Origin of the sequence: Blautia sp. DFI.9.10 (assembly GCF_024461705.1) — a bacterium.
In the GTDB taxonomy this organism is placed as follows: domain Bacteria; phylum Bacillota; class Clostridia; order Lachnospirales; family Lachnospiraceae; genus Blautia_A; species Blautia_A fusiformis.
Genome location: NZ_JANGAA010000006.1, coordinates 1 through 57,671 on the forward strand (window position 1 = coordinate 1; position 57,671 = coordinate 57,671).

The 57,671-nt window shown below is 45.5% G+C and carries 42 protein-coding genes and 1 tRNA gene (1 of these 43 running past the window's edge); 14 read left to right on the forward strand and 29 right to left on the reverse strand.

Translation table 11 applies throughout. The annotated features are described in order from the left end of the window. Nucleotides 1-141: 141 nt before the first annotated feature. Nucleotides 142-1,164 (reverse strand): ABC transporter substrate-binding protein, encoded by a 1,023-nt coding sequence (locus NE671_RS05230; RefSeq protein ID WP_021652568.1) that lies wholly within the window; start codon nucleotides 1,162-1,164, stop codon nucleotides 142-144. A gap of 268 nt (nucleotides 1,165-1,432) precedes the next feature. On the opposite strand from NE671_RS05230, the gene NE671_RS05235 reads away from it, so the two are divergent. The 7 genes from NE671_RS05235 to NE671_RS05265 all read left to right on the forward strand — a co-directional run bounded on the left by NE671_RS05235 (nucleotide 1,433) and on the right by NE671_RS05265 (nucleotide 8,043). Beyond that, a complete protein-coding gene (locus NE671_RS05235; protein WP_059086116.1) occupies nucleotides 1,433-2,470 on the forward strand; it encodes a helix-turn-helix domain-containing protein in 1,038 nt (345 codons plus the stop codon). 142 nt (nucleotides 2,471-2,612) lie between these two features. Then, nucleotides 2,613-2,768 carry a hypothetical protein gene (locus tag NE671_RS05240; RefSeq protein WP_021652569.1) on the forward strand — a complete coding sequence of 52 codons (156 nt, stop codon included), beginning with the start codon at nucleotides 2,613-2,615 and terminating at the stop codon, nucleotides 2,766-2,768. Nucleotides 2,769-3,217: 449 nt separating this feature from the next. After that, nucleotides 3,218-3,634, forward strand: a complete 417-nt coding sequence (locus tag NE671_RS05245; RefSeq protein ID WP_256163743.1) for a MerR family transcriptional regulator — start codon at nucleotides 3,218-3,220, stop codon at nucleotides 3,632-3,634. Beyond that, a complete protein-coding gene (locus NE671_RS05250) occupies nucleotides 3,597-4,760 on the forward strand; it encodes an RNA-guided endonuclease InsQ/TnpB family protein (protein ID WP_256163745.1) in 1,164 nt (387 codons plus the stop codon). The genes NE671_RS05245 and NE671_RS05250 overlap by 38 nt, the downstream gene beginning before the upstream one ends. A 177-nt stretch (nucleotides 4,761-4,937) precedes the next feature. Next, entirely contained in the window at nucleotides 4,938-6,146 is a 1,209-nt protein-coding gene (locus NE671_RS05255) for a MalY/PatB family protein (protein ID WP_059086118.1), read from the forward strand. 104 nt (nucleotides 6,147-6,250) lie between these two features. Next, nucleotides 6,251-7,609, forward strand: a complete 1,359-nt coding sequence (locus NE671_RS05260) for a M20 family metallopeptidase (protein ID WP_173740707.1) — start codon at nucleotides 6,251-6,253, stop codon at nucleotides 7,607-7,609. 20 nt (nucleotides 7,610-7,629) lie between these two features. Beyond that, on the forward strand, nucleotides 7,630-8,043 hold the full coding sequence (locus tag NE671_RS05265) for a C-GCAxxG-C-C family protein (protein WP_022426236.1): 414 nt from the start codon (nucleotides 7,630-7,632) through the stop codon (nucleotides 8,041-8,043). A gap of 256 nt (nucleotides 8,044-8,299) precedes the next feature. On the opposite strand, the gene NE671_RS05270 is transcribed toward NE671_RS05265, so the two are convergent. Beyond that, nucleotides 8,300-10,417 carry a glycoside hydrolase family 36 protein gene (locus NE671_RS05270; protein WP_173740708.1) on the reverse strand — a complete coding sequence of 706 codons (2,118 nt, stop codon included), beginning with the start codon at nucleotides 10,415-10,417 and terminating at the stop codon, nucleotides 8,300-8,302. A gap of 260 nt (nucleotides 10,418-10,677) precedes the next feature. Between NE671_RS05270 and NE671_RS05275 the strand changes: the two genes are divergently transcribed. Further along, nucleotides 10,678-11,625: an AraC family transcriptional regulator gene (locus tag NE671_RS05275; RefSeq protein WP_173740709.1), complete on the forward strand. Its 948-nt coding sequence runs from the start codon at nucleotides 10,678-10,680 to the stop codon at nucleotides 11,623-11,625. A gap of 180 nt (nucleotides 11,626-11,805) precedes the next feature. Here NE671_RS05275 and NE671_RS05280 read toward each other — a convergent pair whose 3' ends face one another. The 3 genes from NE671_RS05280 to NE671_RS05290 all read right to left on the reverse strand — a co-directional run bounded on the left by NE671_RS05280 (nucleotide 11,806) and on the right by NE671_RS05290 (nucleotide 14,955). Next, nucleotides 11,806-13,881: a heavy metal translocating P-type ATPase gene (locus tag NE671_RS05280; RefSeq protein WP_256163747.1), complete on the reverse strand. Its 2,076-nt coding sequence runs from the start codon at nucleotides 13,879-13,881 to the stop codon at nucleotides 11,806-11,808. Between the two features lie 14 nt (nucleotides 13,882-13,895). Continuing rightward, nucleotides 13,896-14,237 (reverse strand): DUF6110 family protein, encoded by a 342-nt coding sequence (locus NE671_RS05285; protein ID WP_161209320.1) that lies wholly within the window; start codon nucleotides 14,235-14,237, stop codon nucleotides 13,896-13,898. A gap of 259 nt (nucleotides 14,238-14,496) precedes the next feature. Further along, entirely contained in the window at nucleotides 14,497-14,955 is a 459-nt protein-coding gene (locus NE671_RS05290; RefSeq protein WP_243148620.1) for a transcriptional repressor, read from the reverse strand. Nucleotides 14,956-15,286: 331 nt separating this feature from the next. Between NE671_RS05290 and NE671_RS05295 the strand changes: the two genes are divergently transcribed. Beyond that, nucleotides 15,287-16,402 carry an ABC transporter ATP-binding protein gene (locus NE671_RS05295; RefSeq protein ID WP_015527387.1) on the forward strand — a complete coding sequence of 372 codons (1,116 nt, stop codon included), beginning with the start codon at nucleotides 15,287-15,289 and terminating at the stop codon, nucleotides 16,400-16,402. 104 nt (nucleotides 16,403-16,506) lie between these two features. Next, nucleotides 16,507-17,595 (forward strand): PucR family transcriptional regulator, encoded by a 1,089-nt coding sequence (locus NE671_RS05300; protein ID WP_021651931.1) that lies wholly within the window; start codon nucleotides 16,507-16,509, stop codon nucleotides 17,593-17,595. Between the two features lie 84 nt (nucleotides 17,596-17,679). Here NE671_RS05300 and NE671_RS05305 read toward each other — a convergent pair whose 3' ends face one another. The 3 genes from NE671_RS05305 to modA all read right to left on the reverse strand — a co-directional run bounded on the left by NE671_RS05305 (nucleotide 17,680) and on the right by modA (nucleotide 20,394). Continuing rightward, nucleotides 17,680-18,729: a sulfate/molybdate ABC transporter ATP-binding protein gene (locus tag NE671_RS05305; RefSeq protein WP_161209322.1), complete on the reverse strand. Its 1,050-nt coding sequence runs from the start codon at nucleotides 18,727-18,729 to the stop codon at nucleotides 17,680-17,682. Continuing rightward, nucleotides 18,729-19,424, reverse strand: a complete 696-nt coding sequence (gene modB, locus NE671_RS05310; RefSeq protein WP_118608664.1) for a molybdate ABC transporter permease subunit — start codon at nucleotides 19,422-19,424, stop codon at nucleotides 18,729-18,731. Before modB ends, NE671_RS05305 begins: the two co-directional genes overlap by 1 nt. Before the next feature lie 67 nt (nucleotides 19,425-19,491). Continuing rightward, on the reverse strand, nucleotides 19,492-20,394 hold the full coding sequence (modA, locus tag NE671_RS05315) for a molybdate ABC transporter substrate-binding protein (protein WP_161209324.1): 903 nt from the start codon (nucleotides 20,392-20,394) through the stop codon (nucleotides 19,492-19,494). Between the two features lie 307 nt (nucleotides 20,395-20,701). On the opposite strand from modA, the gene NE671_RS05320 reads away from it, so the two are divergent. After that, a complete protein-coding gene (locus tag NE671_RS05320; RefSeq protein ID WP_015527392.1) occupies nucleotides 20,702-20,914 on the forward strand; it encodes a TOBE domain-containing protein in 213 nt (70 codons plus the stop codon). After that, complete coding sequence (locus NE671_RS05325) at nucleotides 20,907-21,827, forward strand: substrate-binding domain-containing protein (protein WP_161209326.1); 921 nt, start codon at nucleotides 20,907-20,909, stop codon at nucleotides 21,825-21,827. The genes NE671_RS05320 and NE671_RS05325 overlap by 8 nt, the downstream gene beginning before the upstream one ends. A gap of 139 nt (nucleotides 21,828-21,966) precedes the next feature. On the opposite strand, the gene NE671_RS05330 is transcribed toward NE671_RS05325, so the two are convergent. The 9 genes from NE671_RS05330 to NE671_RS05370 form a co-directional block, all read right to left on the reverse strand. Continuing rightward, the gene (locus NE671_RS05330; protein WP_173740710.1) at nucleotides 21,967-23,289 is read right to left on the reverse strand and encodes a serine hydrolase; all 1,323 of its coding nucleotides are present in this window, start codon (nucleotides 23,287-23,289) and stop codon (nucleotides 21,967-21,969) included. Between the two features lie 304 nt (nucleotides 23,290-23,593). Further along, nucleotides 23,594-24,670, reverse strand: a complete 1,077-nt coding sequence (locus NE671_RS05335; protein ID WP_118752898.1) for an acyltransferase family protein — start codon at nucleotides 24,668-24,670, stop codon at nucleotides 23,594-23,596. A gap of 15 nt (nucleotides 24,671-24,685) precedes the next feature. After that, complete coding sequence (locus NE671_RS05340; protein ID WP_118752899.1) at nucleotides 24,686-27,454, reverse strand: CDP-glycerol glycerophosphotransferase family protein; 2,769 nt, start codon at nucleotides 27,452-27,454, stop codon at nucleotides 24,686-24,688. A gap of 23 nt (nucleotides 27,455-27,477) precedes the next feature. Then, a complete protein-coding gene (locus NE671_RS05345) occupies nucleotides 27,478-29,142 on the reverse strand; it encodes a CDP-glycerol glycerophosphotransferase family protein (protein WP_110102797.1) in 1,665 nt (554 codons plus the stop codon). Nucleotides 29,143-29,156: 14 nt separating this feature from the next. Then, nucleotides 29,157-30,353, reverse strand: a complete 1,197-nt coding sequence (locus NE671_RS05350; protein WP_129975611.1) for a CDP-glycerol glycerophosphotransferase family protein — start codon at nucleotides 30,351-30,353, stop codon at nucleotides 29,157-29,159. Between the two features lie 27 nt (nucleotides 30,354-30,380). Next, on the reverse strand, nucleotides 30,381-31,304 hold the full coding sequence (locus NE671_RS05355; RefSeq protein WP_129975613.1) for a hypothetical protein: 924 nt from the start codon (nucleotides 31,302-31,304) through the stop codon (nucleotides 30,381-30,383). A gap of 24 nt (nucleotides 31,305-31,328) precedes the next feature. Further along, nucleotides 31,329-32,231, reverse strand: coding sequence for an undecaprenyl-diphosphate phosphatase (locus NE671_RS05360; protein ID WP_015527398.1), 903 nt, complete (start codon nucleotides 32,229-32,231; stop codon nucleotides 31,329-31,331). Between the two features lie 130 nt (nucleotides 32,232-32,361). Further along, on the reverse strand, nucleotides 32,362-35,577 hold the full coding sequence (gene carB / locus NE671_RS05365) for a carbamoyl-phosphate synthase large subunit (protein ID WP_129975615.1): 3,216 nt from the start codon (nucleotides 35,575-35,577) through the stop codon (nucleotides 32,362-32,364). Continuing rightward, the gene (locus NE671_RS05370) at nucleotides 35,577-36,653 is read right to left on the reverse strand and encodes a carbamoyl phosphate synthase small subunit (RefSeq protein ID WP_015527400.1); all 1,077 of its coding nucleotides are present in this window, start codon (nucleotides 36,651-36,653) and stop codon (nucleotides 35,577-35,579) included. Before NE671_RS05370 ends, carB begins: the two co-directional genes overlap by 1 nt. 237 nt (nucleotides 36,654-36,890) lie before the next feature. On the opposite strand from NE671_RS05370, the gene NE671_RS05375 reads away from it, so the two are divergent. Continuing rightward, a tRNA-Leu gene (locus tag NE671_RS05375) sits at nucleotides 36,891-36,974 on the forward strand. Between the two features lie 67 nt (nucleotides 36,975-37,041). On the opposite strand, the gene NE671_RS05380 is transcribed toward NE671_RS05375, so the two are convergent. From NE671_RS05380 to NE671_RS05420, 9 genes are all read right to left on the reverse strand, one after another. Next, nucleotides 37,042-37,509 (reverse strand): signal peptidase II, encoded by a 468-nt coding sequence (locus NE671_RS05380; protein WP_129975617.1) that lies wholly within the window; start codon nucleotides 37,507-37,509, stop codon nucleotides 37,042-37,044. Nucleotides 37,510-37,590: 81 nt separating this feature from the next. After that, nucleotides 37,591-38,283: a zinc ribbon domain-containing protein gene (locus NE671_RS05385; RefSeq protein ID WP_173740711.1), complete on the reverse strand. Its 693-nt coding sequence runs from the start codon at nucleotides 38,281-38,283 to the stop codon at nucleotides 37,591-37,593. Nucleotides 38,284-38,323: 40 nt separating this feature from the next. Further along, the gene (gene clpX, locus NE671_RS05390) at nucleotides 38,324-39,709 is read right to left on the reverse strand and encodes an ATP-dependent Clp protease ATP-binding subunit ClpX (RefSeq protein WP_022426973.1); all 1,386 of its coding nucleotides are present in this window, start codon (nucleotides 39,707-39,709) and stop codon (nucleotides 38,324-38,326) included. Nucleotides 39,710-39,845: 136 nt separating this feature from the next. Continuing rightward, nucleotides 39,846-41,411, reverse strand: coding sequence for a S1C family serine protease (locus tag NE671_RS05395; RefSeq protein WP_173740712.1), 1,566 nt, complete (start codon nucleotides 41,409-41,411; stop codon nucleotides 39,846-39,848). Nucleotides 41,412-41,561: 150 nt separating this feature from the next. Further along, complete coding sequence (locus NE671_RS05400; RefSeq protein WP_256163751.1) at nucleotides 41,562-42,491, reverse strand: glycosyltransferase family 2 protein; 930 nt, start codon at nucleotides 42,489-42,491, stop codon at nucleotides 41,562-41,564. A gap of 71 nt (nucleotides 42,492-42,562) precedes the next feature. Then, the gene (locus NE671_RS05405) at nucleotides 42,563-43,915 is read right to left on the reverse strand and encodes an LCP family protein (protein WP_092072540.1); all 1,353 of its coding nucleotides are present in this window, start codon (nucleotides 43,913-43,915) and stop codon (nucleotides 42,563-42,565) included. Between the two features lie 18 nt (nucleotides 43,916-43,933). Continuing rightward, on the reverse strand, nucleotides 43,934-45,337 hold the full coding sequence (locus NE671_RS05410) for an undecaprenyl-phosphate glucose phosphotransferase (RefSeq protein WP_022426969.1): 1,404 nt from the start codon (nucleotides 45,335-45,337) through the stop codon (nucleotides 43,934-43,936). Nucleotides 45,338-45,445: 108 nt separating this feature from the next. Beyond that, a complete protein-coding gene (locus NE671_RS05415; protein ID WP_173740715.1) occupies nucleotides 45,446-46,402 on the reverse strand; it encodes a glycosyltransferase family 2 protein in 957 nt (318 codons plus the stop codon). Between the two features lie 4 nt (nucleotides 46,403-46,406). Next, nucleotides 46,407-48,266, reverse strand: coding sequence for a glycosyltransferase family 2 protein (locus NE671_RS05420; protein WP_021651910.1), 1,860 nt, complete (start codon nucleotides 48,264-48,266; stop codon nucleotides 46,407-46,409). Between the two features lie 181 nt (nucleotides 48,267-48,447). Between NE671_RS05420 and NE671_RS05425 the strand changes: the two genes are divergently transcribed. Continuing rightward, nucleotides 48,448-49,695 carry a D-alanyl-D-alanine carboxypeptidase family protein gene (locus NE671_RS05425; protein ID WP_173739809.1) on the forward strand — a complete coding sequence of 416 codons (1,248 nt, stop codon included), beginning with the start codon at nucleotides 48,448-48,450 and terminating at the stop codon, nucleotides 49,693-49,695. Nucleotides 49,696-49,803: 108 nt separating this feature from the next. On the opposite strand, the gene NE671_RS05430 is transcribed toward NE671_RS05425, so the two are convergent. The 3 genes in view from NE671_RS05430 to NE671_RS05440 are tightly spaced (at most 11 nt apart) and all read right to left on the reverse strand, a layout consistent with a single transcriptional unit that may run on beyond the window. Then, complete coding sequence (locus tag NE671_RS05430; protein ID WP_243874537.1) at nucleotides 49,804-51,243, reverse strand: ArnT family glycosyltransferase; 1,440 nt, start codon at nucleotides 51,241-51,243, stop codon at nucleotides 49,804-49,806. Nucleotides 51,244-51,254: 11 nt separating this feature from the next. Continuing rightward, nucleotides 51,255-53,702 carry a glycosyltransferase family 2 protein gene (locus tag NE671_RS05435; RefSeq protein WP_173733459.1) on the reverse strand — a complete coding sequence of 816 codons (2,448 nt, stop codon included), beginning with the start codon at nucleotides 53,700-53,702 and terminating at the stop codon, nucleotides 51,255-51,257. Next, a protein-coding gene (locus NE671_RS05440) for a glycosyltransferase (protein WP_256163755.1) crosses the window boundary here: on the reverse strand, nucleotides 53,678-57,671 show its 3' portion. Its footprint extends 1,646 nt past the window's final position; only the last 3,994 of its 5,640 coding nucleotides appear in the window; its start codon lies off the right edge, out of view; its stop codon occupies nucleotides 53,678-53,680. The genes NE671_RS05435 and NE671_RS05440 overlap by 25 nt, the downstream gene beginning before the upstream one ends.

A 57,671-nucleotide genomic window follows, 5' to 3' on the forward strand; every position in this document is an offset into this window, starting at 1 on the left:
ATTACTATTTTGTCCATCTTCAATTACTTGCATAAATTCGATGGACGCGTCTTATTCCCTCTTTATTACATACAAAAACCTGCGGTTTTTATAAAAGCCGCAGGTTTTTCCCATGTTTTTTTAAACTTTCTAAACTATTTTTTAATTTTCACATGCTTTCTGTGCATACTCTGTCTGCACCAGATTTTCATACGCTGTACGATCCGTCAGCTCACCTGCATCTTCCAGGATATCCTGCAGAAGCTCAAAGCTGTCTTTTTCAAAAATAAGATTTTCTTTCCAGGTATCCTGGTCATAATAACGTTTTACAATGGCAGTAATGGTTTCAAGATCTGTTTCTTTGAACTGCGGTGCGATCACTTCTGCGATTTCCTCCGGCGTATGACTCTGCACATAGTCCATTCCCTTCTGAAGTGCATCGGTAAATTTCTGGATGATCTCAGGATTTTCTTTCATGTAGCTTGCTTTTGCACTGTAGGATGTATATGGTACATAGCCGGATGCCTCTCCGAGAGATGCAACTACATAGCCCGCTCCTTCTTTTTCCAGAATGGTCGCAGATGGTTCGAATTCTACTGTATATGCCGCGGAATCATCACTGGTAAAAGCTGCTGCTGTGGAACCGAAATCAACGCTCTGGTCGATGGTCAGATCCTTTTGCGGATCAATGCCGTTTTTCTTCAGTATATATTCAAATACCATTTCCGGCATTCCGCCCTTACGACCGCCAAGAACCTTCTCTCCTTTTAGATCCTCCCATTTGAAATCAGGCATCTCTTCTCTTGCCACTAGAAAATTCCCCGCACGCTGGGTTAACTGTGCAAAATTTACGACAGGATCCGTGGCGCCCTCCTGATAAGCATAAACAGATGCCTCTGCGCCCATAAATCCAATATCTGCCTCACCGGAAATCACAGCAGTCATCGTTTTATCTGCTCCGAATCCCGTCACCAGCGTCAGATCCAGACCTTTCTCCGCAAAATATCCCTCCTCAATCGCCACATACTGCGGTGCGTAAAAGATTGAATGTGCGACTTCATTCAGTGTAACCTTTGTAAGCTTCTCTTCTGTGCTGTCTTTCTTCGCAGCAAATACTCCCATTGGCAGCGCCGTCACCGCCAGCACAACTGCTGCCGCCAGTGCAATCCATTTTTTATTTTTCATGCAGATACTCCTTTACAGACTTCTTCTGTTAGAGTATGCATAATTAATTAATTGGTGACCAGGGAAACATACAAAGTATCGTAAAACACAGTCTCCATGATTCCTTTTGTTAGGATATGCCCAAAAACCAACTGCTGATCACGATCAACTTTCCCATCAGTTAAAAAATATGAATTTTATTTAACAACAATTCAATTGTGTTCAATTTCCAATCCTGCTATGATTTAATCACAAAAGCTTTTGAAATTTCAATCAGGAGAGAATTAGGATGAATATTGGAAATGTGATAAAAAAATATAGAAAAGAGTCTGGTTTCACCCAGGAGGAAATGGCAAACCGCTTAGGAGTAACTACTCCAGCGGTGAATAAATGGGAGAACGGGAACTCCAATCCAGATATTGAACTGTTAGCACCAATTGCAAGACTGCTACATATTTCCCTTGATACCCTGTTGTCTTTTCATGAAAATCTGACAGACGTTGAAATTACAGAACTTATTCAGGAAATGGACAAAATGTTTTCAGCAGAAGGTTACGAAAAGACCTATCAATGGGCAGTAAATATCATAAAAGATTACCCTAACTGCAACATGCTTATCTGGCAGGTGGCGGTGATGCTTGACTCGCGAAGAATCATAGGTCAGTGTGAGCATCCCGATAAGTACGACGAACAGATTAATTCCTGGTACGAAATGGCACTAAATGACAAGGACGAAAAAATCCAGCACCATGCGGCAGATTCTCTGTTCGGATTCTACTTGCGAAAAGGGAATTATGAAATGGCAGAAAAATATCTGAACTATTTTTCCGACTATGATCCCATGAAAAAACTAAGACTTGGGCAATTATACATGGAACAGGAAAAAACAGAAGAAGCATATGAAAAACTGGAAAATATAATTCTTTCAGAGTATACTACTTTGAATCTTGCCTTTGGCATGATGATCACAAAAGCTCTTGACAATAAAGATCATAAATCCGCAAGATTCCTGGCCGAGAAAATGTATGCATTAGCAGGTATTTTTGAGATGGGAAAATACAATGAATGTGCAACCATGTTTAATGTTGTGGTGGCAGAACAAAATGTAGAAGATACTTTTAAGGTAATAAAACAACTGCTGGAGAATGTCGATACAATCTGTGATTTTCAGAAATCAAGATTATATAAACATATAAAATTCCAAGATGTAGAAAATCCATATGCTGAAGAAATGAAAAAAGAACTGATTGCAGGCTTCCAAAATGAAGAAGACTTTGCTTATATGAAAGGCTATAAACCCTGGAAAAAATTATTAGCAAAGTATTGATCCTGCTTATGTTTATTGCAAAATAAAAAACCTATTCATTCGCAATAGATCACATTTATAGATGAAAGAGATGCAGGCGTCGCGGCTCCTGCATCTCTTTTAACCCATAGGGTGCGTGATTGCAACGAAATTTACCACCTCAATGGATGATAAATTGCAATATATTTCAAAAATAAAAGAAGAACGTAATAAGGCACAGGACGAACTTGCTGAACTAAGGAAAATTCTTGAATTGCCAGATGATATTTCTTTGACAGAACACATTACAAAGATAAAAATAAATATTGACAAGGAGTAATTGAACCAGTATCATATAAGTACAAAGAAGTCTTTTTCCGGAGTGAGAAAGATATTATTACTTATTCAAAGGAAAGGGGCTCTGGACGAGTTCCTTTTTACATTTCATAAAATTTGATTTTATAACATATACTCTGAACACAAAGTAGCTCTGGATAGGATATTCGGAGTTGTAAAACGGCGGAAATATCATTGCTGGTATTTCCGCCACTTCTTTTATAGATTATTCGCACTATTCAATCCATCCACTCAATTACACAAAATCAAATCGTCTCATAATTTACATTAATATATGTACGCCACCCCCAAAATATGATAAGGTGAAGCAAATAGAATTTTTCAGGAGGTTATTAACAGTTAAATATAAATTATAAAATTATAAAATCATATAAGTACATGTTGAGTTTTATAAGATATTAGAGCAGAATATTATTGAAAGGAGTTGATGCTTTGAGTAAATATTATTCTATACATGAATTTTCAAAAATTATAGGCGTATCCGCCCAGACATTACGAAATTGGGATGCCAATGGAAAATTTCATCCGCATCATACTACAGTAAGCGGCTATAGATATTATTCTGACGAGCAACTCAACCAGGTAATAAATGTAAAGCTTAAAAATCGCATTACAATTGGATATTATCGCGTTTCCAGCCATAAACAGAAAGATGATCTGGAACGACAGATTGATAATACTGAAAAATCCGAACAGCAGGAACTTGTTGAAGATCTGGTTCAGATAATCACAGTATTCAGTTGCAAATTACAAGGAAAACGAGCGAATAAAGCTAAGAAACTTATCCGGGAATTGATACAGGAGAAAGTAGATGGTAAAAGCCATAAAAGTAATGTTAATACCAAATAATATACAGAAAACTAAGATGTTTCAGTACGCAGGTGCTTCAAGATTTGCTTATAACTGGGCTTTGGCAAGGGAAATAGAAAACTATGAAAAAGGCGGAAAATTCATTTCAGATGCAGAACTCAGAAAAGAATTTACAAAGCTTAGACATTCTGATGAATACGCATGGTTATTGAGTATTTCAAATAATGTAACCAAACAGGCGATCAAAGATGCCTGCACCGCTTATAAGAACTTTTTCAAAGGTTTGCAGAAATTCCCAAGATTCAAGCCAAAAAAGAGATCAATACCGAAGTTCTATCAGGATAATATTAAGATACAATTCAGCAATACTCATGTTAAGTTTGAAGGATTTTCTTCGAGCAGGAAAAGAAATAAACAAAAACTAAATTGGGTAAGACTTGCAGAGCATGGTCGTATTCCTACAGATGCTAAATATATGAATCCGCGAATATCCTTTGACGGATTGAACTGGTGGATCAGCGTATGTGTGGAATTTCCTGATTGCATAGAAAAACTTAATAATGATGGGATTGGTATAGATCTAGGAATCAAAGATCTGGCTATTTGCTCTGATGGAGCTAAGTATAAGAACATCAATAAAAGTCAGAAAGTAAAGAAACTAGAAAAACAGAAACGCAGATTACAGCGTAGTATCTCTCGCTCTTACGAGAAAAATAAGAAAGGAGAAAGTTACTGCAAAACAAATAATGTAATCAAAAAGGAAAAACTTTTATTAAAACGAAATCACAGATTAACAAATATCCGTAAGAACTATTTGAATCAGACTACATCTGAAATTGTAAGTCGAAAACCAAGATTTATTTGTATTGAAGATTTGAATGTTAGTGGAATGATGAAAAATAGACATTTATCAAAAGCAGTTCAGAATCAGGGGTTTTTTGAGTTTAGAAAGCAACTTGAACACAAGTGCAGCGATAAAGGGATCCAGCTTATTGTGGCTGATCGGTTTTATCCATCATCAAAGCTTTGCAGTTGCTGTGGAAACATTAAAAAAGACTTGAAATTATCTGACAGAATTTATAAATGTGATTGTGGAAATGTCATTGATAGAGATTTTCAGGCATCTATAAATCTCAAGGCTTATGGAGAAAGATTTGCAAGCTAACACTAAAACGTTAGTGCAAATATGTACGGGTACGTTAATCCGGAATTTACGCCTATGGAGAGTACAAGAACTTGTGAGTAGATAGATATTTATATCATCAAAAGCATACTCGTTGAAGTAGGAATGAAACATAGAAGTTTATAACTTTTTATAAGTTTTCAGTAACGGAGCATTCATATGAAATACGACTTCACTTCCATCATTGACCGGCATGGCAGAGATTCCATCGCAGTAGACGGCCTGAAGGGCGATGGTTTCTCTCCTGCCCCGCCGAAGGAGGGCTTCGATGCCATTCCGATGTGGGTAGCAGACATGAACTTTCCTACTGTACCTACCATACAGCAGGCGATCATCGAACGGGCCAGTCACCCGGCCTTCGGTTACTTCGAAGCCCCGCCGGAATATTATAAAGCCATCATCCGCTGGCAGGAAACACGCCACGGTGTCACCGGTCTGAAGCCCAGGCACATTGGCTACGAAAATGGCGTTCTGGGCGGAGTTATCAGTGCACTGAACTGCATCTGCTCCCGCGGTGATAACGTCCTGGTCCACAGCCCGACATACATAGGCTTCACCTCAAGCCTGAAAAACAACGGCTACGAGGCCGTACATTCTCCGCTGGTAAGGGATGAAAACGGCATATGGAGAATGGATTATGCAGACATGGAAAAACAACTTCGTGAAAAGAAGATCCACGCTGCCATTCTCTGCAATCCACACAATCCCTGCGGACGCGTGTGGGAACGCCGGGAGCTGGAAAAAGCCATGGAGCTGTACCGAAAATATGATGTCTATGTCATCTCAGACGAGATCTGGTCTGACCTCATCCTGAATGGCCATAAGCATATCCCCAGCCAGTCCGTCAGTGAAGATGCCCGCCAGCGTACAGCGGCCTTCTACGCTCCATCCAAAACCTTTAATCTGGCAGGACTTGTTGGCAGCTATCACATTGTATACAACAGCTGGTGGCGGGATCGTATTTTGAAGGAGTCCAGTCTGAGCCATTATAATATGATGAATGTTCTGTCCATGCACGCTCTGCTTGGCGCTTATCAGCCTGAAGGCTATGAATGGACCGATGAACTATGCGAAGTACTAAGCGGAAATGTAAGCTTTGCCTGTGATTACATTGACCGGCACTTTAAGGGTGTCAACGTTTCCAGACCGGAAGGCACCTACATGCTCTTTGCCGACTGCACCGACTGGTGTACTGCCCATGGCAAAACAATCGAAGATGTGGAAAAAGCCTGCTGGGATGTCGGCGTTGCCGTCCAGGACGGCAGGATGTTTTTCGGTCCCTGTCACCTGAGAATGAATCTGGCCTCACCCCGTTCCCGCATAGAAGAAGCCTTCCGCCGAATGGATCGGTACGTCTTCAACAGGTAAAAATCCACTCTGCCATTCATTACAATCTATGCTATAATAGAGCTCATAACATCAGCGTTCCATCCTGTCACTTTCCGGAACGCTGTAAACAGGAGGAAATCAATATGGATATTAAAGAGGAAATCCACGCATTATCAGAAGAAATGCTCACAAATCTTGGCAGACTGGTTGCCATTGACTCCCAGCTCGGTACCCCTTCCGAGGGAAAACCATTTGGTGAGGGTCCTGCAAAAGCCCTGGAAGAGGGACTGAAGATTGCCGAAGAACTTGGCTTTAAAACCGTAAACCTGGATAACTACTGCGGTTATGCCGAAATGGGTGAGGGCGATGAGATCGTCGGCATCGCCGGTCATCTGGATATCGTTCCTGTAGGCGGAGACTGGACCTACGATCCGTTCCGCCTTACCCGTGAAGACGATCATGTATACGGCCGCGGGACCACTGATGACAAAGGCCCTATCCTGGAAGCGCTCTATGCCATGAAGCTTCTCCGCGACCACGACGTGAAGCTGAACAAAAGAGTCCGCCTGATCATGGGCTGCAACGAGGAAACAGGTTCCAAATGTATGGATCACTACAATCAGGTAGCAGAAGAGCTTTCCTGCGGTTTCACACCGGATGCCAGCTTCCCGTGTATCCACGGTGAAAAAGGTCAGCTTGCCATGATCGCCTGCTCAAAAAACACCCGGATTATCTCCATGAACGGCGGTTTTGTATCCAATGCAATGTGTGACACCTGTACAACCATTGTTCCCGATGAGGACGGTCTGAAGGAAAAGCTGGAATCCGCACTTTCCCGGACGAAGCTCCAGGAATATAAGGTAACCGAAGAAAATGGCAGACTCACCATCTACGCCAAGGGTGTTCCGGCTCATGCCAGCACTCCTCATCTCGGTGTCAACGCTGCAGGAGTAACCTTTGAATGTCTGGCAAAAGCAGGCTTTGAAGATGACTTTGTGGAATTCTATAACTCCCATATCGGCACTGCATGTGACGGCTCCGGCATTGGTCTGAAATTTGCAGATGAATACGGCGATCTGACGTTATGCAACGGAATCGTAAAAACAGAAAACGGTGTCATTTCCTGTACCATCGATATCCGTGTTCCGGTAACTCTTAATGAGACCGATATCCGCAAAATGTGCCAGGACAGACTGGAAGATAAAAACGGTCGTATTGAGATCATAAAGGTTGTTGCTCCGTTATTCTTCCCAAGAGAATCTCCGCTGGTAAATGCTCTTTACAAAGCTTACACAGATGTGACCGGCGATACCGAACACAAACCAATGGTCATCGGAGGCGGCACTTACGCAAAATCCCTCAAAAACATCATAGCCTTCGGACCTGAAAAAGAGGGAATTGACTATCGCATCCACGGAGCCGATGAATTTATCCTGGTCTCCGGCATGGAAGAAGCGGTACTGATTTATATGGAAGCGATCAAAAATATGCTTGCGATCTGAAATCAGGAGAATAAGAAATCATGAGTACAAAAGCTGAACACGCTACAAAATTACACGAGAATGGCTGTAACTGTGCACAGGCAGTTGCCTGTTCTTTCTGCCAGGAATTTGGCATCGATGAAAACGAGATGTTCCGTATTGCCGAGGGCTTCGGCCTTGGAATGGGTGTTATGGAAATGTGCGGTGCTCTTTCCGGTATGGCTATGATCATCGGACTTTCCAACAGCCGCGGAAATACCGAAGAAGGTTCCGGCTCCAAAGGTGACACTTACAAAAAGCTCCGCACCTATATCCAGAAATTCAAAGAAAAAAACGGTTCCTGTATCTGCCGTGAATTAAAAGGCGTAGAGACAGGCAAAGTTCTCTGCAGCTGCCCGCAGTGTATCACAGATGCGGTTGCTCTTACAGAAGAATATCTTGCGGAAAACAGATAATCTCATAAAATAAAACAGCAGAATTGTATATTCCCTGTAATCCCGGGACATACAGCTCTGCTGTTTTCTGTTTCTATTCGCTTTTCACTGTCAGATCCTTCACCCATCTGTATTTCTTATAATTCAGGTACACAGCCGGGATCTTTACAACTTCATCCAGACTGATGAGCTTTCTGGTAAAAATGCCGGCGCTCTTTTATTTTCCATTTATTTTTGCCCACGCCTCTTCGTCAAACTTACGGTCTTTCACGCTTTTCTATTTCATCTCGATCTTAAACAATCTGGCCGCTTTTTCCTGTGGCATCTTCACTACAAGATTTCCATTTTCGATCTTATATCCGCACATCTCTTCCTTCGGATAGATCACGGATACTCTGCGGACCTGCTCTGCATTTTCCAGCGGGATCACAGCTTCTGTTGTTCTCGGTGTCCATACCGAAAGATAGGTATTCTTCTCTGCTTTCACTCCGTAAGCAAGAACTTCAGATTTCAGAGTTCCAAAACCAAGCGGGAAGAACGGCACGCCGTCACGGACTTCCTCACGGATCTCCTTATACAGGGAGATTCCCTCCTTCATACGGTTCATGGAATTTTCGCCCAGCTTCCATACCATACCGCTGATATATGGGCGGAGAAGCATACCATTTACTACATTGTAGATCACATGCTCTTCTTCATCCTCATACGGATATACCCACATACCACCCTGCTCCGGAGTTACCGCACTGGCTACATTGGCAGCGATATTGGCATTGTAGAGATAATCTGTCTGATCACTGGTAGACTGCAGGCTTAAGATCTTCAGCATACCATAATCCATACGCTGTCCGCCGGAACCGCAGTTCTCCACAACAAGCTCCGGATGATCCCGGAAGATTTCCTCATACCACTGGTGAAGACATTCATAATGCTCACGGATGGCATCTGCACAGCTGTCACTGTTCAGATCACTTCCATATCCCATGGTTACGTTATAGTCCACTTTAAAGTACTCTACACCGTAATCATTGATCAGCCTGTCTACTACATCACGGCAATATTTCCGTACCTCCGGATTGCGGAAATCCAGCATATAGCGTTTATTGTCAATGTGGCGTTTTCCATGACGGCAGACAAACCAGTCATCCGGAAGCTTGTTTGCCAGCTCGCAGGCAACTCCCATAACCTCGATTTCCAGCCAGAGTCCCATTTTCAGGCCTTTACTGTGTGCATGATCGCAGACTTCTTTCAGACCATTGGGGAATCTTCCGGATGCTTCTTTCCATTCTCCGACACGGTCCCACCAGAATCCATCGTCATACCAGCCTGCATCCAGGCAGTAATATTCGCATCCGAGCTCTGCTGCCTTGTCAATGATGGAAAGCTCCCGCTCCGTTGTAGGGTCTCCCATCAGGCAGTTCATGTAATCATTAAATACCACGTTCAGCTTCTCATCGTCCGTATTCGGTCTGCGTACTTTTCTCCGATATCTAGTCAGTGCCGCTGCTGCCGGATTCAAGCCACCTTTTACAACAGCTGCCCCTGCCGGAACGGTTGTAAAGCTTTCTCCCGGTTTCAGATTCTTATACCAGCCATGCTCCTGCTCTGTGGCGCCGCTTAAGGCAAGATACAGATTTCCGCCCTGTGCAGAGCCATATTCTGCCAGCCACTGTCCGGAGCTTTCAATCTGGAAAATATACGTCTCCCCTGTTTCTCTGTCCTCGGCAATTCCCATGGGAAGATACTCACAGGTAGACCAGGTGCCCTTTCCACTGTAACAATAACGGTTCAGGCCATATCCCTGATGATTGAAGCCATCTACGACCATTCCGTTTAAATTCAGCGTTTCTGCATCGTATTTCTGCCACTGTGCCTCACAGCACCAGCTGTTAAACGGCACATAGATATCTGTTTTTTTATAATAAGGCTTCTCGCCGCCTCTGGAAATTCCCTGATACATAAAAGAAGAAACATAGGTCAGCCCCTGCTCCTCGCTTCCCTCGTTGATGATCTCTGTCCAAGTCTGTACTGCCGGCACTCCATCAAACAGGCGCATATGATATACTGCCTTCAGCTTTTCCGGGGAAATCATTACGATCTCTAGCTCTTTTCCGCCGGCCTGTGCCTTCAGCTCATGGTTCTCATAAACAAAATCCACAGAGGACTGATTGATGTTGTTTTTGTAGGCATGCATGTTTAAGCTTCCTGTGCCGCTTCTGTGGATCTCAACAGCCGGATAACAGATATCATCCTTCGGCTCCATGACTGCTTTTTTTACTTCCTGTGAAGAAAAATCTGCCAGCTCTACCACGCCGTTTTCCCGGATACGAAACTGGATATCCAGGCCATTCTCATGTAATTCGATCATTTTCATGTTTTCATTTTTATAGCTCATAGAAAATACCCTCCGTTTTTCTGATTCTGATCACAGTATAATATCTGTTTTTTTATAAGGTGACAGGTATCATCCCCTGAATGTAAAAATGCAATATATTGTCGTATTTATTTTTGCGTGATATACTGTTTGCTGACAGTAAAGAGTACAGTCAGTCAGACATGTAGGGCGATTTAATCGAATATCTGCATCTGTCCGACTCGCAATTTACAGCTGAAATATTTACATTCCGCTTCGCAGCATACTCAGGAGGTTTTTTCATGCCAGATATTTTCCAGGACTCTTCCCGATATTTCCATATTTCTGCTTTTTATGCTCTCTCCCTGCCTTATTATCATATGGAGCATCACACACATTCCAGCTATGAGATCATGTATATCACCTCCGGTTCCTGCCGGGTTTTCTGCCTGGATGGCACACAGGACACGGAATTCCCACTGAAATCCGGGCAATTTATCTTTATCCGGCCGGATGTACCTCACAGGCTGGAGATTCCGGATGGTTTTCCCTGCTCGATCCTGAATCTGGAATTTTCCCTTACTCCCGAAAAAAGTCCGGTTGCTCTGGAGCTTCTCCTGAAAAAGGATCCCGGATTTTCCCAGTTCTGGAATTTTACGGAATCCTCCCAGGGCTTTTGCTCCGGCGCGGATTCCCGCAGCTTCGGATACAGCCTGAAGGATCTGCTCACCTTTTTACAACAAAATTCCGGTCAGATACAAAAGGAAGAATTTCTCTTCTTTCTTCTTTTCAGCCGCATGCTTACAGAGCTTGCATTCTGCGCCCGCTCCAGCCGGAACACCCAGGGAATCGTCTATCTGAAAAAAGCGCTCCGCTATATTGACAAGCATTATCTGGAAGACATTGATATTCCTGCCATCTCCGCATATGCAGGGATCAACAAATCCTACCTGCAGGCGCTCTTTACAGAAAAAAACGGCTGCACCATCAATACCTATATCAACCGCAAGCGTATGGAACAGGCCGCCTTTCTTCTGTGCAACAGTACTCTGCACATTACGGATATTGCCTTTTCTTCCGGATACAACAGCCGGCAGCATTTTGCACATACCTTCGAAAAATTTTATCATATGAGCCCCTCCAGGTACCGAAGCCTTCATACCCGGCCTCTCCGTTCGGATACCCAAAAGAAACGCTATCATATGACTGACGGACTGATGTTGGAAAGCGAACCCTTTCCTCAGGAATAAAACTTACTTCATACACCTACACCTTCAGGCTGATACCTGCGATCCACGTCTGAGCAGCCTAAAAAAACGGCCAGGTACGAAGCTCTTATCTCTTCGATAACCTGGCCGGCTTTTTATATTTATTGTCAAGCGGATATTCGCAATCCTACAGGGGACTTACTTGATTCGGTTAAAAATTTTCTATGGAAGCAGATTCTGCATACTCTTCAGGCTGATCGCCAGTGTGGAGGTATTATGCAGAAGTGCGGATGAAGTCGGCTGCAGGATACCTGCAACGCCACAGGCGATAAGACCTGCGTTAAAGGTAATAATAAAACGGTAATTGCGTCTGATACGCTTCATCAGTGCATTGCTGATCTCTTTCAGAACAACAAGCTCCTGAAGATCATCTGCACCTACAGTAATATCTGCGATCTCCCGGGCAATTTCAGCACCATCACTGATGGCGATACCGACATTGGCTGCGGAAAGTGCCGGAGAATCATTGATTCCGTCACCTACCATGATAACCTTTCTTCCGGCTGCCTTTTCTTTTTCGATGAAGTTGGCCTTATCCTCCGGAAGTACCTCGGAATAATATTCGTCCACTCCCACACGTCTGGCAATGGCTGCTGCTGTACGCTCACTGTCCCCTGTCATCATAACGATCTTGGAAATCCCTGCCCCACGCAGTGCTTCTACAGAAGCTTTCGCCTCCTCACGAAGAGGATCTTCAATACAGATCACGGCTGCAAGACGTCCGTCAATGGCAAGATACAGATGGGAATACTCTTCCGGAATATTGTCGAATTTCTCCTTGCCATCCTCCGGGATCAGACATTTCTCATCTTCAAATACAAAGTGATAGCTTCCGATCACGGCCTTATGGTCTTCGATCGTAGTGGAAATTCCATGCGCTACTACATATTCAACCTTTGAATGCATCTCCTCATGGGCCAGATGCTTCTTCCTGGCAGCACTGACAACAGCCTTGGCCATGGAGTGTGGGAAATGCTCTTCCATACATGCGGCGATACGCAGCATCTCCTCCGGATCATTGTTGTCAAAAGGAACCACATCCACAACGGTTGGCTTCGCCTTTGTCAGAGTTCCTGTCTTATCAAATACGATGGTATCTGCCTCAGCCATTGCTTCCAGATATTTACCGCCCTTAACTGTAGCCTTATGTGTACCGGCCTCACGGATCGCAGACAATACAGAGATCGGCATTGCAAGCTTAAGCGCGCAGGAGAAATCCACCATCAGAATCGCAAGGGCCTTGGTGGCATTTCTGGTGAGGAGATATGTAAGTGCTGTTCCTCCAAGAGTATAGGGAACCAGCTTATCTGCCAGATGCTCTGCCTTTCCCTCCAAAGAAGATTTCAGCTTCTCAGACTCCTCAATCATGGTAACGATCTTGTCATAGCGGCTGGAACCACCTACCGTCTTTACGCGGATGGTGATCTCACCTTCCTCCACAACAGTGCCTGCATAGGCAACGCTGCCCCCTTTCTTGCATACAGGTACAGACTCACCGGTAAGAGAAGCCTGGTTGACCATAGCCTCTCCATCTGTAACACTTCCGTCAAAAGGAATTACGGTACCCATACGTACAACAACCTCATCTCCCGGCTGGACCTCTCCGGACTCTACCAGGATCTCCTGATCCTCTCTCTTCAGCCATACCCTGCCAACATTCAGGGACATGGTTCTTGCAAGATCACCTACGGATTTCTTATGCGTCCACTCTTCCAGGATCTCTCCGATCCCAAGCAGGAACATGATGGAGCCTGCAGTACCAAAGTCCTGACGTAATACAGACACTCCAATTGCAGTGGCATCCAGGACCGGCACCTCGATCTTACGGTGAAGAAGTGTATCGATTCCCTTCCAGATATATTTCAGGGAAGTAGCTGTTGTATAAATGGCATTCAGCGGATATGGCAGAAAAAGCCTTCTTCCGTAATGGCAGATCACCCTGGAGATCAGCTTCTCCTGATATTCTGCATTCAGTGCTCTCCCTGAGCTCTGCAGCACCTGTGAAGGAACCTCTACATCCTGATAATGAAATTCGCTGATACCACGGATAACCGCAGCTCTGCTGCCCCGATAATTTACAACTGCGTCACAGGTTCTCTCGTATACCTTGGCAGAAACCACTCCATCAAGATTCTCGAGATAATACAACAGCGTATCTGCCTGCCCGTAGCTCATCCTCTTCTGAGCAAGATGGATACGAAGCCGGCCTCTTGTCTCATGTTTGATATAAAATTTCACGGAAAATCGCCTCTTTACTCAGCTGTCTCTTCTGCTGCTTCTTCTGTCTCTTCTGCTGTTTCTTTGAATGCATCCTCATCTGCAGTTTCCTCTGCTTCTTTCTCAACATCCTCTACAGCCTCTTCAGCTACTGCTCTTTCCTCATTGATCTCCTTAGCTTCAGCATAAATATCTTCAGCATTCTCCTGAAGATTCGTAGCTGTTTTCATGATGCAGTCCTTAGCTCTTAAAACGGCTGCTGTGCATCCTGTGTAAAGCTTCTTCGCATCCTTGCTTGTGAGGATCTTGATTCCTGCTGTACCGAAAAGAACGCCTGCTGCAAAAAGTCCTGATTTCTTGAATTTAAAGTCTACCATAATAATTTCCTCCTGATATATGATTTTTATTTTTTTCTGATTCCCGGTGAGGATTTTTCATGTCCGCCCCGATATTTTCATTATTATAAAATGTCTGTAAAAAAAAGTCCAGTGTTTTTTGTGCGAACTCAACACAATTCGTTAAATTTTCAGTTATTTTTGCCTAACAGTTAATTTTTACTAATAGTTTAATCTATCTAATTCTTAGTCTGTACAAACCTCTTCTTTCCTATTATATTGTGCCATAGCTTTTCCATACTCACCCAACCTCATGAATAGGCAGCAGCGCCAGGGTACGGATATTCTGTTCACTGATCTCCCCGCAGGCCCGAAGTCCTGCAAGGATCACTTCATTAAGCTTCTGTCCGGACAGATGGCATATCGTATCATCATCCAGTTCTACTGTGCAGGCGCCTTTTGTGCTGCATGCCACGCGATACATATTCTTTCGGCTGATAGCACCGATGGATTCCAGCGTATTGACCATACGGTATACTGTAGCTACACCGATCTTCGGATCCAGTGCGGAAGCCCTGTAATAGATTTCCTTACAACAGGAGCACTCTCCCTCCAGGATAATGTCCAGAAGAATCTTTCTCTGTCTGGTGATGCGGAGCCCCTTCTCCTTCAGTTTCTCTATAATAAGATCCCTCTGCATCTCTGTATGTCGGTAGCATCCTGTTTTTTTCTCTTCTGTTTCGGCTTCTGCAATATGCATTCTGATCCCTCCTTTATTGAGAAAACTTTTCTTTTATCTAATAAGTTAGTATACTCCAACTTAGGTTAGTTGTAAATAACTCGTTTGAACTTTTTTTACATATTGAGGATTCTGCCTGAATACCGTATAATGTTTCGTGAACCTGTACATAGGAAACCGTCGTTTTGACAAAATGACGAAAAATCCCCTTTCGTTTTTTCGTCAGAATGACAAGAAACTGCCGGAAACTTTGTAAGATTCAGCTCTAGCCCTTTTCTCTCATTTTCGATATACTGTTAACCAGCAAAGGAAATTACGTAAAACAATATATTAATTTTGGAGGGAAACAACAATGGCAAGTTTATCATTATCTCACATTAATAAAACTTATCCGAACGGCTTCCAGGCAGTTAAAGATTTCAACCTGGAGATCGAAGACAAAGAATTCATCATCTTCGTAGGACCATCCGGATGTGGAAAATCTACAACACTTCGTATGATCGCAGGTCTTGAGGAGATCAGCGGTGGTACACTTAAGATCGGTGACAAAGTCATGAACGATGTTGAGCCTAAGGACCGTGATATCGCAATGGTATTCCAGAACTACGCTCTGTATCCTCATATGACAGTTTATGATAACATGGCATTCGGACTTAAGCTTCGTAAAGTTCCGAAGGACCAGATTGACAAGGCTGTTCGTGAAGCAGCAAGAATCCTTGACCTTGACAAGCTTCTTGATCGTAAACCGAAGGCTCTTTCCGGTGGTCAGAGACAGCGAGTTGCTATGGGACGTGCTATCGTTCGTAATCCTAAGGTATTCCTTATGGATGAGCCTCTTTCCAACCTGGATGCTAAGCTTCGTGTACAGATGCGTATCGAGATCTCCAAGATCCATCAAAGACTTGGTGCTACCATCATCTATGTAACACATGACCAGACAGAGGCTATGACACTTGGTACCAGAATCGTTGTTATGAAAGACGGTGTTGTTCAGCAGGTTGATACACCACAGAACCTGTATCAGAAACCAGGCAACCTCTTCGTTGCAGGATTCATGGGATCTCCGCAGATGAACTTCCTTGATGCTGTTATCTCCGAAAAAGGCGGCAATGTAGTTGCTACGATCGGTGGTGAGCATGAGGTTATCGTTCCGGCAGCTAAGGCTAAAGTCCTGAAAGACAAAGGCTATGTTGGAAAGAAAGTTGTTCTTGGTATCCGTCCTGAGGATATTCATGATTCTCAGATGTTCCTTGAGACATCTCCAAGCAAACCAATGAACTCCGTAGTTAAAGTTTACGAGCTTCTTGGTGCTGAAGTATTCCTGTACTTCGATGTTGACGGAACTCAGGTTACAGCACGAGTTGATCCTCGTACAACAGCTAAGACCGGTGATCCGATCAGATTTGCATTCGATATGGAGAAAGCTCACTTCTTCGACAAAGAGACAGAGCTTACTATCACAAACTAATTCTCGTCGAATCATAAAAACAGAATGTAACCCCGGGGGATATGATTTCCCGGGGTTTCTTTTTATTTCACTAGTTTTATTTCACATCAGAAAGGACGCTTTTTATGAAAATACAGCAAACAATTCAAAAATGTCTGGATGACTGGAACCGGATCAGCGGTCTTGATTTCTGTATTCTGGATGAAAATGACCAGATATACATTTCCACAGGGGACCGCCGACTTCCTTCTTCTGAAAAGCTTGCTCAGTTTCGGGAGGATCCTGCCTTATGCATCTCCAACCGCAGCTGCAGTCTGTACAAGCTGAACAACATACCTCAGAGCAATATGCTTCTGATCGTATGGGGCTCCGGAGAGCAGGCTTCTACCATCGGAGAGCTTGCTGTCTGCCAGGTAGAAAGTCTCCTCACTGCCTATACGGAAAAAACAGACAAGAACTCCTTTATGCAGAATCTTCTCCTGGACCGTTATTCCCAGGTAGAAGCTTTTAACAAGGCTGCCCGTCTTCATATCACACCTTCTGCCCGCCGTGCGGTATTTCTTGTGGAAACCAAGCAGCACAAGGACGAAAATGCCCTGGCTACCATCCGCAACATCTTTTCTGCCCGCACACGGGATTTTATCACTGCACTGGATGATTCCGGCATCATCGTAGTACGTGAGCTTCAGAGCACCGAAAGCTACGAAGAACTGGAGGGTATCGCCTGCATGCTGGTGGATATGCTCAATACAGAAGCTATGACCTCTGCCTGGGTTTCCTACAGCAATGTTGCAGATGATATCATGGAGCTTTCCGATGCCTACAAGGAAGCCCGCACTGCCCTGGAGGTCGGCAAGATCTTTTATGCTGACAAAAATGTTTTCGGTTATAACCGTCTGGGCATTGGCCGTCTGATCTATCAGCTTCCCACTCAGGTCTGCAACATGTTCGTAGGCGAGATCTTCGGAGAAGAATCCCTGGAATCTATTGACGACGAAACCCTCAATATCATCCGGACCTTCTTTGAAAATAACCTGAACCTTTCTGAAACCTCCAGACAGCTCTATGTGCACCGGAATACTCTGGTGTACCGTTTTGAAAAGCTACAGAAGCGTTTTGGCCTGGATATCCGTACCTTTGAGGATGCACTGGCCTTCAAGCTTGCCATGATGGTGTCCGATTACATTACCTATTCCGGAAATCATGGAAAATAGATTCTGCTCGTAAAAATCCATCCAAAATGCAGGAACACAAAAAATCCCCGGAAACAGCAGATAATGTCTGTTTCTGGGGGTTCTTTATTTCAGCAGCATCAGATGCTCCGGTGGAAGATACAGATATTCCGGAAGATCTTTATCCGGATCCTCCGTAAAGCTGTTTTTGGGACGCATCCACCATAATCCGGTAGCATTCTCTTCCGCTTTGTTTCGGATCATATACTGATGTTCAAATGTAGTTTCTATGTATTGGTCTACCTGCACTGCCATACAGTTCTCACCCGGCTCTGATTCCGGGCGGATCCAGTGGCCGCGGATCCCTACATGGGTAATATCCATATCTACGTTTTCTTCGGTATGGAGCTTCATTTTCCAGTCCGCCGCATAGATTTCGTGAGGTCCCAGCCTCTCCGCTCTGGAAAAATTCTTACAGCCGGTAAGCTTTGCTGCCTCCAGAAGTCCCGGTCTCTCAAACAGCTGCTTTGTCTCCCCGGTCACAAGGATCCTGCCTTCATGTACAATGGAAAGCTCCCTGCAGAATTTATAGGCCTCATCTCTGCTGTGTGTCACAAGGATCATATCTCCCGGATAGTCCTTGAGGAAATCCTGCATCTCCCGCTGGAGCACATCCTTCAAGTAACCGTCCAGTGCGGAAAACGGCTCATCCAGAAGAATAGCTTCCGGCTCTCCGATCATCATTCTGGCCAGTGCCACTCTCTGCTGCTGTCCGCCGGAAAGCTGTGAGGGCAGGCGCTTCTCCAGCCCCTCCAGATGATATCGCCGGATCAGATCTGCCACTTTTTCTCTGGCGGAGGATTTTTCCCCACGATAACCGCAGCGGATGTTCTGTTCCACTGTCATGGTTGGGAACAGCGCATAATTCTGAAACAGATATCCGATCCGACGCTTCTGCGGTTTCAAATTGATCCCTTTTTCAGAATCAAACACTGTTTTTCCATTGATGACGATCCTTCCCTTATCCGGTGTTTCGATTCCTGCAATACAGCGTAAGGTCATGCTTTTTCCGCTGCCGGAAGCACCAAGAAGCCCAATGGCTGCCGAACTGCCTTCAAAATCTACCTTCAGGGAAAAATCACGGAAGTTTTTTTCGATATTTACTTTGACTGCCATCAGATCCACCTTCTTGTTTTCATTCCTCTTCCGGATACGATATTGATCAGCGCTACGATCACAAAGGAGATCAGCACGATCACAACGACCCAGAATCCTGCAGTTCCGTAATTTCCGGCTGCTGTCTCTGATGCAATGGCAACAGAAACTGTTCTGGTTTTTCCAAGGATATTTCCGGCAAGCATGGAGGTTGCGCCATATTCTCCGATTGCACGTGCAAATGCCAGCACTGTTCCGGATGCGATCCCCGGTCCTGCCGCAGGCATGACTACCCGCCAGAAGATCCGGCTGTCGCTCATCCCCAGAGTCTGGCCTGCATGGATAAGATTTATATCCACCTGTTCAAAAGCAGCCCGTGCATTGCGGTACATCAGCGGAAATGCGATCACTGCCGCTGCGATCACACAGCCCTTCCAGGTCTGCACGATCTTAATATCAAAATTATCCAGAAGAAAGCTTCCGAAGGGCCTTTTCAGACTGAAGATCAGTAGCAGAAAAAATCCAGCCACTGTAGGAGGAAGTACCAGCGGAAGAGTAAGGATCCCATCCAGTACTGCTCTGGCTCCCGGCTTCAGCTTCATGATCTTTCGGGCGCAAAATATTCCCAGAAAAAAAGCGATCACTGTGGCTGCCAGACCTGTTTTTAAGGAAATCCACAGAGGACTCCAGTTTATTTCTCTCAAAAGTTCTGTCATATTTCATTCCTGTGCCGGCATTTACTGTGTTTCAATATTTACTGCCTGCCGGTTTTCTACACCATACTCATTTGGATGTGCTGTCTGCGGAAGCTGTGCTGTCCTCAGCCTCCGTGTTGTCTGCAGAAGCTTCTGTGGCATCCTCGGAATCCTCAGCCTCATATGCTGTAAATCCATAGTCCTCAAATACCTTGATTGCTGCGTCAGACTCCACATAATCAAGAAAAGCCTCTGCAGCCCTGGTATCGTCTTCCGATGCTTCCTTGTCCTCGATAAGTCCCACAGGATAAAGAACCGGCGTCTTAAGGCTGTCTGCCGGCGCCTCTGCGATGATATCTACTTTATCAGTAACAGATGCAGCATCTGTCGCATATACAACACCAACCTCATTGCTTCCTTCACTGACTGCTGCAAGTACATCCGTTACATTCTTGCACTCGTTGATCTCCATTTTGTTTACATCGTCCATGATCCCAAGATTGCTAAAGATCTCACGGGAGTACTGTCCCACCGGAACATCCTCTCCTGCAAGCGCCATATTCTCAGCGTCTGTGATATTCTCGAATCCTGTTACCTTTGTCTCTCCGTCCTTTGGTCTGATCAGAACGACTTTGTTCTCAAGAAGATCCTTAACGGTGTCTTCCTTTGTCAGTTTTTCCTCTGTGAGGGCATCCATCTGTTTATCTGCTGCTGAAAAGAAAAGATCACAGCGTGCACCTTCCTCGATCTGTGTCTGCAGTGTACCTGAACTGTCTGCACTGTAATAGATCGTTACATTCGGATAAAGCTCATTGAAATCCTTCTGGATCTCCTCCATGGAATTGCTGAGGCTGGCAGCAATAAATGCATAAACCTCTCCCTTCAGGTTCTCATCACCTTTCGCTTCTGTGTCTGCCGCAAAAACAGTTCCGGTCATAAGGCCTGTTGTTAAAATTCCCGCGGTAAGGGCTGCTAAGATTTTTTTCTTCATCTTTTGTTTCCCTCCTTTTCCGTTTCGTTCAGTTTTGTTTAGTTTTGAATGGTTTTGTTTAATTTTACCGAAAGGAAAGTTTCTTGTCAAGCTATAAGGCATTGCTGTTTTTCTCTACAAGTGCTATCATAAATACATAGTTGACAAGCCAGGCGGATGTTCACGATCCGCTTCGTTTCTTATCATGAGTGGCTTACAGCACTCCTGATACAGACAAATCCCACACAAGGTTCATTGCTCTGCACAACGGAAGCAGAGAACTTGCCTGATCCGGTTCATTCAATATTCAAAAAAAGGAGACTTACTTATGAAACTCAGTGCACGTAATCAGTTAAAAGGAAAAATCATCAACATCAACCAGGGAGCTGTAAATTCCATCGTTTCCATCGATATCGGTGGTGGAAATATCATCACTGCTACCATCTCCTGTGCGGCGGTGGAAGAACTTGGACTGAAAGTAGGCTCTGATGCTTACGCAGTTATTAAGGCAACCAATGTTATGGTAGGTATCGATGAATAAAGTCTACACAGCACAGGAAGTTGCAGATAAACTAAAGATCAAAAAATCCACAGTATATGACCTGATCAAACGCGGAGAGCTTTCCTCCTCCAAAGTCGGCAAACAGCTGCGGGTCAGCGAGGAACAGCTGTCTCAGTATCTTAAGGGTTCGGAATGTTCTGCGTCTTCTGCTCAGTCTTATGATCACCAGCCGGAGAGTTCTCTTTTGAAAAGGGATTATCTTCTGCATTCCAGTGGACTGATCATCAGCGGACAGGCTTCTCCGGCTCTGGATCTTCTCCTGAATCAGCTTCCCACACACCCGGACAATCTGCCTGTTCTGCAGTCTCACATGAATACCTACAACGGACTGTATTCTCTCTATTTTGAAAAAGTCCACATTGCCTGTGCATCCGCCTCACCGGAAGATATCCATAGCCTTATACCCGGTATCCCACTGACTGTGATCTCTCTGTGTCAATATCCCGTCGGCTTCTATGTAAAAAAAGAAAATCCCAAGAATATCCGGGGATTTTCTGATCTTACACGGGCAGATATTATTTTTGTGAACCGCGAAAAAGGAAGCAGCCGTCGCATCCTTCTTGACCGTACACTTCTGTCTTCCGAAATTTCACCGGATTCCATATCCGGATATCGAAATGAGCTTGTTACCGATCACTCCACGGCTGCTGCAGTGGCTGGCGGACAGGCAGACATAGCTCTTGGCGAGGCCTGTGTAGCGAGAAACTTTCCGGAGCTGGATTTTCTTCCTGTTTGCCAGGAATCACTCTTCCTGGTTATGCAGACCAAAAATCTGAGCACCCCCGGCTTTCAGGCCGTAGCGGAAACCATTGCATCCGAACCTTTCCGCCGGTTTTTAGCTCTTCAAACCGGATACGATACTACTGACACCGGAAATATCCGGCATATTTAGGGCTAAGAAAAACGCTTATGTAAAAAATTCTTCCGCAACCATTTCTTTGATAATACAAAATCAGCCAGCACGTCAATGATCACTCCTTATTTTTGCCCAATTAAGGAAGTTTCTTGATCCTATGACTGCTGGCTGATCTTTATTTATTCAGATATTGATATACTCTTGAAGAAATCGAACGGATTCCATGCAGTAAATGATCTTCGGAAGCACCTTCTGAAAATATACATAATACATAATTTGTTTTCTTTCCATAGACGATTGCCATATCATGCTGAACTGAGCTTGTCTCACCAGTTTTGTTCGCGCATACTATACCTGTCGGAAGACCTGATGGAATTTTGTATCGTTTCGTCTGATGCAGTAAAAGATTTAGCATTTCTCTGGAATACTGTTGAGAAACACACTGACCTCGATAGATTTTTTCTAAGAGTATCCCACAATCTTTTGCAGATGCCGTGTTACGCCAGCCATCACTGCTCCAGGCAGAAGAAGACGGATGCAGGGAACTGTGACAACCGGTATTTTTGTAACCGTTCTTTCGAAGATATTGGTTCACTACAGCCGTTCCTCCTACAAAGCTTCCGCCTCCCTGACGCCTTACCAGTTCATTATAACATTCATTATCACTGACGGTGATCATATCCCACAGCAAGCTGTACACACCGGAGCTGTATTGCATTTTTCCCTGACGGATCTGATCATAGACCGACGCCATCACAAATGCCTTGATCGTACTTGCCGGATACATTTCCCGATCATTTATGTTTACAACATTTCCTGTTTTCAGATCTTTTATATAAACAGACCAGTTTCCACCGTAGGCAGAAACAAAGCTCTCCAATTCCGATTTAAATGCACTTAGAGCATACTCTGATCTTGTACTTTTTCTTCCCTGCCAGTCCACATACTGACCATCCGGTGTTTTCATATTTTTCGCAATGGTTCCGTTCGATTTCAGGTAATAACCATCTTTCCACCGGTTCACCAGCATTTTTCCATTTTGGTCTACATAATATTGCTGGCCCTCACAGGTTACCCACCCTGCCTTCTGTACCATTCTCCCATTATCATTGCCAAAATAATAGATTCCGTTAAACTTTTTTCCCTGAACTGTTTTGTTCACTTTATGAAAAGACGGACGCATGCAGATTCTTCCGGTTCCATAGAAATAATAATAACCACTTTTAAAATTACGCCCACCGAATCTTCTCTGTCTTATATAGCGTACTGTTCCACGATCAGCCAGTTTTCCGTACGCTTCCACATAATAAATGCCTGCGATAATTTTTTTGCCCCGTACCTTCTGTTCAGCTACGTTTACAAAGCCACGCTCTCCCTTTGAAATTCTTCCATTGGAGTCTGTGATGTGGTATTTATCAAAGCGGACACCAGAAACTGTCTTTTTATCAAAATAATACACGGATTGTTTTCTCAAAAGTTTTCCGTTTTTATCAAACATATAAAATCCTGTTTTTAAAAACTCTGTCTTTGGGATTGACAAATAACGTAATCCGGTAAGTTTTCGCTTATTAGAATCTTTCAAATACCAGTTCCCGCCAGATTTCTGAAGATAATTTCCACTGTTATCCCAAAATCGTACCGTTCTTTCAGCAGCCTCGACCTTTATCTCTGTACTTCTGGCACCAATAATACATCCAAAAACCACTACTAATATCAACCAATATATACAAACTGTTTTTTTTGCTTTCATACTTTAACAAGACCTGCCACAGACGATGGCAGGTCTTTCTCCTTTATCTTTATTATCCTATTTTCACACAGATGTTCTGGATCAGGCGGTTGTATCCGCTTACCTTTTTCAGCCATTCCAGCGCTATGGACACTGCCAGTGAAGCCAGCAGAAGCGTCAGTGTATTGGTCAGAAAATATCCACTCACATACACAAAAGAAGATTTTCTTATAAATGTATGTATCAGAAATATATTCATGGAATGTTTTCCGAGGAACAATAAAATCTGTCGCACTCCCGGAATGACATTAATAAATTCGCAGCAAAATGCCATAAATACAATTGGATACACACCCCAGTGGATCTCACTGTATACCGTCAGCGGCAAAGTTCTGTACGCTTTATACAAAATAAACACCGCAAGAAGCTCCAGAAGAAATTTGAAAACATGCTTCATTCCAGCATTCCATATCTTAAACCATCGGTTAAACAGATCATACTTGGCTACACACATTCCCATGAGAAATACCGGTAAAAATGCATAAATACCCGTAATTCCCATAACCTCCAGGGAAATTATCCGTGGAAATGCTGCAACAGCCACAAGAATAAATACCAGATATTCTTCCTTTATCATAAACAGTGGCACGCAGATGATAAAAATGATCGCCGCACTCATATACCACCAGGTTCCGTTCAGAGTCGAAGTTCCGAAAAGTTTCGCCAGACCAAAAAAATCCAGCACCATTGCGCTAACACCTTTGGCAATATTTCCGTTTCCGAAATATCTGGCCACGGCATAGCCGTTATAAAGCTGTGAGCTCACAACAGAAAGCCCCCATATAATCCAGAACCCTCCCATTGTTTTTATCAGTCTTTTGGCTGTCCACTTGCCAGGTGTAGAATTATTTTTTCTGTAACTGAGATACAGTCCGTATCCGGAAATAAATGCATAGATCGGTACACAGATCTTAAATGTTCTGCACAGATACATGATCCGATCTGCTGAAAACGGAGTGAAAACAACATTCAGCCCCTCAAATCTATCTTGACTCAGATACATATGATGGAACAGCATTATAACAATGGCAATGCCCTTCATCACCTGAGAATTATATTTATCAAACTTTATTGCCTGCTTTCCTTCCAAAATCCAACCTCCATATTACCGATTCTCGATGATCCTCTCATAAACTCGTTTGGAACAGTTACGGTCATTAAATGCAAAGGTCTCATCCATTCGTTTCCGATATTCCTCTTTCATCTGACAGCCGTCTGCCATATATTCGATGATCCGGTCCACAGTTCCGTCCAGTGTATGCTCCACCTCTCCGAAGCCATCTCTCTCATAGTCAAAGTATCCCTCTGTGTAGGAATGCGCGCCACTGAAAAAGCTGTCTCTGTCAAACTGGGAGTATACGATGGGTTTTCTCAAATATGCAAAATCAAAGGCAACCGAAGAATAGTCCGTGATCATCAGATCTGTCTGGGCAAAAATGTCCTTGTAGGAATAAGACGAATCCATAAATTTTACCCGTGGATCATGACGGAACATATGCAGACCGTCAATGGTATTTGGGTGAGGCATGAAGCAGATGGTATATCCGTACTTCTCTGCCGCTCCCAGAAGTCTTTCGTTGTTGAGAAGATCATCATAAAAATGGAAATATTCGCTTTCCTGAAATTCTTTTCCAAGCTGCCATACCCCTCTGGCATCGGTTCCTGAGGAAAGGCTTTTGCGCCAGGTAGGCATCACCGTCACATACTTACGCTCATCATGAACCAGACGGTCATAACGCGGCATTCCCGTAAGCCAGATATTTTTTTCCGGATAAAAATAGTCATAGGTAAAGGCAGAATCATATTCCGGCTTTGTGCTGACGATAAATCCGAAAAGATTACGGTTGTATTTGTTCAGCCACTTGGACTGGTTGTCTTTGGTCACACCATGCTGCAAAAATACCAGCTTTTTGTCATAGATGATATCGCGGTACAGATACTCCAGCTTTCCAAAAGGATTGATCACCGGTTTGTTAGCCTGGGAGGACAGTGAAAATTCATTCAGCAGGAACAGAAGCTTATGCTTCCAGGAGAAAGGCTCCACAACCTTTCCAAGCTTCTTCATTTCCACATAATCCTGTGTATCCTTGTTGACTACAAAGTACGGCTCCACCGTAGGGTCCGGATTGGCGCAGAGATAGCGGAACATCACTTCGCCGTTGTCATCTCCGCGTGTTGTACGATCGGAGATCAGCCAGATCTGCTTTTTCTGCTTTGCCTTCTGCATCTCGTAGAGCTTACGTACGAGAACTGCCTTTTTTCCGGCCTTTCCCTGAGAAAATATTGCTTTGGTGCGTTTTTTCTTCAGCTGTTTCTCCCTACTCTGACTGTATGGCTCTACCGTTACTTCATACTGATGGCCCAGAACCTTTGCATCTTCCTGATCCTCTCCACGGATCATCCGGACTTTTTCGTTAAGATACAGAAGCTTATCCTCTATATGCAGGAAAAGCGGCAGCTTCTTTGTAAATGGCACATATTTTCCGTAGGAAATATTGTACATTTTATTTATATGTCCATCTGTGCCTGTGCCCCAGCTGATAAACTCCCGGATCTCGGAAAGCGGAATGTCCACGATATACAGCTTCTCAACGGCACTTTCTTCTCTGCACCAGCCGGTTCTTTCCAGTGTATATTTCCATCTGGCTTCATAGGTGTTGCCACCAGTCATCATATATGCACGGTTTGTCCTGCTCACAGGCTCCACAATGGAAAATTCACAGTGCAGCTGGTCTTTTTCCGGCTGGAATATCTTGACACGGAGATTGTCATATATGGGATTCAGGATCGTGTCTGCCTGATCCGGAAATTTTTTGCATATATCCGGATAATATTTCCGGAGAAGATATACTTTGTTTGCCCTGCTGATATGCTGATTGGACATCACGATCTCCGGAAACTCCATCTGCTTCAGGAAGCTTTCGATACCTTCCTCATATCTGCACTTTTTCTCTTCATCAAGCTTCTCGTTATCAAATATGATATCAGCTATTTTTGCGCTGTAATACAGCAGCACATAATCTGCATTTTTTTCATGAACAGGATTTTCTTTTATTCTGCAGTCTGCGATCTTTCGGAAAAATTCCTGATAAAATACCTCCAGCTGGTCCGGATCCTGCAGCATATTCTTCCAGTCCTCCACCATGAGATGGTCCGCAAGGATCTGCACATAGATATCTTCCCCTGAAGCCACTCCCAGACTCCGGCAGCTTACAACGGACTGATATACCATGGTCATCACATCCAGATACCAGATCTCCGGACGGATCTCGGATACCCATTTCACCTGATCTGCGGCAAATGTGTAAGCGGTATACAGCTGATGCAGAAGATATACATTGTTATCCAGCGTTGTTTTTTCGGTGAAACGGTTACAGTAATTATTATGCTCCCGCACATAGATATTTCCTTTTCCACGGATCTTTGTTAGGACAACATCTCTGTTTTCTTCCTCAAAGCAGCGTCTGATCTCTGCACTGGATTTTGGGGAAAAACGGATTCCGGCTTTTGCAAAAACAACATAGCTTCCAGCTATCTTATCCTTCAGCTCCGCCACAAGATCCCCACATTCCAGTCCGTCAATATATAAAAGATCCCGGTCATCCAGCATCTCCCGGAAACGAGGATCCTCCGGATTGAACTCTCCGTAGATCTTATCCAGCTCTTCGTCCTTGAGCTCTTTCTCCTTTTCTCCGGCTTCCTCCAGCTCCCGCATGTCCCGTTCATCAGGAATATCCATATCTCCTGCAATGCATACTGCAAGGATCTGTACCGTTCCTTCCGGTGTGACCTCACGTACATTTTTAAAGGTTCTGTAAAGCTTTGCGGTATCTTTTGCAAAAACAACTACTGAAAATTCATACTCCCTGTTCATATTGCTCCTTTTGTATCCTTACATTAAAATTTTTTCTCTTTCAGCCTTCTTTTCAGTTTGTCCGGTATTTGAGCATTGGCTATATATTCATAAATTCGTTTGCTGTTGTCATTGTCCCTGTAGGGAAGAAGCTCATCTCTTCTTCCTGAAAATTCCGGTTTTTCACGGAATCCGTTCCTCGCATATTCTCCGATAAGGTCTACCAGCTGGTTCTGATCCCATGCCAGATCTCCGAAAACATCTTTTTTGTAGTCCATATAGCTTCCCTGGACTTTCTCATAGGTTTCCAGATCAAAGGGATAAAATACCACCGGTTTTTCCTGATAGTAGACATCCCAGGAAACAGAAGAATAATCGGTGATCAGCATATGACAGCTCATCAGAAGCTGATTCAGCGGCATAGTCCCAAATGGGATCAGACGGATATGCCTGTCTTCCACCTGAAAGCTCCGGATATGTTCCCGGAATTTCGGATGGATATAAAAATTCAGCGTGATATTTTCCTTTTCCAGAAGAGTCTTAAGCCTCTCATCCTGCAGAAATGCTTTATAACGCTGATAGTATTCACTTTTTTTGAACTGCTCCTCGCTGATATCCTCCAGCCAGCTTCTCCATGTAGGCATCAGCAGGATCTCTTTATGAGCCGGATCCGACTTGTCCTCCAGCACATCCCATCTGGCCAGTCCGGTGATAATGATCTCTTCATTATCGTATCCGAAATAATCATGGATGATCTTCTGTTCATAACCCGAAGACACCACAAACAGTGCCATCTGATTGCCTCCGCCTTTATGGAAGGTCCTGTGGCATTGCTTGAAGCCCATCACTCCATGCTGGAGAAATACGATGTTCTTCCGTGCCTGATACAGAACCTTGTAGATGCTGTTGGGCGAATCCCAGATATAAAAATGCCGGATTGCATCGGTAGATATCAGATACCGTGCAGCGCTGAGATAGATCATGTACTTAAATGACATGAACTGGATCACATTGGCATCATACTCTTTTACAGCCTGATAATCCGGACATTTTTTATCTATTACATAAAAAATCCGACTTCTGTCCTTCTCCGGTGCATGCTCCATACAGTACCGGAAAAAATAGAGGCCGTTGTCCTGTGCCATTGTACAGTATTTCTCGCAGATCAGCCATAATTTCTTATGATCCCAGTAAGGTTTCAGGATAAAATAGCAGAATAATGCAAGAAATTCTTTTGCTATAAATGCATAGCTGTCATATTTCGGATCATATTTCCGGTATTGAATGGTAAACTGCCTTGCTCCGTTGACAAAGGGATAAACCATATGCCCATCCCCGGTTCTGGTCCATCTTGGAAAAAGGATCAGCTTAAGTTTAAGTTTTGAACTTAAGCCTCCCAGGATCGCATCCTCATAATTTCCTTTTCCTTCTTTATCCACAGATGCCACCACATCCCAGAATGCGGTTTCCATCGGATACTGATCTACATTGATCTGTGCATGATACACGATCGTATTTCCTTTTTTTGCTGTCTGCATTTCAAAAGGAAAGCTTGTATCCAGCACTGCATTTCGCTGTTTCAGCTTCAGGGAACGGATCCTTCCTCTGGATCCTTCCAGCTCAAAACTGATCTTTATGGTTCCTTTTGTCAGCGAAAATTTCCTGGTTTTTACCTTGATCTCCGCCGGAGCCTCCATTAACTGCTGCAATTTTTCACCACCTGTTACATTTCTTTGATCGCTTTGTAATTTCTTTCACAGTTCTTTGTATCCCACAGATCAAAATATTTTCCGTGTCTTTCCAGATAGATCTCTTCATTGGCAAATCCCTGCTTATGCAGGCAGATCAGCCAGTCCGTTACTTCCTGTTCCGTTACACATACCGGACCGAAGCCATCTTTCCGGAAATCAAAATACCCGATCTGATGATGACTTTGCCGGAATTTTTCATTGTCAAACTGGTAGTAGACCAGTGGCTTTTTCATGTAGGCAAAGTCCATGGCCACACTGGAAAAATCAGTCACCAGCACTGCGGACTCTTTAAGGAGTGTCTGCACATCGTACTCAGGCCAGGACGCCACTGTGATCTTCGGATGATCCACATGAAAATATTTCAGGAACCGATGCATTTCCCTGTGCGGATAAAAGATGATCTGAAGATCGTTCTCCTCAATATAGCGGATCAGTCTCTCATCCTTGAGAAGTGCATCCCAGTACCGGTAATAATCGGTTTCCATGAATTTCTGTGCTTCCAGCTCGTGATCAGAGGCTGAGATCTCATTGCGGATATACATACGCCAGGTCGGCATGATCAGAATCTGGTTCTTTTTTACCTTCATATCATGAAGCTGGTCAAAACGACACAGTCCCAGCTCCTGCACATAGCCTTCCGGATATCCGTACCGGTCATTGACATATTTCCACTCATCATAGGTACTGGTAACAAAAAGGCTCATTTTTGTATGGGGATAATACAGAAAACTAAGATCTGCCGTAATGATCCCATGCTGCAGGAACGCCCGCTTGTTCCGTAGGATTCCGTAAACCTCCAGCACATAGCAGATGGCTGCGTTTGGTTTTCCCATTTTCTGGGAGCTGATATTTTTTGATGCAGCCAGATAGTAGATCCAGTGGCGGAAGCTTCCATACTGGATCACAGGTCCCAGATTTTTTACCCGGGCATAATCCGGAGATTTTCTATTGATGGCGTACACTGCATCCTCACTGGTATTTTCTCTCAGATATTTGTACAGCCAGAATCCGTTATCCCGGCATTCATTCTCTGTATCACAGAGAAGCCAGAGATCCCTGCGAAAAAGTCTGTAGACCATCGCAATGGGAAATGCCAGGATAAACTTGATGATGTGAAGCAGATCCCCAGGTTTTACTCGTTTCAGTTTTTCAAGAAATGTCTGTTCCATGTTTCCCTCTGTTTACAGGATCCCGGTTTATTCCTCTGACCAGTCTCCGTTATCATCCCAGACAATCTCTCCGTCTCCGCTGTCATCTGTATCTGTACTGTTGTCAAGAGAATCGTCACCGCTTCCGCTGTTGCTGCTGTCATCTACATAGTCGCCGCTATCATCACTGCTGTCATAGTTTCCATCATCACTGCTGTTGTCGTAGCTTCCGTCATCGCTGCCGTCGTAGCTTCCGTCATTACTGCTGTCATAGCTTCCGTCATCACTGTTATCATAGCTTCCATCATCACTGTTGTCATAGCTTCCATCGCTGCTGTCGGAAGAAGTATCCGTGATACCGGAAGAACTGTCTGTCAGATCTGAAGCATCTGTGCTGTCTGCGGAATCACTGCTGTCCGCCTCACTGTTATCCGTTTCCACATTGCCAATAGTGCTCTTCTCACTCTTGTCACTGAGGCTTGTATAGGTCAGGTATGCTTCTCCGTTATCGATCATCAGTTTTGCCTTTTCCATATCGCTCAGCTGTACACTGTAGATCTCATAGGCATTTCCGTCTCCGTCTACGAGCTTCATATCATAGATGGCATCTCTTGCAGAATCCGGGGTGTAATACATCTGCACCTGCTCCGCATCTTTGATGGTAGCTTCTGCAGGAACAAGACTTTTGCCCCATTCTTCCCCTCCTGCCGCGCGGAGATAGATCTCACGGATCTCTCCCTTCGTGCTGTTGGTAAGATAAACAAATTTTGCAGTACTGGTCTTTACACCGATCAGCTTCGGTGCAGGTGTAGATGTAGGAAGCGGTGTGGATGTAGCCGGTGCAGCCGTAGGTGCGGCTGTAGGAACCGGTGTTGGTGTCACCTCTGCTGTTTCCTTTGATGATTTTCCACAGCCGGCAATACCAAGCGCCGTCACTGCTGTCAGTACGATCAAAAGCTTCTTATATTTCATAATGATTACCTCCAGATTGCAGTTTTATGCTAAAAATGTTTTTCCAACGAAGTATCCGAGCACCAGGATACCAAGGATGATCCTGTACCAGCCGAATACTTTAAAATCGTGTTTCTTGATATATCCCATCAGGAATTTGATGGCAAGAATAGATACCACAAAGGATACCACAACACCTACGATCAGGATGATCAGCTCTGTAGAGCTGAAGGCAAAACCGAATTTGACCAGTTTCAGAAGACTTGCTCCGAACATAACCGGAATTGCCAGGAAAAAGGTAAATTCTGCTGCAACTGTACGGGATGTTCCTGCAAGGATTCCTCCGATAATGGTAGATCCGGAACGGGATGTTCCCGGAATCACGGAAAGCACCTGGAAGCAGCCGATGATCAGCGCTGTCTTAAAGGAAAGCTCATCCAGTCTGGTGCAGGTTGGTCTGCGGCGTTTGTTGTAGTTCTCGATAACGATAAAAAGCACACCATAAACGATCAGCATGATGGCAACGACCACATAGTTGTAAAATTTCTTTTCAATAATGTCATTAAAAGGAAGAGCGATGATGATCGTCGGCAGACATGCTACCAGGATCTTAAACCAGAGGATCCACTTATCCTTATCACAGTATTTTTCTACAAAAGTAAGGACAGTTCTGGGTACTGCCGGCTGTTTACGCAGTGCCATCTGTGTTTTCTTCGGGATTTTTCTTATGTAAAAAGGCCACAGCTTGTTCCAGTACAGTACAACAACTGCCAGGATCGCGCCAAGCTGGATCACCACCAGGAAAAATTCCATAAATGCCTCGGATACATTCAGCTTGATGAACTCATCCACAAGGATCATATGTCCGGTACTGCTGATCGGAAGCCACTCGGTGATTCCCTCCACAATACCGAGAAGGATAACCTTCAGTAATTCTATAAAAATCATGTTAACTCCTTTCCAAAAGCAAGATAAGGACAGGGCCGGTATGTGAACGACGGCCCCGTCCTTATCAGTATATTACATATTTGACAATTCGTAAACTTTTATTTTTTTATTTCACAAAATTTACAATTTTTTATCGATTGTCGATGGTGGCGATATCTACCAGAGTCAGGTTGTTCAGGTCTGTATTCTCAAGACTTGTAACCAGAGCCTCTGCAGTATCAAGGCTTGTAAGTACGTTAACACCTGTCTCAATGGCATTACGACGGATGACGAAACCATCTTTCTGATGCTCAACACCCTGTGGCGGTGTGTCGATAACAACATCGATCTTGTGGCCAAGGATCAGGTCCATCAGGTTCGGAGACGGCTGCTCCAGTTTATTGGTGCGTGTTACCTTGATTCCGTTCTCAGTCAGGACATTTGCTGTACCTCTTGTTGCGAAGATACGGTATCCCTGAGCCTCGAAGCGTTTTGCGATCGGGATGATGTCCTTCTTATCCTCATCCTTAACAGTGATGATCATCTGTTTGTGTTTCGGAAGACGGATTCCTGCCCCGATGAATGCTTTGTAAAGAGCCTCGTTGAAGGTCTTAGCAATACCAAGGCACTCACCTGTGGATTTCATCTCCGGTCCAAGGCTGATATCTGCGCCTCTGATCTTCTCGAAGGAGAATACCGGCATCTTGATTGCGAAGTACTCTGCTTCTTTCTGAAGTCCCGGTGTGTAACCAAGCTCTTTGATCTTATGTCCAAGGATAACTCTTGTTGCAAGCGGAACGATCGGGATTCCTGTTACCTTGCTGATGTACGGTACTGTACGGCTGGAACGCGGGTTAACCTCGATGACATATACATCCTCGCCTACAACGATGAACTGAATATTGATCATACCGATTACATGAAGTGCCTGTGCAAGACGGCGTGTGTACTCGGCGATGGTATCTTTTGCTTTCTGGCTGATGGTCTGTGCCGGATATACGGAAATACTGTCTCCGGAATGGATACCTGCACGCTCGATGTGCTCCATGATTCCAGGGATCAAGATGTCCTCACCGTCGCATACTGCATCGACCTCGATTTCTTTACCCATGAGGTATTTATCAACAAGGATCGGATGCTCCTGTGCGATCTGGTTGATGATTCCGATATACTCTTCCACATCCTCATCGCTGACAGCGATACGCATTCCCTGTCCTCCAAGTACGTAGGACGGGCGGACAAGTACCGGATATCCCAGCTCGTTGGCAGCTTTTTTCGCCTCTTCTGCTGTGAATACAGTGTGTCCCTTCGGTCTCGGGATCTGGCATTTCTCAAGAATGGCATCAAAGAGCTCTCTGTCCTCTGCTGCATCTACGTTCTCAGCAGATGTTCCAAGGATCTTAACGCCCATCTTGATCAGTGCCTCTGTAAGCTTGATGGCTGTCTGTCCACCGAACTGAACAACAGCTCCGTCCGGTTTCTCGATATTTACAACATTCTCAACATCTTCCGGTGTCAGCGGCTCAAAATACAGCTTATCTGCAATATCAAAGTCTGTACTTACTGTCTCCGGGTTGTTGTTGATGATGATGGTCTCATATCCCTCTTTCGCAAATGCCCATGTACAATGTACAGAGCAGAAGTCGAACTCGATACCCTGTCCGATACGGATCGGGCCGGAACCAAGTACCAGGATCTTTTTCTTATCTTTTGTCTCGATTGCTTCGTTCTCTGTCTGGTCATCGCCGTATACAGAATAGTAATATGGTGTCGCTGCCGCAAACTCTGCTGCACAGGTATCAACCATCTTGTATGCTGCACGGATGCCGTACTCTTTACGCAGGTCTTTGATCTCAGCTTCTGTCTTTCCTGTCAGGTCTGCGATGATGTAGTCCGGGAACTCCAGACGTTTTGCTTCCAGAAGAAGGTCTTTGTCCAGCTTCTGAGTTTTCAGAGCCTGCTCCATCTCAACAAGGATAGCCAGCTTATCGATGAACCAGATGTCGATCTTTGTGATATCATGAAGCTTCTCCTGGGAAACATTTCGTCTCAGGGCTTCTGCGATCTTCCAGATACGGCGGTCATCCACAATGTTCAGCTCGTCCATCAGTTCTTCATCAGAAAGATGTGAGAAATCATAGGACATCAGACTGTCTACATGCTGCTCCAGGGAACGGATAGCCTTCATTAAAGCGCCCTCGAAGTTATGGCAGATACTCATAACCTCACCGGTAGCCTTCATCTGTGTAGTCAGTGTACGTTTTGCTGTGATGAATTTGTCAAATGGCAGACGCGGGATCTTAACAACACAGTAATCCAGCATCGGCTCGAAGCTTGCGTATGTTTTGCCTGTGATGGCGTTCGGGATCTCATCCAGTGTGTAGCCCAGTGCGATCTTGGCTGCAACCTTGGCGATCGGATAACCGGTAGCCTTACTTGCAAGTGCGGAGGAACGGCTTACACGAGGGTTAACCTCGATAACGCAGTACTCAAAGCTCTCCGGATGAAGAGCGTACTGTACGTTACATCCACCTGTGATGCCAAGCTCTGTAATAATGTTAAGAGCAGATGTACGGAGCATCTGGTACTCTTTATCTCCTAAGGTCTGGGAAGGAGCAACTACGATGGAGTCACCGGTATGGACACCAACCGGGTCAATGTTCTCCATGTTGCAGACTGTGATGCAGTTTCCTGCGCTGTCTCGCATTACCTCGTACTCGATCTCTTTCCATCCGGCGATACATCTCTCTACAAGAACCTCGCCTACACGGGAAAGACGGAGACCATTCTCAAGGATCTCACGAAGCTCCGGCTCATTATGCGCGATACCGCCGCCGCTTCCGCCAAGTGTATATGCAGGACGGAGAACAACCGGATAACCGATAGTCTGAGTAAACGCAACACCGTCTTCTACAGTTGTTACGACCTTGGATGCTGCAACCGGCTCGCCGATCTTTTCCATTGTATCCTTAAATTCCTGACGGTCCTCAGCTTTACGGATCGTAGCTGCTGTGGTACCGATGAGACGTACATTGTGCTCTTTCAGGAAGCCCTTTTCCTCAAGCTCCATGGCAAGGTTCAGACCTGCCTGTCCGCCCAGTGTAGGAAGTACACTGTCCGGTTTCTCTTTGAGGATCAGCTGCTCTACGACTTCAACAGTCAGAGGCTCGATGTAAACTCTGTCTGCGATGTCTTTATCTGTCATGATGGTAGCAGGATTGGAGTTTAAAAGTACAACCTCCATGCCCTCTTCCTTCAGGGAGCGGCATGCCTGGGTTCCTGCATAGTCAAACTCTGCTGCCTGGCCGATTATGATCGGGCCTGAGCCGATTACAAGTACTTTTTTTATGTCCTTATTCCTTGGCATTATTTCTCTCCTCCCATCATCTTCATGAATCTGTCAAAAAGGTAACTGGAATCCTGTGGTCCAGGGCATGCTTCCGGATGGAACTGTACAGTAAAGATGTTCTTTCCGTTATATGCCATACCCTCGTTTGTTCCGTCGTTGACGTTTACAAATGCAGGATGTGCGATATTTTTCTCCTCAAGTCCCTCTGCGTCTACAACGTAGCCATGGTTCTGGGAGGAAATATATACTCTTCCTGTCTCAAGGTCTTTAACCGGATGATTTCCGCCTCTGTGACCGTATTTCATCTTATGGGTGTCTCCGCCTGTTGCAAGAGCCATAAGCTGATGTCCAAGACAGATGGCAAAGATCGGTACATCAGAGTCGTAAAGTTTTTTGATCTCTTTAATAATAGAAGTACATTCCTTCGGATCTCCAGGTCCGTTGCTGAGCATGATGCCGTCCGGATTGTCTCCAAGGATCTCTTCTGCAGATGTCAGAGCCGGGTAAATAGTAACCTGGCATCCTCTCTCATTCAGTGAGCGTGCAATGTTTTTCTTGGCGCCCAGATCAAGAAGGGCAACCTTCGGTCCGTTCCCCTTAAGCACTTCCTTTTCGCGGCAGGAAACCTTCTCTACCACTTTTCCTGTTGTATATGCTTTTAATCTGGGGATGATTGTATCCAGGTCATAGTTCTCATCAACTGTGATCATTCCGTTCATGGTTCCCTTCTCACGAAGGATCTTAGTCAGTGCTCTGGTATCAATTCCTGCGATTCCCGGAATGTCGTTTTTGCTCAGAAAATGCTGAATGGTGTCTACGCTTCTGAAGTTGCTGGGAACTCGTGATAATTCGCGTACAATAAATCCGTCAATCCACGGCTTCCTTGATTCCTGGTCATCATAACAGATTCCGTAGTTTCCGATCAGCGGATATGTCATACACACCGCCTGTCCTGCGTAAGAAGGATCTGTCATTACTTCCAGATAACCGGTCATGGAAGTGTTAAAGACAATTTCACTGATGACTTCCCTTGCAGAACCAATGCTAGTTCCTGTAAATACATGGCCATCTTCCAATATCAGAAATGCTTTCATACAATCTCCCTTTCTTTGTTCTCTTATTTTATCCTAAATCTTCAAGATTGTATCACAGGAATCGTCATTTTTCAACACCATATGCAAAAAAAATGTATAAAACTAACTTAAAATATTTTTTTTGAATTTTTTTAATTTTTTTGAATTTTTCTATTGACATTATCCAATTCCTGAGTTATTATAAGTGAGCAGTCGACGAGCGGAGCAAACAAAGCAAAGCAAGCCGGTTGAAAAAATGCAGGAATGGCGGAATTGGCAGACGCGCAGGCTTCAGGTGCCTGTGGTCGCAAGATCGTGTGGGTTCAAGTCCCATTTCCTGCATTCTTTTTTATTTTATCCAAAATCAAAAAAACAGAAGCGCCCAACACCGGCACTTCTGTTTTTTTATTTATTTTTCTTTTTCAGAAAAGATCTCTCTCCCGCCCCAGAGAAGCGCACCTGTAAATATGAAAAGATCCGAAATATTAAATACGACCTTCTTAAGCTTCGGATTTTCCACATTCAGGCTCACATAATCCGTGACGTATCCCTTTCTGCGACGTTCCGTATAATTATTCAGACCGCCGCCCAGGATCATGGAAAGCCCAAGCTTGGATATGCGTGTGCCTTTTTCTCCGGAAGTACGTATATACTCCCAGATTGCACCGCCCAGCACCATAGATGCAAGATCTCTCAGGAATTCTTTATCTTTGTTTTTTAATATTCCAAGCATCATCCCATGATTATGGCAATTTCTTACGATCAGTCTGCCTCCCAGGCACTTTTCCTTCAGATCTTTCTTTTCCGATGTGTTGATTTTCTTCTTTATATAATAGTCTGTACCAAAGATTCCCGCCGTCAGTAAATTCCACAACATTATTCCCTCTCCTTATTTCTGTGGTCTACATAATACTCAGGCAGGCTCCCACTGGGGAAAGCCTGCCTTATATGCTTATGGTTATTCTGTTTTTTCTTCTATTGTTTCTGTATTTTCCGGATCAGCCGCAGGCCCCTCTGTTTCTGCAGATCCCACTTCCGTTCTTTCCTCTTCCAATTCCGGATCTGATCCTGATGTTTCTGTTTCTGACGCTTCTGCGGTTTCTGCTGTTTCTACTACTTCTGACGCTTCTACTGTCTCTTCCGGATCTGCTGCCACTTCTGTAACTTCTGCGTTTTCTTCCGCTTCTGTCTCCGGTACTTCTGTCACCTCTGCCTCAGCAGCCTCTTCCAGCTCCTCATCTGCCTGCTCGATCACATCGGCAGCTTTCTCTTCCAGCTCCGCTGTAGGACACGCCGCTCCGCAATACGGACAGAAGCTGGCCTCCCGCATCACCGCCTTATGGCAGGCCGGGCAGAACTTCTCCCCTTTACTGGCAGCGATCGCATCTCTGTAGTGATCCGCCTCCAGCATGTGCTGGCTGATCTCCTCGCAGATAGCTCCCGTCTCACCGTCAACGGCTTCTCCCTGCTCATAACGTGTATAGATCATCTTTCCGATATCCATCATCAGCTTTTCGGTCATACGCTCCTGTGCAGAGAGCTTGTTACGGATCTTCTGGATCTCATAGAGATTCTCTGCTCTGGAACTTAAGCCCTTTGCCTTTCTTGTCAGTGTGTTTCCCAGATCATCCCAAAAACTGCTTTTTGCCATATCTGTCACGCTCCTTTATATTAAAGAATCTTCTTGTTTCTTATCCTTCCAGTGCCGGGATCTCCTGTCCACGCATAAGGATCTTCGGACCTCCGTTGCCCTGAATGTATCCCTCTGTGATCACGACCTCACCGATATTGTCGTCCTTCGGGATCTCATACATGATATCCAGCATATATTCCTCCAGGATAGCCCGGAGAGCTCTGGCTCCTGTATGGCGTTCCAATGCCTTACGGGCAATGGCATGTAAGGCACCGTCCTCAAACTCCAGTTTCACTTCATCCAGTGCCAAAAGCTTCTTGTACTGTTTCAGAATGGCGTTCTTCGGCTCCTTGAGGATTTTCACAAGCATATCTTCCGTCAGCCCGTTCAGGGTAAAGATGATCGGAAGACGACCGATAAATTCCGGAATCATTCCAAATGCACGGAGATCATCTACCGTTACTTTCTCCAGCACATGCGGATCATCATCATATTTGTCCTTCAGATCTGCATAAAATCCGATAGACGCCTGTTTATTCAGTCTTTCTTTGATGATATTCTCAAGATCCGGGAAGGCACCGCCACAGATAAACAGAATGTTCCTTGTATTTACAGTCACCATAGGTACCATGGCATTCTTGCTGGTAGCACCTACCGGAACTTCCACTTCACTTCCCTCCAGAAGTTTCAGAAGTCCCTGCTGGACAGCCTCTCCGCTGACATCTCTCTGGTTGGTATTCTTCTTCTTTGCGATCTTATCGATCTCATCGATGAAAATGATCCCGTGCTCTGCCTTCTCCACATCATTATCTGCAGCTGCAAGCAGCTTGGATACTACGCTCTCGATATCATCACCGATATAACCGGCCTCTGTAAGAGATGTGGCATCTGCAATGGCAAGCGGTACCTGAAGAAGTCTGGCAAGCATCTTCACCAGATAAGTCTTACCGCAGCCTGTAGGTCCGATCATCAGCATATTGGATTTCTCGATTTCAATATCATCCATGGTATCTGTGGCAACTCTCTTATAATGGTTGTATACACCTACAGACATTACCTTCTTGGCATATTCCTGTCCGATCACATATTCATCCAGAGTTGCTTTGATCTTATGTGGTGCAGGAATATCTTTGAGATCGATCACCGGCTTCGGAGTCTCTGATTTTTTCTTGATCTTCTTCGCCTGGTTTCCGGGATTCTGGAAACTGCTGAGATCGATCATGCTCACATTCGGCATGTTAAAAAGATCGGAATAATTTCCATTGTTCATCTGGGTGTTCATAGTATCAAAGCTTTTCTGCATGCAATCCGCACAGATATGTATATGATTAGGAAGGTCGATCATCTTCCCTGCCTGACTCTCCGGTCTGCGGCATAAAAAACAGAATTTCTCGTATTTCTGCTCCTGGTCATTGTCTTTATTATTATCAAACTGATCTGCCATAACATTTCCTTTCTGGTTTTTATTATGCATATTATAGCACATAATCCCGCTGTATCAAATTAAGTTTTTATAAACCGGGGAGCTGCATGTTCTTATGCAGCTCCCCGGTTTATAAATGGTTATCCTGTATTTTCTTTTATTTGTCAGAAGAGGGTTTGCTTCCGAGGGTCACTTCAACCGTCTGTTCCTTGTACTCTCCGCTGTTCGCTCTGGAGATCACCACTTCGATGGTTTCTCCTGCCTCATAATACTGCAGCTTATCAACAAGGTCATCCTTGCCGCTTACCTTCTGTCCATCCAGCTTCACAATGATATCGCCTTTTTTGATCCCTGCATTATCTGCTGCGCCACCTTCCGTTACCTCAGTAATAAAAGCACCTGCCGGCATATTATACATCTGGATGGCTTCTGTTGTAAGATCGGCAGCCTTGACTCCCATATATCCTACCTTGGAAGAATCTTCCACCTTATCCCTGGTTTCGCGGTTCATCAGTTCTTCCAGGATCGGCTCTGCCTTGGAGATCGGAATGGCATATCCCATGCCTTCCACCTGACTGTCTGCATACTTGGCCGCATTGATACCGATCACTTCACCGTTCATGTTCAGAAGTGCACCGCCACTGTTTCCGGGATTGATCGCTGCATCAGTCTGGATCAGTCCGCTGGCTTCTCCGTCCTCTGTACTGATGCTTCTGTTAAGGGCACTTATCCATCCGGAGGTAACTGACTGTCCATAGCCCAGTGCATTGCCAATGGCAACCACCTGCTCACCGACTACAAGATCGTCCGAGCTTCCCATCTGTGCAATCTTGATCTCATCCATGGTCTCATCCGGAATATCGGATTTCTCCACTGCCACCACTGCCAGATCATTCTCTTCATCGGTGCCTTTGATCTTGGCAGAAACTGCGTTATCCACATCCGCATCTCCATCGGAGCTGCTTGCCATAGCCTGGGTTTCTTCTTCCGCTCCTACCACATCACTGCCTGCAAAGCACACAGTAAGTGTAGTCGCTCCAGATACCACATGGTTGTTAGTCGCAATGAGAAGCTCGCTGTCATTTTCTCCTACAATAATACCGGAACCACTTCCTGCACTCTGATACTGCCTCGTTCCATATCCGAAAAAGCTTGGGATCTCCTGCACACTGACAGATGTAATGGCAACGATAGAAGACATGGTTGCCTGGGCTACACCGGCCACTGTACCACTCTCTGCCACAATATCCTTCACAGTAGAATCCGCAGAGCTACTGTCAGTACTGTCCTCTGTCCCGGTAACTGTTTCTGTCTTTCCGATCGTTGTACTGCTGCCATTTCCTCTGTATTTATCTGCTGCAATATTCACGCCCTGAAAAACCACTCCGGCTACCAGCCCAAAGATCACAGCCAGGGCCACCGCAGTGGCTGCTTTCTTTCCAAAGCTGTTGTTGCCTGAAAAATCTCTCTTTTTCCGCGGCTTTTTGGGCGGTATATTTCCACCGGCATAATTACCGGCCTGAGGCTGGTGCACCTCATAATGTCCGTATTTTGGTTTCTCCTGCGAAGTGCCTTCACTCTGTCCGGCACCTGCATAACTGTCCTGTCTGCTCTCCTGCATCCTGCGTCCCTCAGAATAAGGATGCGTCAGCGGTTTCTGTTCTGCCGAAGCATTCTTATCCTCATCCGGCAAGTCTGTCACCCATTTATTCTCTTCACTCATGCCTCTGGTGCTCCCTTCTATGTTATCTGATGCATGTATCTGTTACTGCTCACTCCGTTCTCAGTAACATTTATTTCTCTTATAAAAGACAGTTTAACAGGGAATTGTGTTTAAACTGTGATATCTCTTTTAAAAAACCGTGACCTGCTCTTATTTGTTCTTTTTCCAGTATTCCGGATTCATGGTGCAGGAGCGGATCATTTTTTCAGGGAGCTTTTTGTATCGTTTTCCGAGAAAATAGCCGGCATATTTGGAGACACTTTGCAAAAACAGTCCGGGGATCAGCCATATGTGGCCTGTTTTCAGAAGATATGCCATGCTTTTTTTTACCAGCCGGATGCCCTCACCTTCGGAAGGCACTCCTTCAAAAACCTCCGGATGCTCCGCCTGGGAAACTCCCAGATCAAAATTCCTGTGGAACTGCTGCATACAGGTGTAATTGTGAGAATGATATACACGCGCTTCTGATACATAGGCAACTCCATAGCCTTTTTTTACCATCCAGCCTGCATAGATCATATCTTCATTAAAAATAGCATGCTCCGGAAATCCACCAATCTCATCATAGATCCTGTGATCATAAGCAGCACAGACGTTGGAGCAGAAATATGTTTTGATCCCGTAGGTCTGTACATCTTTTTCCGTTTTCAGACAGGACTGTTCCGGATAATTAAAGGAACGGGTATATTTTTCCAGAAATCTGCAGTCCTTTTTTGGAAGCTGACGCGCATAAGCGGCTCCTGCCTGTGGATTCTCTGCAAGAGCTCCTACCAGTGCTCCGATCAGTTCCCTGTCTGCCGGCATTGCATCCTGTGTCATAAATACAAGGATCTCCGCATCCGAAAGCTCTGACGCCTGCCTTCTGGTACCGCCATGGTCAAATTCTTCTTTTGTAAGATGCCGGACTTCCACAAGCGGATATTCCTGTTCCCAGGTCTCTTTCCAGAATTTCTTTTCTGTATTCATGACAAGGATCTTATTGATAGGATATTTCTGTGCGCTGAGTCTTTCCAGCAGTTTTTCAAATTCTTCTCCCGGACGGTATGCCGGGATGATCACGTCTGTTTTTAATGTTTTCATATTTGTCTCCTGTCCAGAAAGGACCACCCGTTACTGGATGGTCCCTTCTGCTGGTTGCTCATTTTGATGTTTTATTCATTCTCCGAATAATCTTCTCCGTCGGTATAATCGTTATAATCCGTATCGGAATCGCCTCCGGAATAGTCCGTATCTGTGCTGTAATCGTCTCCGGAATAATCCGTATCTGTGCTGTAATCGTCTCCGGAGTAATCCGAATCATAATCTGTGTCTGTGCTGTAATCAGCATCATCACTTGTGTCCGTACTGCTGTAATCTGTGGATGTATCTCCCTGCCACGTGTACGAATCATCCGTCGCGTCATTCGGTGTATCTGTCACCGCAGGTGCTGTGTCCTGCACGTCGCCTCCGCCTGCGATATTTGTGATCTGGGCACTTCTGTTGAGTACATCCTGCGTCGGAGTGTAACTGGTGTCTCCATACAGAAACTGATGCATCTTCAGAACATTGGATTCCAGTGTGGTAGGTACGATAACGCTGCCCTTTACCTGGGCAAATTTATAATCGTTGGGGAAGCCTGTAGTTTCATCAATACTGTAGCCGATCATAGCCGGGATCATCTTCAGGATCTCTGTTTTGGAAACAGAAGTTTTGACCATCGGGAATACCTGATCCATAATATCAAAGATAGTGGAAAGTCCTGCCTTTTTCGCCTTATCTACGATCATCTGGATCACTCGTCTCTGTCTCTCGGTACGTCCCATATCAAGACTTGCAGTATAACGGATACGGCAGTAGGAGGTAGCCTGTACACCATTAAGATGATAGGTATCTACGATTGCTTCCTCATCCTCCGGCTTCGGATCCGGCAGTTCGATCGGTGTGTAGCTCTTTCCGGTTTCCTCTGATGTCTCCACACAGTAATTGTTCATATGAACGATCTCCGCATAGGAAAGAGGGATGTCCAATCCTCCGAGGCAGTCTACCACAGTTACCAGCGCATTAAAATCAATGGCAACATAATCTGTGATATTCAGATCCAGATTCGTATTCAGCATGGAAACCGCGTTGGTCGGTCCGCCAAATGCATATGCCGAATTGGCTTTGGAATAGGTATCATCCTTTACATTGAGAAGGGTATCTCTATAGACAGACACAAGTTTGACTGCCTTCGTATCATTGTTGATACTCGCAATGATGATGGTATCACTGTTCTCTGTATTCAGCTTCTCATTCTTGCTTCTGTGGTCCAGTCCGAACAGTGCATAGGTGGTATATCCCGTCATCTGCGGTGCCTGATCATTAGTTACAATATCCTGGTCTGCAAGATCTGTTTCCTGGATGTCGATCTTATCCAGTTTGGCTGAGATCTGACCATAAACGAACAGACCTCCGATAAACAGGAGCAGTACGACGATCTCCAGGATAAATAAAATCTTCTTGCTTTTTTTCCGAGGTTTTGACATCTTTTCCTTTTCCCCTTTTTAGTATGCGTTCTTATTAATAAATCCTTTGAATATGGTAAGAAACATGATCTTTATATCAAATCCCACAGACCAGTTTTCGATATAATACAGATCACACTCTATCCTTTTTCTGATAGAAGTATCTCCACGATAGCCATTTACCTGTGCCCACCCGGTAAGACCCGGCCGCACCTGATGCTTGACCATATAACGTGGTATCTCCTCCCTAAACTTTTCTACAAAAAACGGCCGCTCCGGTCTTGGTCCCACAAGACTCATCTCACCCTTCAGAATATTAAAAAGCTGTGGAAGCTCATCCAGACTGGTATGACGCATAAATTTACCGATTCCGGTAACTCTTGGATCGTTCTTTACTGTCCACGCCTTTTTTTCTTCTGATTCTTTCTGGATCTCCATGGAACGGAATTTATACATCCGGAAAGTCTGATTGTGAAGCCCGACACGTTCCTGCTTATAGATCAGCGGTCCCGGCGAAGTCAGCTTGATCAGCATACACAACACCAGCATCACTGGTGAGGACACAATGATCGCAACGATCGCGCCTGCAATATCCATAGATCTCTTGATCAGTGCATTAAACGTGTTGCTCAGGGGCACATACCGGATATTGATCACCGGAAGCCCGAGAATATCTTCTGTATATGGTTTGGTCGGAATAATATTATTATAATCCGGAATAAATTTTGTGTGCACGCCGGATTTTTCACAGAGTGCAACGATCTCTTCCAGACGATAATACTCACTTAAGCCCAGGGTAATGGCTATCTCATCCAGACGACTGGATGGAAGGATGATCATCAGATTGGCGATTCGACCGATCACCTTAACGCCCTTATAAGTAGTGCCTGCCGGCACATTGTCATCCAGTATGCCCCTGATCACGTATCCCCATTGCGGATTCTGCAGGATCCTGTCTACATATTCCTCGGCAGCACGGCTGTATCCTACCAGCAGCACCTGTTTCTGGTTCATTCCTTTTTTGCGCATATCCCGGAGAATGTAAAATATGACCATACGCACAAACCATTCCAGGACGATATTGATCACACAGAAAGAAACCAGAGTAAGACGGGAATAGTCCAGCTCTTTAAAATTGTAAAGTGCAAACATGATGATAAGGAGCCCTAACGCATTTGCCTTCACAATTCCGGCAAGTACGAGACGACGCCCCTGCATTCGCATCGGTGTATAAAGATCAAAGGCCTGATAAAGAAGTAAATATCCCGGAATAATGAATATCAGCATAAACATATATTCCTGGACGGTCTTGGACTGGACCGCCGAATGTTCAAAAATTCCCTGAAAACGGATCAACCAGGCCAGGGCATAGGAGGCCGCGATCACAAATACATCGATCAGCATATGGAGACGACTGAAATTTTTCTGGTTGTCTTTAATCAATTTCCGCCACCTCATTTAAGTTCATTGCTTTTATCTTATAATAGATGAAACTCAAAAGCAATAAAATCTTCCCTCCGAAATATAAAAATTCTGTGAAAATATGATGTCTTAACCGGCAAAACGCCTAAAAATGTTGATCCAGAGTTCAAACTGGAGCTGTATATAACGCGGAAGATTCCTCATGGAAAATCTGACTTTTTTGTTTTTGCGGCTGATCTGAAAGCCGTTTTTGATGCCTGCAAGGTACTCACGTCCGAATCCCTTGGACGCAAAAAACAGGATCTTCGCACCGAATCCCACCAGAAAAAACGGAAGGTTCAGCACGATCTGGAGAAACGGCATATTCTTATAGATAAGATAAATATTGTTTCTGGAAGAATACCGGATCTTAAACTGATTATATCTGGAGCCGCTGGTGCCGCTTCCTACATGATAAACCTTCGCTTTTGGAGCATACCAGTTCTGATAACCGCAGATCCTGGCACGATAGCCGATATCCAGATCCTCCAGATAAGCAAAATGCTCCTCATCAAAATCTCCGATCCTGTCAATAAATTTCTTCCGGTAGATCGCAGCTCCCGCACAGGTGGAAAAAATCTTCTGCTCTCGGTCATAATGGCTGATATCCTTGCCTTTTCCCCTGGCAAAAGCCCAGCCAAGGGCACAGTAATAATTTCCGGCATCATCCATCTTGTCCCTGTCATGAAGCTGGATCATCCTTGCCTGACAGGAAAATGCCTTCTTATGTCTGCGCAGGGCAGCAACCATCTCCTCCAGGAAATCCGGTTCCGCTTCCGTATCATTGTTCAGAAGTAGCACATATGGGGAACGTGCCGCATGGATCCCTTCATTGACGGCTCTGCTGAAGCCGTAATTCTCCGGAAGCTGTATCATGTGTACCCATGGATATTCCGCCGAAACAAACGCACAGCTGCCATCAGTGGAACCATTATCCACTAGTATAACCTCAAAATTACGGATAGTCTGTCTTTCAAGACTGGAAAGAACACCATCCAGATATGCCATTCCGTTAAAGTTTGGTATGACTACTGATACTTCCTGCATTGCTTTATCCCTTCTTCTTTCCCATTCCCGGAAGGGGCTTCAGGGAATAATTCCATTTGGTTAAAGAAAGATTTTTGTTATAGTATGGATCTCCTTTTTTCAGGATATCCAGCCAGTGACAGCGCATGTATTCGATCTCCGTCTGGAAACGGCGGACCTTTTCCTCGCTGTCCTCAGTGCCTCTTGACTTGGATTCGTAATGATAGAGCTTCACATACGGATCATAGACGATCAGATGGCCGTGGCTTCGCACCTTCAGACAGAGATCCACATCATTAAACGCAACTGCAAGCTCTTCCGTAAAGCCTCCTGCCTCCAGAAAAACTTCCTTCTTCATCATCATACATGCTGCAGTCACACAGCTCATATCCTGCAAAAGAGAGGCCTTATGGAGATATCCGGTACGCTCTGCCGGCATATTCACAAACATGTTCCCGGCAATTCCGCCCATTCCCACCACGCAGCCTGCATGCTGAATGGTGTTATCCGGATAGATCAGCTTGACGCCAACTGCACCTGTTTCCTTACGCTGGCACACGCTCAGCATCTCTGACATCCAGTCCGGATCGATGACCTTTACGTCATTATTCAGAAAAAGCAGGTAATCTCCTTTGGCATGGCGCACCCCGAAATTGTTGATGGCAGAATAGTTGAAGCCTTTTTTCCAGCGGATCAGATGGACCCTGGGATCCTCCGAAAGCTTTCTGTAATACCGGAAGATCTCTTCGGAGCTGCTGTTATTCTCCACAATGATGATCTCGTAATTTTTGTAGGCAGTTTTTTCAAAAATGGATTCCACGCAGGCCTGAAGCGTTTCTTTCTCCTCACGGTTCGGAATGATAACAGAAACCAGAGGTTCTCCCTGCACCGGATACTTCACACGGTAAAATCCAAAATCCGGAGTATGCTCCACGGTTCCCGGAGTTCCGGTCCGTTTGAGATTCCCCTCAATGGCACGTCTGCCGGCTTCAAAAGCATACATCTTGCTTGCCGGATTATCTGCTGTGGAGGATTTATGGGTCCTCCAGTGATAAAGGATCTCCGGTACATGGACCACTTCCCTGGCCTGCTCCACACAGCGGAAAATGAAATCATAATCCTGGGCGCCGTCAAATTCCCGGCGGAATCCGCCCACCGTCTGCACTACGGAACGTCTTACCACCAGAAAATGGCAGATATAATTATTGGATCTTAAAAGATCCAGGTTAAAGTCCGGTTTCAGATGGGGCTGAAAATGTTCAGAAAGATCTGTCGTGACCTTATCCTCATCTGTATAGATCACATCCGCCTCCGGATGCTCCTCCAGTGCCGCCGCGATCTCATACAATGCATTAGGTGCCAGCAGATCATCATGATCCAGAAGTGCGATAAAATCACCCTCTGCCATGGCAAAAGCTGCGTTTGTATTTTCTGCAATGCCAAGATTCTCTTTCAGATCCTGATAGCGGATCCTCCTGTCCATCTCTGCATAGGATCTCAGCACAGTCTGCATGTCCGGATCCTCCGGGCTTCCGTTTGCCAGACACAGCTCCCAGTTCTCATATGTCTGTGCAAGGAGAGAGTCCAGCATCTGTCTTAAAAAACGCTCCGGTGTCAGATATGCAGGTACCACAATGCTGATCAGCGGCCCATCCGGAAATTTGCGTTTCCGCTGCTTCTCCAGTGTTTCCTCGTCAGGTCTGTATGCCTCATACCATGGTCCGTAAGGAACCTCTTCCGGTTCAAAACGTTCATGAAGCCGGATCCAGAACTCTTTCAGGCCATAATGCTTCAGGTATCTTAAGCCCTTCTGTACTGTATAGGGGGAAAGCTTCTTTATAAGTCTGTCCCATTGGATCTTTCCTGTAGAATCATCTTTACTCATATATTATCTCCGTATTACTCAGTTTGATGTTACTGTTCACTCTGTTCTCAGTAACAGTTTGATGAACATATTTTACCATTCCATCATTTTTTTTGCAAGGAAGAGAGGAAATGTGTTATACTGAGCTTACGTATGTATTGCTTACATAAGAATTATTTTTTATACAGGAGTACCATTTATCATGAAAAAATCAAGAATAACCACAGCGCTTCTGGCTATTGGGATCTCCGCTTCCATGGTGTTCCAGACTCCAGTTTTCGCCACAGAAGAAACCGCTGTTGCTGTATCCTCCGGTATTACCACCAATGGGATCAGCGGATGGCCTCAGGGGCCTGAGATCACTTCCGCATCTGCCGTGATCATGGAAGATACTTCCGATACGATCCTCTATGCCAAGGATATGGACACCACGCTTTCTCCGGCCGGCGCAGTTAAGATCATGACCTGTCTTCTGGCACTGGAGAACAGCCAGCTTGACGATCAGGTTACCATGACAGAAACCGGCGTATCCGGTGTTACAGACGGAGGCGCTCATATTTCCTCACAGCTCGGAGAGGTATTTACCATGGAGCAGTGCCTTTATGCTCTGATGCTGGCCTCTGCCAATGACATTGCACTCCAGGTTGCAGAACAGATCGGTGGATCTGTAGATGCCTTTGTCCAGAAAATGAACGACCGTGCCAAGGAGCTGGGATGTACCAATACGGTATTCACCAATCCTACCGGTCTCCCGGATGACAACCAGCATACCACAGCACATGATCTGGCTCTGATCATGCAGGCGGCTATCCGTAATGACAGCTTCCGCACCATCTCCGGAGCCACCTCCTATACGATCCCGGCTACCAATGTTTCCGGCGGTACCCGTAACCTGACAAGCTCTTTTACCATGACAGATCCTGCATCCGCTTCCTATTATGAAGGATGTATCGGCGGTCGTGAAAGTACCACCACTGCTTCCGGAAGCGTTCTTGTCACAGCTGCACAGCGAAATGGTACTACTCTGATCGCAGTAGTCATGAACGGGGCGACCGGTCAGACAGCCAACGAAGCGATCTCACTTCTGGATTACGGTTTTTCCAATTTCCAGCTTCTGAATCTCAGCGAGGATGATTTTCACATCCTGTCCGGCGGCACTGTAATGGTTCCATCCGGTGCGACCGCAGACGACCTGACTACGGAAGATACGGAATCTGATGGTCAGATCTTACGCACCTATTCCTTTGGCGGAACTCAGGTGGGAACTGCAGTTGTCGAGGATTCCTCCCAGGAAAGCTCCTCCGATGTACTGGAAAATGATGAAAACATGGATTCTGCAAAAGCTTATTCCGAATCCAGATCCCAGATCCCGTATTTTGCCATTGGCGGTGTGGGCATCCTGCTCCTTATCCTTCTGCTGTGGCGCATGATCCGGATCATCCGTTCCTGATCTTGGTCCCCTGGCGGATATATTTCAGAATCAAAAAATCCCTCCTATGTACCGGTCATATCCGGATACATAGAAGGGATTTTTTTCTGCCATCTCACCATCTGGGTGTCAGCCATAAAACGGAACTACCAGGAAGATATAGCATAAAAACGGCGAAGCAGCCAGAAGTGCTGTCAGGACCCGGTATATCCACATTCTGATATTTTCTTTTTTTACAAAACGCTCAAGCAGACGATTCCAGCCGGCTGTCACAAAATACATGGCCGGATACAGTGCCGGCATGATATAACGTCCCTGTGCCTGGTTGTCACTATAATATACATAATACATAAACAGACCCACAGGGATCAGGATCAGAAGGATCAGCAGCAGATGAAAGATCCCTTTTCTGTCCCATTTATCGTACACGGTTATTGTTTTTATCTTCAGCTTTTCACTTCCTGCTGCTTTTCGTTCTTTTACCACAGTACGTTTCTTCGGATAAAATATTCCCAGCATGGTCAAAATACCGATCCCACCCATTCCAAAGAACAGGAAATATGCCTTGCTCACACTATAAGGCATATAGATCTGCATCAGGCCAAAGGTTCCGATAAAGCTTACCAGAACTGTCAGCAGCCAGTTATGCTGCCAGCCCGGGTCCTGATACAGAAGGATATCCTTCCATGACCAGTTCAGCTTCTCCGGTGTAGGGTATCTGGACGGTCTGTAATCAACAGCCGCATATTTTTCCGCACACTGTGCACAGGCTTTTCTTCCGATAATATCTCCGTCATAGAGAACGGCATTTCGTATAAACCACCAGCCGCATAAGGCAAAGGTTACTGCCGCGATCACGATCCCTCTCCGGAGCAGAAATGCAACTCTCTGTTTTACCGGCTCTTCCCTGCACAGAAGGACTGTCAGGCAGAAAAACAGAAAGCTGCATAAGATCCATCCGTAGGCATTATAGTAGGACAGTGCACAGACTGCCATTCCAACAGCCAGAAGGATCGAATTTCTGAAGCTCCAGTCTCCCGCTTCCAGATAACAGGACCAGGAATACAGGATCATCGCCATGGATAAAAGCGCCAAGGAATCCGTATTTACATATGTTCCCAGAAACAATGCCTGCGGCATAAAGCCTGCCAGTGCGGCAAACAACCATCTTCCCTCTTTCGGAAAAAGCTTTCCGGATGCTTTCACCACAAAATATACCGCTCCAGTCACAAAGAGCACATCTGCCATCCTCGCCGCATGGAGTAATCCGTCTGCAGATGCATGGAACAGACCTGCGATCCCCATAAATACAGCAGATACCATATAGGAAAGGATCGGATAATAAGCATAGGAAATCCCCCATGTCGCATCACGGATGGTTGGCTCATCTCCAAGAGGCAGCTTTCCCGGATGCTCATGAAGATACTGTGCCACCATGTAGCGCATTTTTTCATCGGGGCCTGCCCCCAGGGGCTGCATAAACGCCCATGCAGTCAGGAGCAGAAATGCTGCTAGGACAAGAACCCCTGCCTGAACTCTCTCATCCTTCCAGATTTTTTTCTTTTCCAAAATATAACCTCCTATATCCGCTTCAGAGAGAAATCCTGGCTCTCCAGTGTAAGGTTCGGATTATAGTAAGGATCTCCGTCACGGAGGATCTCCGGCCAGTGCTTCTCAAAGGAAGCGATCTCGCGGTTAAATCTTGCCACCTTCTCCGGTGTATCCTCAAGACCTCTGGATTTGGATTCATAGTGATAAAGCTCCGCATAAGGATTGTATACAACCAGATATCCGGCTTTTCCCAGACGAAGGCAGAAATCTATGTCATTAAAGGCAACCTGAAATTCCTCACTTAATCCGTGAACCTTATCAAAGGCCTCACGCTTCACCATCATGCAGGCTGCGGTTACAGCGCTGTAATCCTGGGCACAGATGATCCTGTGGCAGTATCCGGTAGCGTCTCTCTTCTGCTGCACAAAGCAGTGTCCCGCAATACCGCCGAAGCCAACGACTACTCCTGCATGCTGCACGGTATCATCCTCATAATAGAGCCGCGCTCCTACAGCTCCCACATCCGGTCTCATACAGTATCCCAGAAGCTGCTCCAGACAGTCCGGGCTGATGATCTCCGTATCATTGTTGAGAAGAAGCAGATAGTCACCCTTAGCATGAGCAGCTCCGAAATTATTGATGGCAGAATAGTTGAAAATACCATCCCAGTACACCACATGGGCTTTCGGATTGGATGCTTCTAGCTCTTTATAGTAAGCAAAGGTCTCATCCTCCGTACTGTTGTTCTCCACGATCACATACTCATAATTGCGGTAAGTTGCCTTTTCTTCGATGGAATCAATACATCTCTTCAGATCATCAATGTGATCCTTGTTTGGGATGATGATGGAGATCAGCGGTTTTTCCTCCCAGAGGAATTTTGTACGGTAAAGTCCAAGATATTCACCCTTTTCGATTTCCACCGGAACTCCGATCCTGTCATAATGAGCCTTGATGGCACGTGCTCCTGCATCAAAGGCATACATCTTGCTTTCCGGATTCTCTGCTGTGGAATCCTCATGGCATCTCCAATGATAAAGGATTCTGGGGATATGATGGATCTGCTCTCTTCCCGCAGCTTCCACACAGCGGAACACAAAATCATAATCCTGTGCACCGTCAAATTCCTTTTTCAGCATTCCGATCTGATCCACGATCTCTTTTTTTACGACAAAAAGATGACAGATGTAGTTTACTGTACACAAAAGATCAATATTGAAGTCCGGTTTGAAATGCGGCTGAAAGAATTTGTGCCCGTCCATAGACATCTTATCTTCATCGGAATACAGAACCTTAAGCTCCGGATCCTCATTCAGCGCTTTCACACACCGGAACAAGGCGTCCGGCGTCAGCTCATCATCATGATCTGCAAACACGATAAAATCTCCTGTTGCCGCTTTCATGGCCGCATTGGTATTCTCTGCGATCTGAAGTGCCTGGTCGTTGCGGATCACACGGATCCTGTCATCACTTTTTTCCAGCCTGTTCAGATAATCGGTAAGAGGAGAATCTGCTCCGCTTCCGTCGGAAAGACAGAGCTCCCAGTTCCCGTAGGTCTGGGCTTCTATGGAATCTACCAGCTGCTGGAGATATTTTTCCGGTGTTTTGTAAAGCGGGATCACAATACTGAATTTTGGATTCCTGGAAAATTTCGTTTTTCTTTCTTCTGCAAGCTCTGCCTTGTCCGGCAGATGCTTCACGATCCATTTGGAATAATCCACCGGACGGTTTTTACGGTCCAGCACCTTTCCAAATACCTTTCCGGTAAGGGCTGCTGCCCCGTGAAGCTTCATGTAACGGCTTCCCTTACGGAAATATACCGCAGCTTTCTCCGCAAGGCGCTTCTGTGGCTGCAGATGTACCAGACGAAGCGTCCGCACATTGCCTGCCTCAAATACAATGTAGAATTCCTTCACACTGTCATAATGGAATTCAAAGAAAAAACCGCTCTTCTCATCGATTTCTGTTTCCTGGTACTGATTCTGTACATCCACACGTTTCAGTCTGGTGATCTCGCAGGGGATTTCCTTCCGGCTGCGATCCTCCAGGCGTATGGTCAGGGGGCTGTTAAAGGCTGCCCAGCCACGGACACGGCAGATCTTTTCCCCGGCTTCCACCTCGATGCTCTCAATAAAGTACTGCGGTTTTCCCTGTTTCCTGTAAAGCTGTGCTGCAGGAACAGAAAACCACCGGATACGTTTTTCACCCTTTACCGCATAAACAACAAGCTTCTTTTTGCCCTCCAGATCCGGCAGGCAGATTTCCATCTGCACACGTTCTCCGTTTACCAGATCCAGATCCTTAAAGCGCTCCAGGGCGCTGACACGCTCCTGGGCACTGATGGCTGCCGGAAGCTTTTCCCCGTCAAGAACGGCTTCCGGCTTATGATCCTTCGGCCAGGTTCCCTGAAGGTGATACAGAGAACTGTCCTTCAGGTCAAACCTGTCCTTTTCTACTTCGTATAGCTCTCGCTGCATAACAATTCCTCCATTGCATCCTTTCCGGTATTTACTGTAAGGTAATGTTCCATAACCTTCTGATGTGCGGCCTCACCCATGGCTTTTCTGGCCTTCTCATCAGTAACCAGAGCTTCCAGGGCATTGACCCACTCTTCTTTTGTGGTGCACATCCAGCCATCTTTTCCGTTTTCGACCACGTATTCCATCTCACAGTTACGGCTCATGACACTCGGAACCTTTACAAGGGCAGCCTCTGTCCACTTATTCTCGGATTTGCACCAGTGGAACAGGCTGTTCTCTAGCGGCATCAGATTGATATCAAGTCCTGCGATCACGGCAGGCAGCTGTCTCCAGTCCATAAACGGAAGCTTCTCGATGCGGTTCTGCACCGGCTCCATTCCGGATTCATCCAGCACACCCACCAACTTCAGGTAAACCTCCGGGTGGCGCTCCATCACCTCCAGAAGTGCTGCCTCCACCTGGGCAAAATCCTGATCATGGGTTTTGGAACCACTTAAATATCCGATATAGATCCGGTCTTTAGCCTTGTCTGTCTGCTCCACAGCCTCGTGAGACAGGATCTCCATCTCCATACTCATACAGTTGCGGTTGATCACCACCGGTTTTTCCGGAAATTCTTCCCGGATCTCTCCTGCCAGTGTCTCCGTAGATGTAAAATATCCGTCGCAGAATCCCATACATCCGCGGATACGGTCTGTAGTTGTGCGGAAGTCACTGTACTCGCTTCCCTTCAGGAAATGCAGCCCGGAAATTTTTTCGTAATTAAATACTAGGTCATCCACATCATAGTAAACAGGGATTCCGGCTGCTTTCGCCCGGTTGGCAAGCAGTTCTGCTTCCATCAGCTTGCTGCAGCGGTACATCACGATCGCTGTATATTCCTCGATCTTTTCCTGCTCTGCCTGATCTATCTGGATAAACTTCGATGCATAGCCTTTAAGGATCAGCTGCTCCCGGAAATGCTCCACACGATATCTGGAGGCAAAGGAAATCTCCTCTCCTACAAAAAGAAGCCTGCGTTTTTCCACAGGGAGCTCACTTTCGCCGAGAGTTTTCCACAGAGAAATCATCTCTTCCACAATATTCTCCGGCTTCTCATCTTTCAGAACAAGGCCCTTGGCATAGCGTTTCACACGTTCTACAGGTGCACCTACCGGAAGTACCGCTACCGGAAATCCCATGGAAATGATCTCCGAGGTTGTGTAGGAGAATGTCTCCGGCCATACGGACGGGATCAGGAACATATCAATATCCTGCTCCAGGGTAAGTCTTGGGATCTCCTCTCTTGTATATCTTCCTGTCTGGGAAAATACCGGACTTTCGATCTCTTCGTCGGAAGTACCGATCAGTCTCAGACGGATATTCAGTTCATTCTCTTCGATATATCCTGCAAGCGCCTTCACAACCTCCAGGCCTTTTTTGTAGCAGAGTACGCCGATAAGACCAATGTTAAAGGTCTCTGTGGTTTTTTTATTTTTTTTCACTGCCGGAAGGTAATGGGGTGCATGCGGGATCACATGGAGATTGTATACATCCGGATAAGCACGCTTGAACAGCCTTGCCGTATCATCGGAAAATGCACGGATCTCATCACAGTTTGACAGAAATTCCCGGAATTTTGTACGCCAGAGCGTTCCGGTTCCGTATTCTGTGCAGGCATTGCTGCGGTTATCCGGAATACATTTATCGCAGACCTCACAGGATGGAACACCACAGTATTTTCCTTCTGCATCGATCAGATTCACTGCCGGGCAAAGGGCAAAGAAATCATGAAGAAGCATAAGGAGCTTCGCCCCCTGCTCTCTCTTAAGACGCAGGATACGTTCCAGGGTTCCGTAAAGATTCTGATAGGTCACAAGCTCGTTGATCCAGATCTCATCCACACGCATCAGCTCACCAAGGGCAGTTTCCAGATCATTTGCAAAAAATTCCATCTCATACTGCTTATACTGATACGTAAAGTAAAAACGATTGCTTACGATATTATAGCGGATGGTCACAAAACGGTATCCCTCCCGCAGAGCCAGACGTCTTTTCTCCACAAGATAAGCCGTTGCACCGCCGCCAAGATCATGGTCAAAGGCCACAATGGTAGGCACATCCAACTTCCTGTTGAGAAGCTTCATTTCCACGTAGAGTCTTACCGGACGAAGCGGGTCTCTTCTGCAGTAATCCGCAGTATCCTTGTTGTAATCCGGATGCTTGCGGAGCAGCGCCTCACTGTGCTCTTTCAGAAGTCTCTGCTTTTCCTCAGACGGGAAGCTTCCACCATGCTTGTGATATACAAACAGGTTATCCACATGCACGTTCTCATAGCCTGCAGCTATGGCACGCTGGCACCAGTCATTCTCCTCACCGTAGCCTTTTCCGAAATTCTCCTCATCCAGAAGGCCAACCTCCTGGATTGCTTTCAGGTTCATACCCATGCAGAAGCCCACACCGGTAGGCATAGCCGGATACTGCGGACGGATCATGCGGAATTCATCATCGATCTCCCACAGCGTCATTCCCTCAAACAGTTTGTTATCCCGGCAGAAATCCGGGAAGCTGCAGATGGTTCCGCAGGTGGTAAACGGTGTAGTGGTTGCAATGTTTTCCTTTGCAAAGATCGGAAGCATCAGGCGCTCCAACCACTCTTCCGGAACCTCCACATCTGTATTTACAAGAGCCACATGATTTTCCGCCATCTTTAATCCACGGTTTACAGACGGAAGAAAGCCCATATTGGTCTCATTATTAAGAAGTACCACATTGTCATGCTCTGCGGCATATTTTTCCAGATAGTTTCCTACCTCAGGATCCGGGCTCTTATCATTTACGATGATCAGACGATAAGGAACCTTTGTCTTTTCAATTCCGGAAAACAAGGCATCAAAATACTCCAATCCGTTGTAAACCGGCACGATCACATCCACCTTCTGCTGATAGACTGCCTGTGGATATGCCTTTCTCGTGCTGCGTACATGACGCTGTTTGAAATGGCGGAGATTTCCGATACTCTTCGGATCTTCGATCGCGTATACCAGAAGTTCTTTCTGATCCCTGGTTCCCGGGATCTTTCCGATAAGGAATCTTCCGGTATCCGCTGCGGTTCCGTATTCCAGGAAAACAGAAGTCTCTGCCGGCGCAAGAACCGTTGCCAGGAAAGAAAATCCGGCACTTTCCGCATCCGGATTTCCAATGGCATTAGCCACATCCGTACGGTAGATCGTAGTACAGGAAGCCTCCTGAAGCTTCTGTGTTCCCTGATAAAATGCGATCCTTGGCTGTCCCATAGACGCAAATGTCGGATCAAAGGCCCAGCCAATGGCATTTAAGGTGCCATTCTCATAATGGAAGAAATCAACACTGCCCATACAGGTAGGAGTTGTCTCCACTCCCATCACTGCTGCCGGCTCTGTATGATAACGAAGAACCTTTTTGACCAGTCTCTTTACCTGCGCTTTTTTGCCTGGATGACGAAGGGCCTCTTCCTGCGCACGTGCTGCTTCCTCTGCTGCCTGCTTTGCGGCACGTTCAGCCTCTTTTCTGACACGCTCCTGTTCTCTGCGTACTTCCCGCTCTTTTTCAAAGGCCAGAAGCTTTTCCACATCCGGAAGCTCAAGGCAGTCAAGTTTTCCCTCTATTACGATCCTGTCCACATTTTCCGGGTGCGTAACATCGATAAGATAAAAGCCATCGGTGGTAAAAAACGCAGTGGTACTGTTATCCACCTTCATATGGACACCCTGAGGCACAAGCTCCGCACTGCATCCGCAATCCAGACGCTCTATCCTCACTTTCAGGAAATGACCGTTTGCAGGATTCCAGCGGAGATTTCGTATTCCTTTGATACCGGAAAGCGCAAACTCTACCCGGAAACGGTTTCCGGAAAGTTTTCCCTCTGCATAAAGAGTATGCTCTTCACAGAATCCCTCACCAAGATCATAGTACATCTTGCTGTGCATCTGGTGCTTTTCTCTTTCT

Bases quoted from the DNA above. Each gene is read 5' to 3' on its own strand.
- NE671_RS05400 (WP_256163751.1), bottom strand. From the start codon at position 42,491: ATGAAAACATTAAAAACAGACGTGATCATCCCGGCATACCGTCCGGGA.
- modB (WP_118608664.1), bottom strand. From the start codon at position 19,424: ATGACAGAACTTTTGAGAGAAATAAACTGGAGTCCTCTGTGGATTTCC.
- NE671_RS05370 (WP_015527400.1), bottom strand. From the start codon at position 36,653: ATGAAAGCATTTCTGATATTGGAAGATGGCCATGTATTTACAGGAACT.
- NE671_RS05415 (WP_173740715.1), bottom strand. From the start codon at position 46,402: ATGCAGGAAGTATCAGTAGTCATACCAAACTTTAACGGAATGGCATAT.
- NE671_RS05350 (WP_129975611.1), bottom strand. From the start codon at position 30,353: ATGGAACAGACATTTCTTGAAAAACTGAAACGAGTAAAACCTGGGGAT.
- NE671_RS05340 (WP_118752899.1), bottom strand. From the start codon at position 27,454: ATGAACAGGGAGTATGAATTTTCAGTAGTTGTTTTTGCAAAAGATACC.
- NE671_RS05255 (WP_059086118.1), top strand. From the start codon at position 4,938: ATGAAATACGACTTCACTTCCATCATTGACCGGCATGGCAGAGATTCC.
- NE671_RS05330 (WP_173740710.1), bottom strand. From the start codon at position 23,289: ATGTTTGATAAAAACGGAAAACTTTTGAGAAAACAATCCGTGTATTAT.
- NE671_RS05240 (WP_021652569.1), top strand. From the start codon at position 2,613: ATGGATGATAAATTGCAATATATTTCAAAAATAAAAGAAGAACGTAAT.
- carB (WP_129975615.1), bottom strand. From the start codon at position 35,577: ATGCCAAGGAATAAGGACATAAAAAAAGTACTTGTAATCGGCTCAGGC.
- clpX (WP_022426973.1), bottom strand. From the start codon at position 39,709: ATGGCAGATCAGTTTGATAATAATAAAGACAATGACCAGGAGCAGAAA.
- NE671_RS05405 (WP_092072540.1), bottom strand. From the start codon at position 43,915: ATGTCAAAACCTCGGAAAAAAAGCAAGAAGATTTTATTTATCCTGGAG.
- NE671_RS05385 (WP_173740711.1), bottom strand. From the start codon at position 38,283: ATGGCAAAAAGCAGTTTTTGGGATGATCTGGGAAACACACTGACAAGA.
- NE671_RS05435 (WP_173733459.1), bottom strand. From the start codon at position 53,702: ATGCAGCGAGAGCTATACGAAGTAGAAAAGGACAGGTTTGACCTGAAG.
- NE671_RS05425 (WP_173739809.1), top strand. From the start codon at position 48,448: ATGAAAAAATCAAGAATAACCACAGCGCTTCTGGCTATTGGGATCTCC.
- NE671_RS05235 (WP_059086116.1), top strand. From the start codon at position 1,433: ATGAATATTGGAAATGTGATAAAAAAATATAGAAAAGAGTCTGGTTTC.
- NE671_RS05270 (WP_173740708.1), bottom strand. From the start codon at position 10,417: ATGAGCTATAAAAATGAAAACATGAAAATGATCGAATTACATGAGAAT.
- NE671_RS05295 (WP_015527387.1), top strand. From the start codon at position 15,287: ATGGCAAGTTTATCATTATCTCACATTAATAAAACTTATCCGAACGGC.
- NE671_RS05420 (WP_021651910.1), bottom strand. From the start codon at position 48,266: ATGAGTAAAGATGATTCTACAGGAAAGATCCAATGGGACAGACTTATA.
- NE671_RS05290 (WP_243148620.1), bottom strand. From the start codon at position 14,955: ATGCATATTGCAGAAGCCGAAACAGAAGAGAAAAAAACAGGATGCTAC.
- NE671_RS05265 (WP_022426236.1), top strand. From the start codon at position 7,630: ATGAGTACAAAAGCTGAACACGCTACAAAATTACACGAGAATGGCTGT.
- modA (WP_161209324.1), bottom strand. From the start codon at position 20,394: ATGAAGAAAAAAATCTTAGCAGCCCTTACCGCGGGAATTTTAACAACA.
- NE671_RS05360 (WP_015527398.1), bottom strand. From the start codon at position 32,231: ATGATTTTTATAGAATTACTGAAGGTTATCCTTCTCGGTATTGTGGAG.
- NE671_RS05300 (WP_021651931.1), top strand. From the start codon at position 16,507: ATGAAAATACAGCAAACAATTCAAAAATGTCTGGATGACTGGAACCGG.
- NE671_RS05395 (WP_173740712.1), bottom strand. From the start codon at position 41,411: ATGAGTGAAGAGAATAAATGGGTGACAGACTTGCCGGATGAGGATAAG.
- NE671_RS05230 (WP_021652568.1), bottom strand. From the start codon at position 1,164: ATGAAAAATAAAAAATGGATTGCACTGGCGGCAGCAGTTGTGCTGGCG.
- NE671_RS05285 (WP_161209320.1), bottom strand. From the start codon at position 14,237: ATGGTAGACTTTAAATTCAAGAAATCAGGACTTTTTGCAGCAGGCGTT.
- NE671_RS05355 (WP_129975613.1), bottom strand. From the start codon at position 31,304: ATGAAATATAAGAAGCTTTTGATCGTACTGACAGCAGTGACGGCGCTT.
- NE671_RS05320 (WP_015527392.1), top strand. From the start codon at position 20,702: ATGAAACTCAGTGCACGTAATCAGTTAAAAGGAAAAATCATCAACATC.
- NE671_RS05380 (WP_129975617.1), bottom strand. From the start codon at position 37,509: ATGTTGTGGAATTTACTGACGGCGGGAATCTTTGGTACAGACTATTAT.
- NE671_RS05275 (WP_173740709.1), top strand. From the start codon at position 10,678: ATGCCAGATATTTTCCAGGACTCTTCCCGATATTTCCATATTTCTGCT.
- NE671_RS05325 (WP_161209326.1), top strand. From the start codon at position 20,907: ATGAATAAAGTCTACACAGCACAGGAAGTTGCAGATAAACTAAAGATC.
- NE671_RS05250 (WP_256163745.1), top strand. From the start codon at position 3,597: ATGGTAAAAGCCATAAAAGTAATGTTAATACCAAATAATATACAGAAA.
- NE671_RS05260 (WP_173740707.1), top strand. From the start codon at position 6,251: ATGGATATTAAAGAGGAAATCCACGCATTATCAGAAGAAATGCTCACA.
- NE671_RS05305 (WP_161209322.1), bottom strand. From the start codon at position 18,729: ATGGCAGTCAAAGTAAATATCGAAAAAAACTTCCGTGATTTTTCCCTG.